The organism is Arenibacter amylolyticus (genome assembly GCF_002150785.1).
GTDB lineage: Bacteria > Bacteroidota > Bacteroidia > Flavobacteriales > Flavobacteriaceae > Arenibacter > Arenibacter amylolyticus.
This window is the reverse complement of the sequence record NZ_MTAZ01000030.1, coordinates 1-57,671: the sequence shown is the minus strand read 5'-3', so window position 1 is coordinate 57,671 and position 57,671 is coordinate 1. Positions and strand designations below refer to the sequence as shown.

Annotated in this window: 45 protein-coding genes and 2 tRNA genes; 27 read left to right on the top strand and 20 right to left on the bottom strand. The window is 41.8% G+C overall.

Annotated elements, in window-relative coordinates:
- Nucleotides 1-195 precede the first annotated feature (195 nt).
- From BV214_RS11765 to BV214_RS11735, 7 genes are all read left to right on the top strand, one after another.
- Nucleotides 196-756: a peptidoglycan-binding protein LysM gene (locus BV214_RS11765; protein ID WP_086477700.1), complete on the top strand. Its 561-nt coding sequence runs from the start codon at nucleotides 196-198 to the stop codon at nucleotides 754-756.
- A 192-nt stretch (nucleotides 757-948) separates the two neighbouring features.
- Complete coding sequence (locus BV214_RS11760; protein WP_245806787.1) at nucleotides 949-1,755, top strand: COG1470 family protein; 807 nt, start codon at nucleotides 949-951, stop codon at nucleotides 1,753-1,755.
- A gap of 20 nt (nucleotides 1,756-1,775) precedes the next feature.
- Complete coding sequence (locus BV214_RS11755; RefSeq protein WP_140157754.1) at nucleotides 1,776-4,559, top strand: SdrD B-like domain-containing protein; 2,784 nt, start codon at nucleotides 1,776-1,778, stop codon at nucleotides 4,557-4,559.
- Nucleotides 4,560-4,570: 11 nt separating this feature from the next.
- Nucleotides 4,571-5,998 (top strand): hypothetical protein, encoded by a 1,428-nt coding sequence (locus BV214_RS11750; protein ID WP_086477699.1) that lies wholly within the window; start codon nucleotides 4,571-4,573, stop codon nucleotides 5,996-5,998.
- Nucleotides 5,999-6,032: 34 nt separating this feature from the next.
- A complete protein-coding gene (locus BV214_RS11745) occupies nucleotides 6,033-8,804 on the top strand; it encodes a PAS domain-containing hybrid sensor histidine kinase/response regulator (RefSeq protein ID WP_245806786.1) in 2,772 nt (923 codons plus the stop codon).
- Between the two features lie 29 nt (nucleotides 8,805-8,833).
- Nucleotides 8,834-9,568, top strand: a complete 735-nt coding sequence (locus BV214_RS11740; RefSeq protein WP_086477698.1) for a sensor histidine kinase — start codon at nucleotides 8,834-8,836, stop codon at nucleotides 9,566-9,568.
- Nucleotides 9,569-9,570: 2 nt separating this feature from the next.
- Nucleotides 9,571-10,206, top strand: coding sequence for a response regulator transcription factor (locus BV214_RS11735; protein WP_086477697.1), 636 nt, complete (start codon nucleotides 9,571-9,573; stop codon nucleotides 10,204-10,206).
- Nucleotides 10,207-10,329: 123 nt separating this feature from the next.
- Here the strand turns inward: BV214_RS11735 and BV214_RS11730 are convergent, their stop codons facing one another.
- From BV214_RS11730 to acnA, 5 genes are all read right to left on the bottom strand, one after another.
- Nucleotides 10,330-11,055 carry a class I SAM-dependent methyltransferase gene (locus BV214_RS11730; RefSeq protein ID WP_086477696.1) on the bottom strand — a complete coding sequence of 242 codons (726 nt, stop codon included), beginning with the start codon at nucleotides 11,053-11,055 and terminating at the stop codon, nucleotides 10,330-10,332.
- A 36-nt stretch (nucleotides 11,056-11,091) separates the two neighbouring features.
- Nucleotides 11,092-11,760: a ferredoxin reductase domain-containing protein gene (locus BV214_RS11725; protein ID WP_086477695.1), complete on the bottom strand. Its 669-nt coding sequence runs from the start codon at nucleotides 11,758-11,760 to the stop codon at nucleotides 11,092-11,094.
- Nucleotides 11,761-11,792: 32 nt separating this feature from the next.
- Complete coding sequence (gene gap / locus BV214_RS11720; RefSeq protein WP_086477694.1) at nucleotides 11,793-12,788, bottom strand: type I glyceraldehyde-3-phosphate dehydrogenase; 996 nt, start codon at nucleotides 12,786-12,788, stop codon at nucleotides 11,793-11,795.
- A 72-nt stretch (nucleotides 12,789-12,860) separates the two neighbouring features.
- A complete protein-coding gene (locus BV214_RS11715; RefSeq protein ID WP_086477693.1) occupies nucleotides 12,861-13,277 on the bottom strand; it encodes an OsmC family peroxiredoxin in 417 nt (138 codons plus the stop codon).
- Nucleotides 13,278-13,324: 47 nt separating this feature from the next.
- The gene (gene acnA / locus BV214_RS11710) at nucleotides 13,325-16,120 is read right to left on the bottom strand and encodes an aconitate hydratase AcnA (protein ID WP_086477692.1); all 2,796 of its coding nucleotides are present in this window, start codon (nucleotides 16,118-16,120) and stop codon (nucleotides 13,325-13,327) included.
- Between the two features lie 1,077 nt (nucleotides 16,121-17,197).
- Between acnA and BV214_RS11705 the strand changes: the two genes are divergently transcribed.
- The gene (locus BV214_RS11705) at nucleotides 17,198-17,494 is read left to right on the top strand and encodes a hypothetical protein (RefSeq protein ID WP_223883407.1); all 297 of its coding nucleotides are present in this window, start codon (nucleotides 17,198-17,200) and stop codon (nucleotides 17,492-17,494) included.
- A 681-nt stretch (nucleotides 17,495-18,175) separates the two neighbouring features.
- On the opposite strand, the gene BV214_RS11700 is transcribed toward BV214_RS11705, so the two are convergent.
- Nucleotides 18,176-19,417, bottom strand: a complete 1,242-nt coding sequence (locus tag BV214_RS11700; protein WP_086477691.1) for a 3-deoxy-D-manno-octulosonic acid transferase — start codon at nucleotides 19,415-19,417, stop codon at nucleotides 18,176-18,178.
- A 95-nt stretch (nucleotides 19,418-19,512) separates the two neighbouring features.
- On the opposite strand from BV214_RS11700, the gene BV214_RS11695 reads away from it, so the two are divergent.
- From BV214_RS11695 to odhB, 6 genes are all read left to right on the top strand, one after another.
- On the top strand, nucleotides 19,513-20,667 hold the full coding sequence (locus tag BV214_RS11695; RefSeq protein ID WP_086477690.1) for a DegT/DnrJ/EryC1/StrS family aminotransferase: 1,155 nt from the start codon (nucleotides 19,513-19,515) through the stop codon (nucleotides 20,665-20,667).
- A gap of 88 nt (nucleotides 20,668-20,755) precedes the next feature.
- Nucleotides 20,756-21,772: a UDP-glucose 4-epimerase GalE gene (galE, locus tag BV214_RS11690; RefSeq protein WP_086477689.1), complete on the top strand. Its 1,017-nt coding sequence runs from the start codon at nucleotides 20,756-20,758 to the stop codon at nucleotides 21,770-21,772.
- 12 nt (nucleotides 21,773-21,784) lie between these two features.
- Nucleotides 21,785-23,062 carry a metal-dependent hydrolase family protein gene (locus tag BV214_RS11685; protein WP_086477688.1) on the top strand — a complete coding sequence of 426 codons (1,278 nt, stop codon included), beginning with the start codon at nucleotides 21,785-21,787 and terminating at the stop codon, nucleotides 23,060-23,062.
- A 30-nt stretch (nucleotides 23,063-23,092) separates the two neighbouring features.
- Nucleotides 23,093-23,449, top strand: coding sequence for a hypothetical protein (locus BV214_RS11680; RefSeq protein ID WP_086477687.1), 357 nt, complete (start codon nucleotides 23,093-23,095; stop codon nucleotides 23,447-23,449).
- Between the two features lie 333 nt (nucleotides 23,450-23,782).
- Nucleotides 23,783-26,608 carry a 2-oxoglutarate dehydrogenase E1 component gene (locus BV214_RS11675; protein ID WP_086477686.1) on the top strand — a complete coding sequence of 942 codons (2,826 nt, stop codon included), beginning with the start codon at nucleotides 23,783-23,785 and terminating at the stop codon, nucleotides 26,606-26,608.
- Nucleotides 26,609-26,696: 88 nt separating this feature from the next.
- Entirely contained in the window at nucleotides 26,697-27,926 is a 1,230-nt protein-coding gene (gene odhB / locus BV214_RS11670) for a 2-oxoglutarate dehydrogenase complex dihydrolipoyllysine-residue succinyltransferase (protein ID WP_086477685.1), read from the top strand.
- Between the two features lie 76 nt (nucleotides 27,927-28,002).
- On the opposite strand, the gene BV214_RS11665 is transcribed toward odhB, so the two are convergent.
- Nucleotides 28,003-28,443: a retropepsin-like aspartic protease family protein gene (locus BV214_RS11665; protein WP_086477684.1), complete on the bottom strand. Its 441-nt coding sequence runs from the start codon at nucleotides 28,441-28,443 to the stop codon at nucleotides 28,003-28,005.
- A gap of 37 nt (nucleotides 28,444-28,480) precedes the next feature.
- Between BV214_RS11665 and BV214_RS11660 the strand changes: the two genes are divergently transcribed.
- From BV214_RS11660 to BV214_RS11625, 8 genes are all read left to right on the top strand, one after another.
- Complete coding sequence (locus BV214_RS11660) at nucleotides 28,481-29,248, top strand: TatD family hydrolase (protein WP_086477683.1); 768 nt, start codon at nucleotides 28,481-28,483, stop codon at nucleotides 29,246-29,248.
- A gap of 120 nt (nucleotides 29,249-29,368) precedes the next feature.
- Entirely contained in the window at nucleotides 29,369-30,400 is a 1,032-nt protein-coding gene (locus tag BV214_RS11655) for an asparaginase (protein ID WP_223883408.1), read from the top strand.
- Nucleotides 30,401-30,471: 71 nt separating this feature from the next.
- Nucleotides 30,472-30,559, top strand: a tRNA-Ser gene (locus tag BV214_RS11650).
- Between the two features lie 78 nt (nucleotides 30,560-30,637).
- Nucleotides 30,638-31,387 (top strand): MotA/TolQ/ExbB proton channel family protein, encoded by a 750-nt coding sequence (locus BV214_RS11645; protein ID WP_086477682.1) that lies wholly within the window; start codon nucleotides 30,638-30,640, stop codon nucleotides 31,385-31,387.
- A gap of 24 nt (nucleotides 31,388-31,411) precedes the next feature.
- The gene (locus tag BV214_RS11640; protein ID WP_086477681.1) at nucleotides 31,412-31,855 is read left to right on the top strand and encodes a hypothetical protein; all 444 of its coding nucleotides are present in this window, start codon (nucleotides 31,412-31,414) and stop codon (nucleotides 31,853-31,855) included.
- Nucleotides 31,856-31,869: 14 nt separating this feature from the next.
- A complete protein-coding gene (locus BV214_RS11635) occupies nucleotides 31,870-32,493 on the top strand; it encodes an ExbD/TolR family protein (RefSeq protein WP_086477680.1) in 624 nt (207 codons plus the stop codon).
- Between the two features lie 21 nt (nucleotides 32,494-32,514).
- Nucleotides 32,515-32,997 carry an ExbD/TolR family protein gene (locus BV214_RS11630; RefSeq protein WP_086477679.1) on the top strand — a complete coding sequence of 161 codons (483 nt, stop codon included), beginning with the start codon at nucleotides 32,515-32,517 and terminating at the stop codon, nucleotides 32,995-32,997.
- Nucleotides 32,998-33,082: 85 nt separating this feature from the next.
- Nucleotides 33,083-33,772 carry a porin family protein gene (locus BV214_RS11625; RefSeq protein WP_086477678.1) on the top strand — a complete coding sequence of 230 codons (690 nt, stop codon included), beginning with the start codon at nucleotides 33,083-33,085 and terminating at the stop codon, nucleotides 33,770-33,772.
- Here the strand turns inward: BV214_RS11625 and BV214_RS11620 are convergent.
- From BV214_RS11620 to pyrH, 6 genes are all read right to left on the bottom strand, one after another.
- Nucleotides 33,767-34,372, bottom strand: coding sequence for a hypothetical protein (locus tag BV214_RS11620; RefSeq protein WP_223883409.1), 606 nt, complete (start codon nucleotides 34,370-34,372; stop codon nucleotides 33,767-33,769). The two genes, BV214_RS11625 and BV214_RS11620, sit on opposite strands and share 6 nt — an antisense overlap.
- On the bottom strand, nucleotides 34,372-35,829 hold the full coding sequence (rpoN, locus tag BV214_RS11615) for an RNA polymerase factor sigma-54 (protein ID WP_086477677.1): 1,458 nt from the start codon (nucleotides 35,827-35,829) through the stop codon (nucleotides 34,372-34,374). The genes BV214_RS11620 and rpoN overlap by 1 nt, the downstream gene beginning before the upstream one ends.
- A gap of 40 nt (nucleotides 35,830-35,869) precedes the next feature.
- Nucleotides 35,870-37,303, bottom strand: coding sequence for an asparagine--tRNA ligase (gene asnS / locus BV214_RS11610; RefSeq protein WP_086477676.1), 1,434 nt, complete (start codon nucleotides 37,301-37,303; stop codon nucleotides 35,870-35,872).
- 75 nt (nucleotides 37,304-37,378) lie between these two features.
- On the bottom strand, nucleotides 37,379-39,793 hold the full coding sequence (locus tag BV214_RS11605) for an efflux RND transporter permease subunit (protein ID WP_086477675.1): 2,415 nt from the start codon (nucleotides 39,791-39,793) through the stop codon (nucleotides 37,379-37,381).
- Between the two features lie 281 nt (nucleotides 39,794-40,074).
- Entirely contained in the window at nucleotides 40,075-40,629 is a 555-nt protein-coding gene (frr, locus tag BV214_RS11600) for a ribosome recycling factor (RefSeq protein WP_086477674.1), read from the bottom strand.
- A gap of 41 nt (nucleotides 40,630-40,670) precedes the next feature.
- Complete coding sequence (gene pyrH / locus BV214_RS11595) at nucleotides 40,671-41,378, bottom strand: UMP kinase (protein WP_086477705.1); 708 nt, start codon at nucleotides 41,376-41,378, stop codon at nucleotides 40,671-40,673.
- 231 nt (nucleotides 41,379-41,609) lie between these two features.
- Between pyrH and BV214_RS11590 the strand changes: the two genes are divergently transcribed.
- Nucleotides 41,610-43,502, top strand: a complete 1,893-nt coding sequence (locus BV214_RS11590) for a M61 family metallopeptidase (RefSeq protein WP_086477704.1) — start codon at nucleotides 41,610-41,612, stop codon at nucleotides 43,500-43,502.
- 402 nt (nucleotides 43,503-43,904) lie between these two features.
- On the opposite strand, the gene tsf is transcribed toward BV214_RS11590, so the two are convergent.
- The 6 genes from tsf to BV214_RS11560 form a co-directional block, all read right to left on the bottom strand.
- Nucleotides 43,905-44,729 (bottom strand): translation elongation factor Ts, encoded by an 825-nt coding sequence (tsf, locus tag BV214_RS11585; protein WP_086477673.1) that lies wholly within the window; start codon nucleotides 44,727-44,729, stop codon nucleotides 43,905-43,907.
- A gap of 96 nt (nucleotides 44,730-44,825) precedes the next feature.
- The gene (gene rpsB, locus BV214_RS11580) at nucleotides 44,826-45,686 is read right to left on the bottom strand and encodes a 30S ribosomal protein S2 (RefSeq protein WP_086477672.1); all 861 of its coding nucleotides are present in this window, start codon (nucleotides 45,684-45,686) and stop codon (nucleotides 44,826-44,828) included.
- 237 nt (nucleotides 45,687-45,923) lie between these two features.
- Entirely contained in the window at nucleotides 45,924-46,310 is a 387-nt protein-coding gene (gene rpsI / locus BV214_RS11575; RefSeq protein WP_086477671.1) for a 30S ribosomal protein S9, read from the bottom strand.
- A complete protein-coding gene (gene rplM / locus BV214_RS11570) occupies nucleotides 46,310-46,765 on the bottom strand; it encodes a 50S ribosomal protein L13 (protein ID WP_086477670.1) in 456 nt (151 codons plus the stop codon). Before rplM ends, rpsI begins: the two co-directional genes overlap by 1 nt.
- A 584-nt stretch (nucleotides 46,766-47,349) precedes the next feature.
- Nucleotides 47,350-50,196 (bottom strand): DNA polymerase I, encoded by a 2,847-nt coding sequence (gene polA / locus BV214_RS11565; protein ID WP_086477669.1) that lies wholly within the window; start codon nucleotides 50,194-50,196, stop codon nucleotides 47,350-47,352.
- A 42-nt stretch (nucleotides 50,197-50,238) separates the two neighbouring features.
- On the bottom strand, nucleotides 50,239-51,234 hold the full coding sequence (locus BV214_RS11560; protein ID WP_086477668.1) for an isoaspartyl peptidase/L-asparaginase family protein: 996 nt from the start codon (nucleotides 51,232-51,234) through the stop codon (nucleotides 50,239-50,241).
- A gap of 42 nt (nucleotides 51,235-51,276) precedes the next feature.
- Here BV214_RS11560 and BV214_RS11555 point away from each other — a divergent pair, with 42 nt between their 5' ends.
- The 3 genes from BV214_RS11555 to BV214_RS11545 all read left to right on the top strand — a co-directional run bounded on the left by BV214_RS11555 (nucleotide 51,277) and on the right by BV214_RS11545 (nucleotide 53,675).
- Nucleotides 51,277-52,002: a copper homeostasis protein CutC gene (locus BV214_RS11555; RefSeq protein ID WP_086477667.1), complete on the top strand. Its 726-nt coding sequence runs from the start codon at nucleotides 51,277-51,279 to the stop codon at nucleotides 52,000-52,002.
- Nucleotides 52,003-52,057: 55 nt separating this feature from the next.
- Nucleotides 52,058-53,287 carry a metallophosphoesterase gene (locus tag BV214_RS11550; protein WP_086477666.1) on the top strand — a complete coding sequence of 410 codons (1,230 nt, stop codon included), beginning with the start codon at nucleotides 52,058-52,060 and terminating at the stop codon, nucleotides 53,285-53,287.
- A gap of 91 nt (nucleotides 53,288-53,378) precedes the next feature.
- Nucleotides 53,379-53,675, top strand: a complete 297-nt coding sequence (locus BV214_RS11545) for a thioredoxin family protein (protein ID WP_086477665.1) — start codon at nucleotides 53,379-53,381, stop codon at nucleotides 53,673-53,675.
- A gap of 65 nt (nucleotides 53,676-53,740) precedes the next feature.
- On the opposite strand, the gene BV214_RS11540 is transcribed toward BV214_RS11545, so the two are convergent.
- Entirely contained in the window at nucleotides 53,741-57,070 is a 3,330-nt protein-coding gene (locus tag BV214_RS11540; protein ID WP_086477664.1) for a glycosyltransferase family 117 protein, read from the bottom strand.
- Between the two features lie 286 nt (nucleotides 57,071-57,356).
- Here BV214_RS11540 and BV214_RS11535 point away from each other — a divergent pair.
- A tRNA-Gln gene (locus tag BV214_RS11535) sits at nucleotides 57,357-57,428 on the top strand.
- The last annotated feature ends 243 nt before the right edge of the window (nucleotides 57,429-57,671 follow it).

Below are 57,671 nucleotides of genomic sequence, written 5' to 3'. Positions count from 1 at the left end.
GACCAAAATAGTGCTTAATATTAAGTGTAAATTCTCTTTAGTAAGGGTCCTTTTTTTTTATGTTTGACAGAATTAGATTATGAATATCCTCAAATAAATTCGATGAAATGCACAATATTCAGTTTAATGTCGCGTTTTTTATCAGGATGTAAAAAATTAACCTATCTTTGATATTCGTTTTAACGCCGACTAACTATGCAGACTACCCTAAAATACTGTCGTAAGAAACGAGCTACCAATATCGTAGCTGCCTTGACTATGTTGTTGTTTGGTGTGAGTAAGGTTGCTGCACAGAAAGCAACTACTACTATAAATCTTATTCTAGCAGATGTTATTGCCATTGAACCAGGAAGTGCCGCTAAAGGTGGGACCGTAGATTTTCATTACGAAAATGCTAGTGACTATAATTCAGAGCAGACCGCCACTATTCCTAATAGCCTTATAATAACTTTTACCCACCCATTCGATCTAAAGGTGAAGGCCAATGGAGCGTATTTTGAAAATGGGGCGCATCAAATTCCAGTGAATGTGCTAACCATTTCTCGGAATGAAACGTCTAAGATTACGGGTAATTCCAAGCCAATTGTGCTTTCTACAGAAGATCAAGTTTTGGTAAGTGGGGCAGATAGCGGAAGTAAACTAAACCTAGACTTGGATTATACAATTCCGCAGGCCAAGTCTTCATCCCCGGATATGCTGGGAAAACCAGAAGGGAAATACACCCAAAAAGTAACTTATACGGTTTCTGCACTATAGGGATTTGCACCTAATATTCTGGCAAGGCACTATAGATACTGTGGGTTGCTGAATTAATATAATGGGTGCCTGGTTTCTTGATAGTTAGGGGGAACGAAGGTGTTGGAAGATTCTAACTTTTTTATGATTACGGATGGCAATTTTGCTGTAATTTTGCAAGTCATTTAGATATTAAACTCCAAATTTTTTATTATGCGTACCTACTGGCATTTTATTCTAGTATGCTTCTTTTTTATTTCCAGTCTTTCTTCCTTATTCGCACAAGGGATTTCTATGTCGCCCACCCGCCTGTTCTTCTACGGAAATCCGGGAGAGACCGTTAGTCTTCCCGTTGTTTTAAGTAATAGTTCCAATAGTGATTATGTGTTTGATGTTAATACAAAAGATTGGTTAAGGGAAGAGGACGGCAATAAGGTGTATTTTGAGGCTGGTAGCCTGGAAAATTCCAATGCAGCATGGGTATCTACCATGGAGTCGTCCGTTAGCCTCCCAGCGAAAAGCAATAGGGAAATTGTTGTGACCATGACCATTCCGGAGGACGCTTCTACTACAGAGGTTACCAATAGTATGCTATTCTTTACCCAGATAGGGAAACAGGAAGATTTCGCCGAGCAGCAAAAGGGAATTGGAATTATTGCCTTATTCGAATTTGGTTTGCATATCTATTGTACTCCTCCAAATAATACCACCAAGAGCCTGGATATAGTGAGCATGGAAGAGATTTCTGATGAAAACACCGACTCCGTAAAAGTGGCTATTGGAATTGAGAATGATGGCAATGTGGTTAATGACGCCCAGGTGGAATTGGAATTTACGGATACTGATAGTGGCGAGGATATAGTGCTTAATCCAATCAACATCTCCATGCTACCCGGTGCCAAGCAAAAAGTGGTCTTTCAATTACCTCCGGGGATTAAAGGCTCTTATTTAGGGGTGGCCATTGTTAAGATGGCGGGAACTAATGACTTAAGGGTCGGGGAAAAAACCTTTGAGCTTTAAGCCCTATCCTTAAAATTTCAATGCCATACCCATTGGATCTCCTAAGAAACATATTCCCCCTCTTGGCGCTACTGCTATTTGGAATGTTTCATGGGGTTGCCCAAGAAAAAAAACCGTTGGAATTTTATTTTAAGACAGATACGGTGTCCGTACAACATGGACAGAGTTTTATTAATTTTTTGATATTAAAGAATTTAAGTGATAAGGAGATTAGTATAGGAAATATGGGACCGCAGCAACAATATCATGGACTTCTTCTCTCACCCCGGCCCTCCTATACCCTGAAGCAAGGCGAAACCAAAAGATTTCCCATCAAGTTTCTGGCAAATACGGATTTTATGAAAATGAAATCCCCAGAAATTAGCTATCGTTTGTCGTATCAAATGGAAGGGAAAGAAGAAGAGTTGGAAGCTTCCTTCTTCATCGATAGAAAGGAAGAACGGCATATTGCCTTATATTCCTTCTCACGAGAAAATTTTATCAATCCCGTTCAAGCAAACTCTATTTCCTTGTTTGTAGAGAATAGAGGATTTTCCCAGCGTTCCATTAAACTTACCCTTCAGGTATCCCCCAGCGGTCTGGAAGTGACCCCCAACGAAAGAACTATAACTTTGGAGGGACAAGAGAAGAAATTGGTAGAGTTTCAAGTGGCAGTACGTCATCAGGGACGTCATTACCCCGACTTTAACATTCATGTGAGGGCTACCGATTTATTGGATAATGAAAATGTGGGGAATACCTATCTAAAACTCATGGTCCTATCTAACAACCGCCAAGTAATGCCTAGTCCTGGAATTTCTATGGATAAAAACTTTGTAGAGCTGGGGTATAATGGGCAGCGTAGTGGATTTAATTATCTCCGACTAAAAGGAAATACCGCTTTTGCGGTCCATAAGGATCTGCAGGGAACAATTAATATGGGGGGCGATTATTACTTGTCCGAAAAAAAATACAACCTATACGATACCTGGCTAGAATTGGAGAATAAAAACTCCGTGCTTAGACTTGGGAATGTATATGGTCATGATTATGATTACTCCGTTTCGGGTCGGGGAGGGATCTTAACCACCAGAATAGGGCGTGGAAATGGTTTAGAGGTTTTTGCATTGGAGAACAACTACAATCTCTATGGAACCTACTTTTCACAGGCTGAAGGCGCCAAAGTAGCAGGCGCCAAATTCAGTTTTGGGGAGACTTCCGACTTTAAAGGGAAGGTTTCCTATGTTTTTGACCATAATCCACTGCTGAATATAGATACCCAAGTGGCAAAAGTGAGTACCGCTTTTGTGTTAGATTCTATCCACCGGATGAGCATAGAAACTGGATTGAGCCATGAGAGGGGTAGGGTAAACCAAGAGCAAAACTTGGATGCTTCCGCCAGAATAAACTATGAAACTAAATTGGGAAGGTGGGAATTTCAATCCTTAAACAATATCGCTGGCAGAAGCTATGCCGGATTGAGTCGCGGTTCCTTCAATTCCAATCAGAACCTGGGCTATAGACTGTCTGGATTTACTAGATTGTTTCTACAATATCAAAACTCGGAAGTGCGGCCGCAATATCTAAGTGTACAAAAACCTGGCTATGATGATGGCCAAGGGTATTACCCAACCTATTTTCATAGCACCCAAATACTACGGGGAGGAACACAATTCTCACTCTCTAATTGGAGTATTACGCTGGCCCCGCTAATTGAGGAGCAGAAGAGTATCCATAATACATTGTCACGTAACTTGCTTTCATATAGGCTCTTTGCCAGTGTGGGAACATCCTTTGGGGGTCATGGTATCAACCTATCGGGCGAATACTCCTACTCCAATGCTACCAATCTCCCCTGGTTTCACAGTGCAAGGACTACGCTGTCCTACAGGTTTCAAGGCTTTTCCTTAAATGGAACCGCCCAAGTGAACCCCCAAAATGTCATCGACCTAAATTATTATCAAACGGGATCAGAAAACTTTTTAAATTATAGTACCTATGCCGCCTATAATTTTCAGACCAAAAAGAATTCCCTAAGAGGTGCTATCTCGGCCGGATTAAACTATTCCGAGCTATATAATAACACCAATAAATACCTAAATGGGAATCTAGAGTATAAGATATCCCCTAGCTGGGCTGCCACCGGATATGGGAATTACACCCAATATAGTTCTACAGCCACTTATGGATTTAAGGGCAGCAACTACCAGATTAGAATAGGGGTTAAAAAATACTTTGTAAAAGCAACTTCGGCAGGGAATTACAATGTGGATCTTCGCCTATTTCACGATCAAAATTTTAATGGGATATTTGATGCAGATGAATTGCCAATTGCCAATGAGGCAATCCAATTAGATAATTTTATTGCCATTACGGATTCCAATGGTAAAGTGCGTTTTTCTAATGTGCCCAAAGGAAGTTATACCCTAAGGGTAAACCAAACTAAAGGATTGCGCATGGCCCTAGAACCTACTCTTGTGGTAGATAAAAACAATAGCCTGGAAATAGGCCTCATTAAAAAGAATAGGGTGGCAGGGGAGTTAATTGAAATTAAACAGGCTTACGATAAGACAGATACCTATGTGCGTGGGGTAGTGGTGTATGTAAAAGATGAAAATGGACATATTAATACTACGGTAGTAAACCAGAATAATACCTTCGAATTTTTCCTGAACGATGGGACTTATGAGATTTATATTGAAAACAATGCCTATGAGTATATAAATCCTTCGCAAAAAATTACGGTGGAAGGGGAAGATTATCCCAAGCCCTTAGTTTTTGAGTATAAAAAGAAGGATACAGAAATTAAAGTGAAGAAGTTTTAATACTAAAATTGATGAGACCTAGTAGAAAATATATCTTGATAATGGGATGGCTGCTAAGCTTTTGGGCCCCCACTGTTGCTCAGCAGGTGAGAATAGAGGTTCCCATCAGTAATGTTATTAACAAAATGGAATTTAGTACCACGCTGAACGTCTTGCAAACGGGGGCCGATGATCAATGGATCAATAAAAAGAACCCTTCCTTTGAAGTGAGGGGCAATACAAATTTTACGCATACATCACGTCCTAGTGCTTCCCTCCCTGCTTCTATTTTGCTATGGCAGCTAGAGAGCATTGGAGGCACGCCCGCCCCGTTTAGGAGTCAGGAAAGATTGCCTAGCTTTAAGTGGTTTTCTACTAGTCCCAAAAATTGGTACGAGCCCCATGCTACCAAAGGACATTTTAATCCGGGCAACGTTGCCTTTAGGTTTAAAATACCTGCCAAAGCCTTCGAAGAAAATACTTTTATTCCCGGAGAGTATGCATTGGAGGTTACCCATAATTATGATGCCAGTTACTTTTCTCCGGTCAGCTTTCAGGTTATCCTAGTTATCCCTAGCGCACAATCCATAGACTGGGTTACCAAAACCCCGATTACCTATCATGAGATTTCTAGCTTGGACCGATACCGGATGGGAGGTACGCAGATTTTTGATGCAGTAGGGGCTGCTGAAATTGCTAATACCACCAATTTTAACCTATTGGCAAAGACCAATACAGCTACCATTCAGCGTACGTCCCCTTCGGGTGTGGTTGCCTACCGACCAGTGTCCCTGGTGAGTTTGGGCAGCGCTCACCCTAATATACAGACCACAACATTATCGGATACATGGAAAAACCTTAACCCGGCAACACCTTTTAAAGTGGAAAGAGGTAATAAACACCAGTTTAACCTGGAATTGACCATATCTGAGAATGATTTTAAAACTCATTTTTTTGAAGCAGGAACCTATAAGCTTCAATTGAATTTGGATGCAAAGAGTACGGATCATACCGTTTCTGCAGTCCACAATACAGATTTTTCCATTGAAGTGCTCCCATTATCCGAAATTACCATACCCCCTGCCGGGAATAACATTAATTTTGAATTTAACACCCCCGCTCATTATCAGAATGGACAAACTAAGCTCATTCCAAACCAATTGAAAATCTCCAATAATAAACCCTATGAACTTTGCGTTAAATCTGATAATTCCTACCTTAGACTATCAGGTGATTCCTCGGATGTGCCTGCGAGTATTTTGCAAGTAGGGATAGCGGGAGGTTCCCAAAAAGTAACGCTTACCAATAGTTGTCAGAATATAATAACGGATGGTGCCCCCGTTCTAGATAAGGATTTGGACATGATATACACCATTTCTGCAAGAGGTGCCCAATCCTTGGTAGGCAAGGAAAAAGGAACCTATTCTATCAATATAATGTATAGCTTTACGGCCCTTTAAGGCGCCGATAGAACGGGAAAAAAGATTGATGAAAATGAATGTAGAAAACGCTAAAACATACTCAGATCAAGAGCAACCCCTTACCAGGCTGGAGGCGCTCCATAGGCGTTACGCGGAGGTTTTTGACTATCAGGCAATTTCAGTTTCGGAAATTATAGCGCTGCGGTTGTGTACCATTACTTTGTTTAGTGAGCAGGAGGCTTTTGTAATAGCGTCCAATGACGATTCTATCAATAAAATATGGCCGTTGGGAACAGTCCTTAAAAATCATTCGGCTACTGCGGAGAAGGGGATCCAATTGGTTCCACATCCTATCGAAAAGTTTGAGGTCCAGTTTTCCGAGTCTTTTCCTATTATGGATTCTAAGGGGGAAGTGTTGGGGAGTCTAAATGTTTTTGACGATGCGCCTAGGGAGTTAACGGATTTCGAAAAAAACTACCTGGAGAAGTCGGTGCAGCAGATCCAAAGGTGGGTACTAAGTAAAGAAAAAGAGCAACTATTAGATAAGCACCATAGGTTGTTTCAGCTCTCTAGCGATATGATAGGGGTGGTTACTTTTGAAGGTAAATTTGTAGATGTAAATCCTGCTGTTTCTAAAACCTTGGGGTATACCGAAGAAGAACTTTTTGCTTCTTCCTTGTTGGATTTTGTTTTTGAGGAGGATGTAGAAAGTACCATCCGTGAGGTGCAGCGACTCGCCAATGGAGAGCCGATGGTTAACTTCACTAACCGCTATAAAACCAAGGATGGAGGGATTAAGTGGATACAATGGACTTGTACCTCTGATACGGAATTACAGCTGACAATTGGAATTGGCCGTGATGTTACGGAGTCTAAGGAGAAGGAAAAATTATTGCTTAAAAGTGAACAGAAATACCATAGCCTTTTCGATAATCTTGAAGGAATTCTATGTATACACGACTTAGAAGGCAACTTCTTGGATGTAAATCAAAAGGGTTTATTGGCTATGGGATATTCTAAAGAGAAAATATGCCAATCTAGCCTTTATGATTTAATTGCGCCAGAGCGGTTCCCTAACATTAAGGAATACCTTGCTGCTGTGATAAACGATGGGAAGGCTTCTGGGGAAATGTCTATCACCATTGCCTCTGGAGAAGAAGCTATTTGGTATTTTACCAGCACCTTGGATGAGGATGCAAAAGGAAATAAACAAGTCTTGGCTAATGTGGTAGATATTACCGAGTTAAGGAAATTGGACTATGACCTTAAAAAGGCCAAGCAAGAGGCGGAACTGGCTTACAAGGCGAAATCGGAATTCGTGGCAAATATGAGCCATGAAATTCGAACCCCACTTAACGGTATCATTGGCTTTACCGATCTTTTGCTAGATACCGATTTAAGTGATACCCAAAGGCAATACTTAGAGATTATTAACCAATCTGGAGTTTCTCTCTATAGCATTATAAATGATATCCTGGATTTTTCCAAGATTGAAGGGAACCATATGAAATTGGTGAGGGATAGGGTCGAAGTAGAGGAAGTAGCTTCTGAAGCCTTCAATATTGTTTCCTATGGAATCAATAAAAAAGGGTTGGAAATGCTGATAGACATAGATCCTAAAATGCCTCGCTATATCTGGGCAGATGCGATGCGCTTAAAGCAGATATTGGTAAACCTATTAGGGAACGCCCTTAAATTTACCGAAAAGGGAGAAATTAAACTCTACGTCCATATTTTAAAGGATCTGGGGGATGGGAATATGCGTCTACGATTTGGTGTCAGGGATACTGGGATTGGGATTCATATAGAAAAGCAACAAGATATTTTTAATGCCTTTTCCCAGGAAGATGGCAGTATCTCCAAAAGATACGGGGGTACCGGCTTAGGGCTTACCATTTCCAATAAGTTGTTGGCCCTTGCAGATAGTTCCTTGCAATTGGAAAGCACCCAAGGAGAGGGAAGTAATTTCTACTTTGATGTAGACTTTAAGGTAGAATATGAGGAATTAGATCACTCATTGCAAGGGATAGAAAAGGTGCTTATTGTAGACGATAACCACAAAAATAGAAAGATCCTTCGGCGGATGCTGGAGATTAAGGATATCGCCGTGGTAGAGGCTGCAAGTGGGCCTGAAGCATTATCCCTTATGAAGGACCACTCAGAGTTCGACGTGGTGATAATGGATTACCATATGCCCGAAATGAATGGGGTAGAGGCCATTAAGAAGATTAAGGGAATAGCGCCTTCGCTTACCCATAGACAACCTTTTATAGTGTTGTATAGCTCTTCGGATAACAATGAGCTGCAAGAGGTCTGTGAGGAATTGAATATTCAGAACCGGATTGTTAAGCCTATAAGGATGAAGCAGATGTACCAGGTGCTGTCCGATCTAAAACGATTTCCTAAAGAGGGGGAACACACTCGCAATAAGGAGGCAGTGGTTAGCAATAGCAGTCATTTAACAATATTAGTGGCAGAGGACAATGAAGTGAATGCCTATTTGGCAAAGTTGTATTTAAAAAACTTGCTTCCAGACGCGGTTGTTCTAGAAGCCGTAAATGGAAAAGAAGCGGTGGAGATGTATCAAAGCGAACATCCAGACCTAGTTTTAATGGATGTGCAAATGCCTGTTATGGACGGATTGACGGCTACTCAGAAAATTAGGGGGTTGGAAAATAATATAGATGTGCCCATTGTAGCCCTTACATCGGGTAGTCTCCCAGGGGAAAAAGAGAAGTGTTTGGACGCGGGAATGACAGATTTTTTGGCGAAACCGCTTTTGCAACAGACTTTGGGCGATATGCTTACTAAATGGTTGGGGGTAAATACCGTTGGCAACGAATAATGAAAATAAGATTTGGAAATAGATAGAGAATGAATACTGAAATAAATGAGCTTCATGCCGAAATTGATAGACTAAAGCGAGAAATTGAATTAAAGAATGGGTGGATTTCCCTTCTTTCCCACGATTTCAGGGAGGTTTTTGGAAATTTATTTTTTCTGACCGACGGCGCAATCAATGGTTCCATCAGCCAGGAAGATTTCTTTAAATTGTTGCCAAGGATTGCGCAGGATGCCAAGAAAAACCTTCAGACGGTTACTGATACTAGCCAGTGGATTAAAACCCAAGTGGACGGTTTTCGGCCACAAGTATCGAAATTTACCGCTAAAGAGTTATTTTTGCAGCTTCAAAAGGAATTTGAAGAATATCTAGCGGAAAAGAATATCGCTTTTGAACTAAAGGGAGAGGGGAACTTATCCTTTAATAGCGATTCTTTTTTAGTATTCTTTATGTTGAAAAAAATTCTAAACAATGCCATCAAGTTCTCGCATCCGGGAAAACCCATTTATTTTGAGGCGACGAAGGAGAATGGAAAGCTGGTTTTGTCTGTGACAGATTTTGGGATAGGAATGGATGCTATGACGCAAGATACTATCTTCACCTTTGAGGGCCCCAAGTTCCAAGGAACTAATGGGGAAGTAGGTGCAGGCTTAAGCCTAAAAATTGTTAGGGAATTTGTACTATTAATGCAGGGGGAAGTAAAGGTGGATTCCACCGAGGAAGTGGGCACCAAGGTGACCATCACCATACCCGAAATAAATTTATAATTATGCACACTGCGATTCGTATTTTAGTGGCGGACGATCATGTAATAGTCCGCATGGGGTTGGTTCAAATGTTAGAGAAAATGAGACCCAACGCCCTTATATCGGAGGTAGACGATTATAAATCATTATTCGACCTAATTTCTAAAGAAACTTTTGATCTTGCCATTTTAGATGTAAATATGCCCAATGGCACGTTGCAGCAGGCCATAGATTTTATTAAGTTAAAGCAGCCAGATCTAAAAATACTAGTATTCTCCTCCCAAGAGGAGCATTTGTACGCTTTGCGCTACCTGAAAATGGGGGCACATGGATTTTTAAATAAGCTGTCGTCCAAAGAGCGGATCGATGACGCTATTACGGACATGTTGAAGAAAGGCCGATTCTTAAGTGATGAGGTTAAGGATCAAATGGTGGCCGACTCCTTAAATAATCATCAGAGTTCTTCTTCCTTGGAAGCCTTATCTAATAGAGAGTTAGAGGTTGCCCATAAATTGATAGAGGGGCTAAGCTTAAAGGAAATTTCCAATCAATTAAACCTACATGTCTCCACAGTGAGTACCTATAAGAATAGGGTATTCGAAAAATTAAATGTGCAATCTATTCCAGATCTGATTGCTGTGATGAATGTTTATAATTAAGGGTTAGGCCAATACATATTCAGCCTATTAGTGCAATGCGGGAGTTGGGAGTACAATCTAGACCGTTCCTGCGGCCATTTTAAAATACTTTTTTAATTCTAGCTGCTCTAAGGGAGCATTGAGTTACCATGCTTCCACAATGGTAGCCGGACTGTCAATGGAATGGGGATCCCCATTAAAGTTTCCATAGTAATTGTGATGCGCCAAACCAGCCTCATTCAATAAAGTGGTTAATTCGCTTTTTAGCAATGGCAATAATTCAATTCTGTTCTTAATTATTTCTTGGGTACGCTTAATAGTTAACCGCGTATGGAAATCAATCCTATTTTCAGATTCGCGGTAACCATAACTTCGTTCAAATATAATTTCATCGTTATCTATGGTGGGTAATTGTTGAATGTTTTTACCGAGGATTTTATCGTAATTGACTATTTGTAGCAGCAATCTTCCACCTGGTGTAAGGTTGGACTTCACTTGCTGTAAAAAAAGAGAGATTTCATCCATCGAACTTAAATGAACCAAAGTGTTTCCAAAACAAACAACCCCATCAAAAGGACCATCATTTATTAGTTGGTCTAATGTAAGCATGTTTATTTGTCTAAACTGAATGGATTTTGACGCCTTCTCCTTTCTGTTTAAAGCCGCCCGTATCATTTCAGGATCCAAATCAATACCCAGCACTTGTTGGTAATGTTCGCCCAACGCTAAGGAAAGGGTGCCTGTTCCGCATCCAATATCCAGTATGCTGCTATCCCTTTTTGGAATTTTTAATTTGATAAACTCCACTTGGTGGACATTGATTTTAAAAATATGGTGGTAATAAGGCGCAATTTGCTGGTAAAATCCCATAATGATCAGTGTATCCCTAAAGATAGCTGAAATAGCCTAAAATTCCTCCTTTACTATCCGTTCTTCGGAGACGCCCAATCCTACAAGGGCTTTTTCTACAGCTTCCATCATTTTTGGAGGGCCGCAAACATAAAAATATCCATTTAGAGAGGTATTTTCCTTTATAAAATTAGCGGTAATATGTCCGTGTGCGTAATTATCCGTTTTCTCCTCGGATAGGATATTGATGAAGTTTTGCCCTAGTGTATCTTTAAATTCTTTTTCTAAAATAATATCCGCCTTGGTTTTATTCCCAAAAAGAAGCTTGTTGTTCCCCAATTTACCCTGCGCTTTTAAATCTCTAAGAATGGCAACAAAAGGGGTGATGCCAGCCCCACCTGCTATGAAGGTGCCTTCTCCTTTATAATGGATGGCTCCAAATACCTCATTTACTATTAGCTGGTCACCGGCTTCTAGGCTAAGGAGCTCGTTGGTAACTCCCTGGTGGCTGGGATAGGTCTTTATCATAAATTCCAGATAGTCTTTCTCTGGTAAACAGGTAAAAGTGAACGGTCTTCCTTGATCCTCCCAACCAGATTTGTCCAAAAATATTTCAGTTGCCTGACCAGGAGCAAAACTTGCTTCCTTGGGTTTTTCAGTGACAATGTGTAATACATCATGGGTGATGTGATGTATCTTTTTTATTGTAACGGGTTGCTTTTCCATGGTTTAAATCGTTTAGAGGTTTTTAATGGATATTAGGATGTTTTTAATGCCACTATTTCTCGGATCATTTGATTGGTAAATCCCCATTCATTGTCGTACCAAGTCATAACCTTTAGTAAGTCGCCATCCACCACACGGGTCATGCTTAAATCAACCGTAGAGGCATAGGGGCTCTTTATGATATCCGAGGAGACAATGGGATCGCTGGTAACGGCCAATACCTGGTTATAACGCGCTGATGCAGCTTCTTCCGTGAAAATTTCATTGACCATTTCTGGAGTCACTTCTTTTTTGGTAACAAAGGTTAAATCTGAAATAGATCCCACGGGTACTGGGGTTCTTATGGCTACTCCATCAAACTTGCCAGAGAGCCCAGGTAAGGCTTTGGTAGTGGCTATAGCTGCACCGGTGGTGGTTGGTACAAGATTGGTGGCAGCTGCCCTGCCCATTCGAAAGTTTTTTTGCGATGCGCCATCTACCAGCTCCTGGGAAGCGGTATAAGCATGCACGGTAGTCATGATAGCTTTTTTAATGCCTATTCTTCGATCTAGGATTTCTACTACCGGAGAGATATTGTTGGTAGTGCAACTGGCACAGGAAAAAATGGAAATTTCCCCGTCCAAACTATTTACCCCATGGACCACCGTGGGAGTGTCCTTACTTTTTGTGGGCGCGGAGATGACCACTGTTTTGGCTCCGGCATGGATGTGCTTTTCGGCATCTTCGCGAAGCGTGAACAATCCGGTGCTTTCTATGACTAGATCAATTCCTTTTTCCTCCCATGGTAATTCTTCAGGGTTTTTTATGGTAGTGTAGCCAATTTGGACTCCGCCTACCATAAGAGTCTGTCCTGTATGGGATACCTTTTTATCATAAATGCCATAGACGCTGTCGTATTTTAGGAGGTATGCTAGGTTATCGATAGAAATAATATCGTTCACTGCAATAATTTCTAACCCTTTGGTTTCTAGGATTAACTTAAGGGCCGCTCTTCCAATGCGACCCATGCCGTTGATAGCGATTTTCATAGTATATAATTTTAAATTAATGTTCCAATTATCTAGAAGGCTAAGGGATGTTGTTCACTGCTTGTTATTAGTTTATTCTAGAACGGCATCCAAGATGATGTTTAAACTTAGCGCCTTGCTCATAGGACAATGGTCCTTGGCTGAATGGGCATATTCCTTAAATTTCTTAAGCGCTATATTGGGGACCTTAGCCTTGAGGTACAAGTGTGATTCCGTAATTTCTAGCTTGTCTACATCCAAAATTACGGTAGCAGCCACATCTAGATAGTTTGGGGTGTACCCGGCCTCCCCTAAAATCTTGCACAAGGCCATGGCAAAGCATCCCCCATGTGCGGCCGCCAATAACTCTTCCGGATTGGTGCTGGTCCCATATCCAAAACGAGAGGTAAAGGAATACGGGGTATTGTTTAAGACTTTACTTTGGGTGGTTAGCTTTCCTTCACCCTCTTTTATGGAGCCACTCCAAAGTGCGTGTGCGGTACGTTTCATAGCGATTAGTTTTAAAAGTTATTGCTCAATTTGAAAGCATTTTCATTTTAGTGCTTTTCGTTTTCCAAGAGCTGCCTAAGTACATACTGTAGAATTCCTCCATGGCGGTAATATTCAATGTCTATTAGGGAGTCGAGCCTGGTGATCGCACCAAATTTTATTTCTTCCCCTTTATCGTTCCTTGCAATCACCTGTACCTCTTTCATGGGGCTAATGTCCTTGGCAATACCGGTTATGGTGAATGTTTCCTCCCCGCTGATTCCCAATTTTGCTGCGGTGTCCCCCTCTTTATATTGCAGGGGCAAGACCCCTAGTCCTACCAAGTTGCTGCGGTGAATACGTTCGTAGCTTTCGGCCAGTACAGCTTTTATTCCCAATAAAAAGGTGCCTTTGGCGGCCCAATCCCTAGAGGATCCACTGCCGTATTCTTTGCCCGCAAGCACTATCAATGGGGTTTTGTCTGCTTGGTATTTTTTGGCGGCATCATAAACTAACATCTCTTCTTGTGTTGGCAGATAGGTGGTATAGCCCCCCTCTTTCTCGGCGAGTTTGTTATTAATGCGAACGTTGGCAAAAGTGCCGCGGACCATCAATTCATCATTTCCGCGGCGACTCCCGTAGGAGTTAAATTCTTCCTTTTTTACCCCTCTGGAGATCAGGTATTTTCCCGCTGCTGAATGTTCGTCAAAAGCACCGGCAGGAGAGATGTGATCGGTAGTAATACTATCTCCTAGTACCAATAGTGCGCGGGCATGCTGAATGTCTTTTAAGTCAGGCGCCTCGGCAGAGATATCTCGGAAAAAGGGGATTTCTTTAATGTAGGTGGAGTCCTTGTCCCATTGGTACAGTTTTCCCTCTGGAATCTCCAAGTTTTTCCAGATCTCATTGCCCTCAAAGATCTCCCCGTAATTTTTCGCAAAATCTTTGGGAGAGAGAACTTTACTTAGTATTTCATTAATTTCGTCGTCTGTAGGCCAGATATCCTTGAGGTATACGGGCAATCCATTTTTGTCGTAACTAATAGGGGCCTTGCTAAGGTCTATATCTACCCTTCCTGCAATGGCATAGGCTACTACTAACATGGGCGACATAAGGAAATTCATTTTTACCTGAGAATGTACCCTAGCCTCAAAATTTCGATTCCCTGAGAGTACAGAACACACCACCAATTCATGATCGTCCACAGCTTTTGCTATTGCTGGTGGCAAGGGGCCCGAGTTCCCTATACAAGAGGTGCAACCATAACCTACTAAATGGAACTGTAAGGCTTCCAGATCTTTCATCAGGTCGGCTTTCTTTAAATAATCGGTGACTACTTTGGAGCCTGGGGCGAGTGAAGTCTTTACCCAAGGTTTTACATCAATACCATGTTCACGGGCCTTTTTAGCCACCAGTCCTGCCCCAATCATTACAAAAGGGTTGGAAGTATTGGTGCAAGAGGTTATTGCGGCGATCACTACAGAACCGTCAGAAAGCATAAATTTATCGTCCCCCTCGTTTATCCAGACCGTTTTGAGTCCGTCCTTTTCCTTGGTTTCAATTACTGCTTTGTGGGGCTGATGTTGGGTTTGAGGTTCGGGTTGGTTGCCCCCTTCCCCTTTCCATCTAGCCAATGAGTTTATGGTTTCTCGGTCTTTTTGCTCTATATATTCGCGCTCAAAGGAATGGTTTAGTAGGTCTATAAATGTAGGTTTAAAATTCCTTAACAAAATCTTGTCTTGTGGTCTTTTAGGGCCTGCTACGGTAGGTTCTATTGAGGAGACGTCTAGCGCTATTACTTCGCTGTACCTTATGCTTTCCTCATTTTCCCTCCACAGCATATTGGTTTTGCAATATTTCTCTACTAAGGCGATATGTTCTTCGGAGCGATTGCTTTTTCGCATGTATTCTAGCGTCTTGTCATCTATAGGGAAATAGGTGATGGTACACCCAAACTCGGGAGACATATTGCCGATGGTGGCCCTATCTGGTACGGAAAGGTGATCTAGACCAGGGCCAAATACTTCTACGAATTTGCCTACTACGCCTTGTTTTCTCAACACATTGGCAATAGTTAAAACAAGATCGGTGGCGGTAGCGCCTAAGGGAAGTTTTCCCGTAAGCTTAAGGCCAAGGACTTCAGGGGTGATAAAGTAAATAGGCTGTCCTAAAATTGCAGCTTCCGCTTCTATCCCGCCTACGCCCCAGGCCACTACGCCAATGCCATTGACCATGGGGGTATGACTATCCGTACCTACGAGGGTGTCTGGAAATAACACTCCGTCTCTTGAAATAACTCCTTTAGAGAAATATTCTAGATTCACTTGGTGGCAAATGCCCATACCCGGGGGTACTACACTAAAATTATCGAAGGATTTCTGGGCCCATTTTAAAAATTGATACCGTTCCTTGTTACGGTCATATTCCTTTTCCATGTTCCGCTCATAGGAATAATTGGTGCCAAAATAATCTACTTGTACAGAATGGTCTATGACCAGGTCTACGGGGACTAGCGGATTTATCGATTCCGGATTTCCTCCCTTTCTGGCCACCTCTGCACGGAGGGAGGCAATATCTACCACCGCCGGTACTCCTGTAAAATCCTGCATTAAAACCCGGGCGGGTTTAAAGGGGATGTCCTTGTCAGATCCGAGTGGTTGCCAGTCTAGCAAGGTCTCAATATGCTGCTTGGTAATGGCAAAACCATCGTAATTACGGAGTACATTTTCTAAAAGGATACGAATAGAAAATGGGAGTTTATCTATTGGGTACCCCTGGTCTTTTAATGCGGTAAGACTGTAATAACTGAAAGGATTTCCCGCCAGAGTTATTTCCTTTTTTACTTTATATGGGTCTTTTTCCATGTCGTTTCTTTATTAAATGAGGGTGACAGATTAATATATTCCGATTTAGGCCTAGACTTGCTAGTATTTCCGATACCAAAGCTTGCTAAAAGGGGCCTATTTTTTTTATTTTAAAAGTTGTTGGCTAAGGAATTCTGGATGTCTTTATTTGGGGGAAGATTATGATGCGTTTAATTGAACAGAACTTCTTGGCCAAGGGGGAGCTAGCTATTTTTATTGCCATCATAGGAATAGGCGTCTACACCTTGCTTGTGGGGCCTATGCCTTAAAAGTGGATCGGGTCTTTAAATCCATTTTTAAGTTGTGAATACGATGGCATTAGGTTAATTGTAAGTGGCTGATTCTCTCCTAAAGATACGCATTATTTTATTTAGGACGAAACTATCTTAAATTGAAAATTGAGGGTGCTAGCTCTTCATTCTTAAGGAGATTAGGGGATGGCTATTTTCTTGGATTGTGGGGGTCTAGGGATGTTTAAAATGAAGGGGTTTGGATGTGTTTAGCATAAAAAGTGTAGCGGTTAGCTTACTGTCGCTACAAAGAGGTGGGATTCTGCGATCTAGAAAACAGATGGTAATTTATAGATTGGACAAGATTGCCTTGCTATTGGTTTGATTCTTTTTTATGTTTTTCATCACTTTATCTTTTGTTACTTCGGTGCAATTGCCCCATTTAGCCAAGTTAATGAACATTGGACGGGGATTTTTTTTTCTTTATCGAGGTCTGCATAATTTAATTAATCCGTTTCCGTAGTTTTGCTTTACGGAGGGGATGTTTTGGCGGCTGGGATCGCTAAAAGTAGTTTGGCTTCCCTATGAATATCACCGACAACAAATTACATTTTCCGAGGAATGAAAAAGAAATTCAATTTTATTGAAATGGTACTCACTTTTAGTGGGGCGTTTGTGGTGGTAATCTTGTTGTTGATATTGTTGAACTTTTTCAGGGGCAACTAAGGGATGCCCAATGGTTCTAGAACAATTTTAGTGCTTTATGGCAGATGATAAGGAAGCGTGGGGTCTCTTTTTAAAAAGACTTCCACTATAGGAATGAATGTTTTAATACAGGTTTACAATAATGTCTAAGAATAATGCTCGATGGATGTTTGCCATGGCGATGGTTATAATTGGTTTTCTAGTCGGAATTTACCTGCAAGATCTAAAGCACAGGGAAAGTACCGAAGCTGCCTGGAAAGCCAATAGGTTCAATGTGGCCAGGTTCAACAAAATTATGCGCTATACCGGGGAAATGAATGCCGAAAATTGGTGGGCTATGCGCGATAGTATTGGACAGCAATTGGACAGCTTAATGATTCTTCGTTTCCGTAAGGAAATGGATAGTTTAAATGCTATCAAGAAAAATAAAAAGCAATAAAACTACCTTTAAAACGCAAAATCGAATTTTGTTAATCCCTTCTTTTCACCTCCTACTTTCCTGGGTTTCGGACTTTTTAGTAAAGTACTTAAATGCCTGTGTAAACCTTGCGGCATAAAGATGGCTGCGAAAGGGTAAAGAGGTGTAGCTAGGAGGGAATCGTAATGGTTCAGGAAAAAAGAGCAATAGATATTCTGGATGAAAAAGTTCATCTAATTGATATGCTGGAAAAATGGGTGCCTTCCAAGACGAGCCTATCTGTTTAAAAAAAGCCGAAAGCGGCTAGAATCAGGCTTACAATCACCGCCACTAGGATAGCGACCAAAACCACTATCATAACGGTTAGAAACCCATTGAGCACTCGCGTGCCTAAGGTGACATCGTTCATATCTTTTATGATTTTTATACAATGTAAGCAATAAATATTGATTTTGAGGCGATTAAAACCCCATTTCCGAGTGTTAAGTAGTGAATATTGTGTTTTTTAGATGAAGAGTTAAAAAACTCGATAAAACACCATATATCCTAAATATTTAAGGGAGTATCTGCTTCTAAATTTATTTAGGGCCTCCATAAAAAGCCTGAGTTTTGCTTGGGAGTGGAACAATACCCTTTGTTCCTGGGGAGGAGGTCATAAGTCGTGAGGTACTAATAGCAAGGGTTAGAGGGGAGGATTGGTACTTATGATTTAAGTAAGCCGTGAATGTGTTCCATTATACGGATGCTTGCTCCCTTATTTTTGATGACATAGGAGCCATTGATGTTTCCAGTACGCGTTAGATATTCCTGGTCCGAATGTAGTCTGTCCATATTGCTTTTAAACTCCTCCGGGTTGTTTACTACCAGCACGCCGCCTTCCTCTACGAGGTCTTCTGCTTCTTTAAACCCTTGGTAATTGCTCCCAATAAGAACTGGGATTCCAAAAACGGCAGGTTCCAAAGTATTGTGAAGTCCCGTGGCAAATCCGCCTCCAACATAGGCGATGTCTGCGTAGCTATACGTTTTGGTAAGTAACCCAATAGTGTCCAAGATCAACACATCGTACTGGGACAGGGACTTGTTTCGCAATTGGGAGTATAAAACGGTTTTTTTGTGGATAGATTCCTTTAGCTTGTTTATATGGTCGGCCTTAATGTTGTGTGGAGCCAATACATATTTAAAATGCGACGGGGCATTATTGATATAGGGCACTAAAACTGCTTCGTCCTCTGGCCAGGTACTGCCGGCAACCAGTAGTGGGGTGTCTGTTTTAAAGGCTTCCATAAACGCCAGCTGGTTGTCGCGTTCCAAGATTTCCATCACCCTATCAAAGCGCGTATCCCCGCCCACGGTAACGCTATGTATGCCTATTTGGTGCAGTAGGTCTACGGATTCCTGGTTTTGAACAAATATATGGGAGAATTGACCTAGCGCCTTTCGCATAAAGCCTCCGTAATTCTTAAAGTAGATTTGTTGCTTTTTAAAGAGGGCAGAAATAAGCAGGGTGGGGATGTTTCGTTCTCCCAAGGCTTTTAAATAGTTAGGCCAAATTTCATACTTTACGAAAATAGCCAGTTCTGGATTCACGACCTCCACAAAACGCTGGGCATTTTTAAAGGTATCCAAGGGAAGATAGGTAATGGCGTGTGCAACCTCACTGTTCTTTTTAACCTCGTAGCCCGAGGGGGAGAAAAATGTAACCACAATTTTATGGGATGGGTAAGCTGTTTTTAGTCGCTCTATAATTGGCAAGCCTTGCTCAAATTCGCCTAGGGAGGCGGTGTGCACCCAAAACACCCTGTCTTCTGGTGACAAGCTGCCTTCCAGGTAGGGGAAAACACTCTTACGGCCGTCCACAAAAAGTTTAATCTTAGGATGGAATAAGGCAATTAATCGTAAGAATAAATTAGCTGTTTGAAGGGCAAAATTGTAGATCCGGGACACGTGAAAAAGGTTTGGGGCTAAAATACACTTCTTTAAATAATATCCATTAGCTGCGAATCCTTATTTTTGCAATATTATTGTGATAAATTAGGAGGATGAAGAAAATACAAATGGTGGACCTAAGTGGTCAATACCAGGACATTAAAGAGCAAGTAAATAATTCCATCGCCGAGGTGATGGAAACCACCGCTTTTATAAACGGCCCTGAAGTGCACAACTTTCAAAAAGAATTGGAAACCTATTTGGGGGTAAAACATGTAATTCCGTGTGCTAACGGAACCGATGCCCTTCAAATTGCGATGATGGGATTGGGGTTGCAGCCAGGGGATGAGGTAATTACGGCCGATTTTACCTTTGCAGCCACAGTAGAGGTTATTGCACTCTTAAATCTCACGCCTGTTTTGGTAGATGTAGAGCCAGATAGCTTTAATATAGATCCCATAGCTTTGGAAAAGGCCATAACGCCAAAAACCAAAGCCATTGTTCCCGTGCACCTTTTTGGACAATGTGCCAATATGGATGCCATATTGGAGATCGCAGAAAAGCACAATCTTTTTGTAATAGAAGACAATGCACAGGCCATTGGAGCCAGTTACACCCTTAAGGACGGAAGCCGGAAAAAGGCGGGGACTTTTGGCCATGTGGCGGCAACCTCCTTCTTTCCTTCTAAAAACTTAGGTTGTTATGGGGATGGAGGCGCCCTCTTTACCAACGATGATGAATTGGCGCATACCTTACGGGGAATTGTAAATCACGGTATGTATCAGCGCTACCATCACGATGTGGTGGGGGTGAATTCCCGTTTAGATTCCATTCAGGCAGCAGTACTGCGTGCTAAATTGCCGCTGTTAGATCAATACAACGAGAGACGAAGAAAGGCGGCCCAGAAGTATACTGAGGCTTTTGCAGGTCAGGAAAATATTATAGTGCCTAGCATGGTAAATACCTGTGCGGCAGCATGTGGCGATTGCGATTGCCATGTTTTTCATCAATACACCCTGAGGATTACCAATGGAAAGCGAGATGCCCTAGTGGCGCATTTTGCCGACCTCCAAATCCCTTGTGGGGTGTACTACCCTATCCCGCTGCATAGGCAAAAAGCGTATTTGGACGAACGGTACAAGGAGGAAGACTTCCCGGTAACCAATCAATTGGTTAAGGAAGTAATATCCCTGCCGATGCATACGGAATTGGACGATGAGCAAATCGAATACATTGCATCGGCCCTTATAAAATTTGTTAACTCTTAAATAAAAAAAATAGGCGCTCCAGCAAAAGGGAATTCCCTTGTGCTGGCGAAATACACTGCCATAAATAACCAATTAGCGTACAAGAAAAATGAAAATATTAGTAACAGGAGGATTGGGCTTTATAGGCTCTCATACTACAGTAGAATTGCAAAATAAGGGCTATGAGGTGGTTATCATTGATGATCTCTCCAACTCCACCGAAAAGGTGTTAGACGGAATTGTGGCCATTACCGGTAAAAAACCCGTATTTGAAAAATTGGACCTTAAGGAAAAATCCAAAGTTGAGGATTTCTTTAAAAGGCACCAGGACATTGCGGGGGTAATTCATTTTGCGGCTTCCAAAGCAGTAGGGGAGAGCGTAGAAAAACCGCTGCTGTACTATGAAAACAATATAGGGACCTTGGTATATCTATTAAAGGAGCTTTCTAAGAAGCAGCGTTCTAGTTTCATCTTCAGCTCTTCCTGTACGGTATATGGTCAAGCAGATAAAATGCCTATTACCGAAGATGCGCCAGTGAAGGCTGCAGAATCTCCCTATGGGAATACCAAGCAGATTGGCGAAGAAATTATTCAAGAGACCTGTAAGGTAACCCCAGGTATCAATGCTATTGCCTTAAGATATTTTAACCCAATGGGAGCTCATCCCTCGGCAGAGATTGGGGAGTTGCCTATAGGGGTGCCTCAAAACTTAGTGCCTTTTATTACGCAGACTGGTGCCGGAATTAGGGAGCAAATCTCTGTCTTTGGTGGAGATTACCCCACGGAAGATGGTACGTGTATCCGAGATTATATTCATGTGGTAGATTTGGCAAAAGCCCACGTAGTGGCCCTAGAGCGTTTATTGAATGCCAAGAACGAGGAGAATTACGAAGTGTTCAATGTAGGAACGGGTAAAGGCAGTTCCGTTCTAGAAGCCATTCAAAGCTTTGAAAGGGTATCTGGTAAAAAATTAAACTATAAGATTGTAGGGCGTAGACCAGGAGATATTATGACCGCCTATGCCGATACCACTAAAGCTAATGAAGTTCTGGGATGGAAAGCGGAGTCTACCTTGGACGAAGCCATGAAGTCTGCCTGGTTGTGGGAGCAGAAAATTAGAAAATAAACCCTTGCCAATATGAAAAAGCACCTTTTGGGGATAGCCCTCCTGTTGTCTGCCCTAGTTTCGGCCCAGGATACCTACTTGCATTGTGGACAGTTGTTGGATACGAAATCTGGGAAGCTGTTGACCCAAAAAACCATTGTGGTTTCGGGGAATACGATAAAAGGCATCCAAGATGGTTATGTGGAAGCAGGGGCGTCCGATAAAGTTATCGACCTTAAAAATAAAACAGTACTGCCCGGCCTTATAGATATGCACGTACACATTGAAGGGGAGTCTAGTGCTCAATCTTACGTGCATAAATATACCTTAAACGAGGCCGATGTGGCTTTCCGGTCTACCGTGTACGCCAAGCGTACCCTAATGGCCGGATTTACCACGGTGAGAGATCTTGGTGGGACGGGAGTGAATATTGCGCTTAGGAATGCCATCAATAACGGTTTGGTAGTAGGACCTCGAATTTTTACTGCCGGAAAATCCTTGGCAACCACAGGCGGGCATGCAGACCCTACCAACGGTTCTAAGAAAAGCCTAATGGGGGATCCCGGTCCTAATGAAGGGGTGGTGAACTCTGCTGAAGATGCTAAGAAGGCGGTAAGGCAACGCTATAAGGATGGGGCCGATGTGATAAAAATCACGGCTACCGGAGGGGTGCTCAGCGTGGCTAAAAGTGGCCAAAATCCACAGTTTACCATAGAAGAGATTAAAGGGGTAACTGAAACTGCCAAGGATTACGGGATGTTGACCGCTGCCCATGCCCATGGAGATGAAGGGATGCAACGGGCCATTTTAGGCGGAATTAAGACTATTGAGCACGGGAGTTATATGAGTGACGCCACCATGGAACTCATGAAAAAACACGATTCCTATTTAGTGCCAACCATCACTGCCGGGAAGCAGGTGGCTGAAAAAGCTGAGGTAGACGGGTATTTCCCAGAGGTAGTAGCCCAAAAAGCGAGGGAAATTGGACCGCTTATCCAAGGAATGTTTGCTAGGGCCTATAAGAAAGGGGTGCCCATTGCTTTTGGTACCGATGCAGGAGTGTTTCCTCATGGCCTCAATGCCAAGGAATTTGGCTATATGGTAGAGGCGGGGATGCCAATAATGGAGGCCATCCGTTCGGCAACCATTACCAACGCCATGCTGCTAGGTATGGAAGAAGAGTTGGGTCAGCTTAAAGGCGGTTTCTTGGCAGATATCATTGCCGTAGATGGTAATCCTCTGGAAAGTGTAGAAGAACTAGAGAAAGTAGATTTTGTAATGAAAGAAGGAGTGGTCTATAAAGGCCTATAATCCGTGGTTTAGCAAATCTCGATATACTATATGGTACCGCAATTTTCCAACATTAGGGGGTTATTAGAGTATGCCCAGGAAGCCAATCTTTATGATGAGTTGGTGTTGCAGCTAAAAAAGGATTTTACCCTTGCTAATGTAGACTTGGATGTTCCGGAGGATGTTTTGCCTACGGACCTAAAGACGTTGGTTCATGAAAAAGTGTTTTACCTCATAAGGGAGCGGTTTGCAGACTACCTAAACCTACTCTATATCATAGATGTTTCGGAAAAAGTGGTGAAATCCATTCAAAGTGAGGATGTGCTGGAGATTTCCGGGGAGGTGAGTTTGGAAATTCTTAAACGAGAGTGGCAAAAAGTGTGGTTTCGCGATAAATATGGAGGCTAACCTAAAGTTGGAAGCAAAACGAAAATAAGCAGACCACAAATCTATCTGCTAATCTTGCCAATGAGAAAGCCTAGGTTTAAAATCCTTAGGTTTTAAAACATATTGCTACCCGTCGCCAGGCTGAATTCATTCCAAAATTAATAGTCTTCAGAGCGAGTTATTTGGCCTTGAACGGCTTTAAAAGAGGAATAATTGGGCAGAAAAGGGGTGATTAGCTCCTATTTTAAAAATATATGCTAAATATTTGTCAATATTAAGGGCTAAGATAAGCCTAGGTGTTTGAAATATTGTATTTTTGATTTAATTTTTGTTCAAAAGACAGAGAATTTTTTCATGGATAAATATTCTTTTTTAAACGCTGCACATACTTCTTTTTTTGCAGAATTATACGACAAGTATTTAACGAATCCCGATAGCATAGAACCCAGCTGGAGAGCCTTTTTTCAGGGCTTCGACTTTGGAATGGAAAGTTCCAACGAAGGTGATGTGGTGGAAATGGCACCGCCTTCCGCCGCAGAAGGGCAGCAGGTAGAGATACCTAAATCGTTGCAAAAGGAGTTTCAGGTAGTCCGTTTAATTGATGGGTACAGGACCAGAGGTCACCTGTTTACCAAAACCAATCCTGTGCGGGAGAGAAGACAATACTTCCCTACCCTGGATTTGGAGGAGTTTGGATTGGATCGCGGGGATCTGGATACGGTCTTTACCGCAGGGGAGATCTTAGGGATTGGACCAAGCACCCTGGAAAATATAATTGAACACCTAAAGACCATTTATTGCGATGCCATTGGGGTAGAGTATATGTATATCAGAAACCCGGAAAGGGTTGAGTGGATACAGAGCTGGTTAAACGTAAATGATAACCATCCCAATTTTGACGCAGACCAAAAGAAGCATATCCTAAATAAGCTGAATCAGGCAGTGTCTTTTGAAGGATTCTTACATACAAAATATGTTGGGCAAAAAAGATTTTCCCTGGAAGGGAACGAATCTTTGATCCCGGCCTTGGATGCCATGATAGAGCGCGCTGCCGAAATGGAGGTAGAGCAATTTGTGATGGGGATGGCCCATAGGGGGCGTCTTAACGTGCTTACCAATATTTTTGGAAAAGAGGCGAAGGATATTTTCAGTGAATTTGACGGGAAGGATTATGACGAGGAGATTTTCGACGGAGATGTAAAATACCACCTTGGTTGGACCTCTGAGCGAAAGGCCAAGAATGGCAATAAAATTAAAATGACCATTGCTCCCAACCCTTCCCACTTAGAAACCGTAGGTGCGGTGGTGGAAGGAATTACCAGGGCAAAACAAGACCTTCATTATGGGGACAACTTCTCCAAGGTGATGCCCATAGTGGTGCATGGAGATGCTGCGATAGCTGGTCAGGGACTAGTTTATGAACTGGTGCAAATGGCCAATTTGGACGGTTATAAGACAAATGGTACTATACATATAGTAGTGAATAATCAGATTGGATTTACTACTAACTATTTAGATGCCCGTAGCTCTACCTATTGTACGGACGTGGCTAAGGTGACCTTGAGTCCTGTGTTGCATGTAAATGCCGATGACGCCGAAGCTGTAGTACATGCTTCGCATTTTGCGGTGGAATTTAGAATGCGCTTTAAGAGGGACGTTTTCTTGGATCTCTTAGGATATAGGAAGTATGGTCATAACGAAGGCGATGAGCCTCGTTTTACCCAACCTAAATTGTATAAGGCAATTGCCAAACACAAGAATGCAAGGGATATTTATGCCGCAATGCTGATAGAGCAAGGGGTAATTGGAGAGGATTATGTAAAGCAGTTAGAAGAGCAGTATAAAGCCGACCTTGAGGAGGAATTGAAGGATTCTAGGAAAGAAGATAAGACGGTTATTACTCCTTTTATGGCCGATGAGTGGAAAGGATTTGAGTATGTAAGGGATTGGGAAATGTTAGATCCCGTGGATACCTCCTATAGCAGGGAAAAACTTACCGAAATTGCCAAGGTGTTAACCGAGTTGCCAAAGGGCAAAAAGTTCTTGCGTAAAATAGAGCGCTTGGTGAAAGATCGTAAGGATATGTTCTTTAAGAAGAACGCGTTGGATTGGGCCATGGGAGAATTGCTGGCGTTTGGTTCTTTGTTAGAAGAAGGATACGGCGTGCGTATGTCTGGTCAGGATGTGGAAAGAGGTACGTTCTCGCACCGTCATGCAGTAATGAAGGTAGAAGAAAGTGAGGAAGAGGTACTGTTGTTAAACCACCTATCCGAAGATCAAGGAAAGTTTCAGATTTATAATTCCCTATTGTCCGAATACGGAGTGGTGGGGTTTGATTACGGGTACGCCATGGCGAATCCGAATACGCTGACCATTTGGGAGGCCCAGTTTGGGGACTTTAGTAATGGTGCCCAAATTATGATAGACCAGTATATCTCTGCGGCAGAAGATAAGTGGAAAATGCAGAATGGTCTGGTAATGCTATTGCCCCATGGATATGAGGGACAGGGAGCAGAGCATTCCTCCGCTAGGATGGAGCGCTTTTTGCAATTGTGTGCCAGGGATAATATGTATGTAGCCGATGTTACTACTCCTGCAAACTTATTCCATATGTTAAGAAGGCATATGAGGGTTAACTTTAGAAAACCGCTTATTGTATTTACCCCAAAAAGCCTTCTAAGGCATCCGCGTGCAGTATCTACGGTAGAGGAGTTTACCGATGGGAAATTCCAGAAGGTGATAGATGACGCCACTGCTGAGGTGAAGAAAATTAAAAGTTTGGTGTTCTGTACCGGTAAATTCTACTACGATCTTCTAGCGGTTAAAGAGGAGAATAATCGCGATGATGTGGCTTTGGTGAGGATAGAGCAATTGTTCCCTATGCCATCTAGCCAGATCAAAGAAATAATGGAAAAGTATAAATTTGCAGATGATATTGTTTGGGCTCAGGAAGAACCGAGGAATATGGGAGCGTGGAGTCATTTATTGATGCACTTTAGCGAAGCGCATAGATTCCGAGTAGCTTCTAGGAGGTTTTATGCCTCTCCAGCTGCAGGAAGTGCGGTGCGTTCCAAGCGTCGTCATCAGCAGGTGATCGACTATGTGTTCGATATCACAAAAGACAATATGAGTAGGGATCCCGAGGTGGCGAGAAAGGAATCTGAAAGAAAAGCAAACTAACCGAAGTAGTATAAAATAGAAGCGCTTTCAATAACCAAATGGTTGTTGGAGAGAAAATAAGAAAAATCAAAAATTAAAATTATAGCAAATGATTTTAGAAATGAAAGTTCCTTCTCCGGGGGAATCTATTACAGAAGTAGAGATAGCGGAATGGCTGGTGGAAGATGGGGATTATGTAGAGAAAGATCAGGCCATCGCAGAGGTAGATTCGGATAAGGCTACCTTGGAGTTACCTGCAGAAGAGAGTGGGATTATTACACTAAAGGCTGAGGTTGGTGATGCGGTTGCAGTAGGAGCTGTGGTCTGTTTAATCGATACCAGTGCTTCCAAGCCCGAAGGAGCTTCCAAGAAAGAAGAGGCCTCGGAAAAGAAGCAGGAAGATAAGAAGGCTGAAGCGGCACCTGTAGCCGAAAAAGCACCCAAAACGGAAACGGCAACCTATGCTACGGGCACTGCTTCTCCGGCTGCTAAAAAAATATTGGCGGAAAAAGAAATAGATCCTGCAACTATAAAAGGTACAGGGAAAGACGGAAGGGTAACTAAGGCAGATGCTGTGAAGGCGGTGCCTTCCATGGGGACACCTACTGGTGGATCTAGAGGAGAGAGTCGTTCTAGATTATCCATGTTGCGCCGTAAGGTGGCAGAGCGTTTGGTGACCGTTAAGAATGAAACGGCCATGCTTACCACTTTTAATGAGGTAGATATGTCTGCTATCTTTAAATTAAGAGAGCAATACAAAGAGGACTTTAAAGAGAAGCACAATGTAGGTCTTGGATTTATGTCTTTCTTCACCAAAGCAGTGATTAGGGCTTTGCAAATGTATCCTGCAGTAAACTCTATGATAGACGGCAATGAAATGGTGTCATTTGATTTCTGTGATATCAGTATTGCGGTTTCAGGTCCTAGAGGACTAATGGTGCCGGTAATTAGAAATGCCGAGAACTTAAGCTTTAGGGGAATTGAATCCGAGGTGAAGCGATTGGCCTTGAGAGCGCGAGATGGAGATATTACGGTAGATGAGATGACTGGTGGTACCTTTACTATTACTAATGGAGGGGTGTTTGGTTCTATGTTGTCTACCCCAATAATTAATCCGCCACAGAGCGCTATTTTGGGAATGCACAATATTGTAGAGCGTCCTATTGCTAGGGATGGTGCTATTGCCATTGCTCCTATTATGTATGTTGCGTTGTCCTATGATCACAGGATTATAGATGGTAAGGAATCGGTAGGATTCTTGGTAGCCGTTAAGGAGGCCTTGGAAAATCCAGAGGAATTGCTAATGGATAACAACGTAAAGAAAGCCTTGGAAATGTAATTTTTCCTTGAGATAGAATTAAAAAAGGCCCGCTGGATGCTAAATCTGTCGGGCCTTTTTTATTTAATGGAATGATTTATTTTCTAAGATAGAGCCTCGACTTCTTATAGTCGATAACCGCATCTCCTTTTTTAAGTATGTCGGCGCCAATGATGCCATCTACAGGCATCGCCTGGTGGGAGGTTAGGGCTTGGTTTACATGAATAAGATCGAAAAGGACAATTTTGTGTTTCTTCTTGGTCCATTTGCCAATTTCAATCTTGTTTTCGGTAGAGAGCATGGTGAGCATCTCGGTTGCTCCGGCACCTGCCGCCTTAATTTCAGATTCCTCTGAATTCAGTTTAAAGAAATCAATTTTATCCAGGCCGATACAGGTGTTGGAGGCGCCAGTATCTAAAATAAAGAGGCCCTCTACTCCATTGATGGATACCTTTATTTCAAAATGATTGGTGGCGGTAAGAGTAAGGGGAATGGAGGTGTATTTTTTCTTTTTGAGAAATGCTTTCAGGCTGGCCATGTACTTTTTTTGTCAAAGATAATCTTATTTTTGTTCCATGATGATAACAGATACGCATACTCACTTATATAGTGAGCTTTTTGACGAGGACCGTGAGTCCGTTATAAAATCAGCTTTGGATAAGGGGGTTTCCCGTTTTTTTATCCCAGCGATCGATTCGTCTTACACCCAATCAATGTTAGATCTGGAAAAAGCGCATCCAGGCAATATATTTCTAATGATGGGTTTGCACCCTACCTATGTAAAGGAAAACTATAAGGAAGAATTAGGCCACGTGGAAGCGATGCTGGCCTCCAGGAAATTTTATGCGGTAGGGGAGACAGGGATCGACTTGTATTGGGATGATACCTTTTTGGAGGAGCAGAAAATAGCCTTTGTACAACAAATCCAATGGGCTAAGAAATATGGCTATCCCATAGTGATTCACGGTAGGGATAGTTTTGATGAAATCTTTGAGGTATTGGAATCTGAAAAGGGCGATGACTTATACGGCATTTTCCATTGTTTTACCGGAGATTACGAGCAAGCAAAAAAGGCTATTTCCTATAATATGAAACTGGGTATTGGGGGAGTGGTAACTTTTAAGAATGGGAAGATAGATGCCTTTTTAAATAAAATAGACTTAAAGCATATAGTATTAGAGACAGATTCACCTTATTTGGCGCCAATGCCCTACAGAGGAAAGCGAAATGAAAGTGCTCATATTAGCTATGTTTTGGAAAAGGTAGCCTCCTTGTACGGAATGGATGTGGAGGAAGTAGCATCTATTACTACCGAAAACTCCAAAGAGGTATTCGGAATTTAGGGTTCCCTGTTTAATCTTCCCAGCGGAATTTTTCTAATAGGGAGGTAGATCTTGATTAATGGTGTTGGACGGGTGGTGTAGATTGCCGCATTTTTTTAATTCATTTTTAATAACGAGGGCTTGAAAGATAGAAAGACTAAAATTCTCCTGATTTATACCGGAGGTACCATAGGAATGGTTAAGGATTACACCACAGGTGCCTTAAAGGCGTTTAATTTTGAAAAACTTCTGGAACAAATCCCGGAGTTGCATCAGTTAGATTGTGATATTGATGCCATTTCATTTAAAACCCCTATAGATTCATCTAACATGGATGTGCCTAGTTGGGTGGCCATGGCAGAGATGATTGAAGCGCATTACGAAAGCCATGATGGATTTGTAATATTGCACGGTAGCGATACCATGAGTTACACTGCTTCGGCATTGAGTTATATGTTGGAGAATTTAAATAAGCCGGTTGTTTTTACCGGGTCTCAGCTACCCATTGGGGATTTGCGAACCGATGCCAAGGAAAATCTGATTACTTCCGTGCAGATTGCCACCTTGCAAGAAGATCATAAACCTGTGATCAGGGAGGTTTGTCTGTATTTTGAATATAAGTTATATAGGGCAAATCGCACAACCAAGATTAATGCCGAGCATTTTGAGGCCTTTGCTTCTTTAAACTACCCTTCCTTAGCAGAATCTGGGGTGCATTTAAAGGTGAATAGGGAGGCTTTATTGCGGAATAGGAAGGGGAAAACGCTGAAAGTGCATAAGAATATGGACTGCAATGTGGCTATTTTAAAGTTATTCCCCGGTTTTGGAAAATCTTTATTAAAAAGTGTGTTGAATACGCCAAATTTAAAAGCCTTGGTCTTAGAAACTTACGGCTCGGGCAATGCACCTACCGAAGAATGGTTTAAAAAAGAGCTTGCCAGAGCTGTTAAAAAAGGTATCTTTGTGGTGAACGTTACGCAATGTTCCGGAGGAAGTGTTATAATGGGGCAGTATGAAACCAGTGAACACCTCCGAGAATTGGGTGTGATCAACGGAAAAGACATCACTACAGAAGCGGCAATCGCCAAATTGATGTACCTTTTAGGAAATAATGTTTCCCCTAAGTTGTTCAAAACCAAATTTGAAACTCCACTAAGAGGAGAAATGCAATAAAAATAAGGCGCTAAATTTCATTAACTAATATATTTTTTGTTATTTGGCTGCCCAGAAAACTTAGTGTAAACAGAGAGGTGGCCGAGTGGTCGAAGGCGCACGCCTGGAAAGTGTGTATACCCCAAAAGGGTATCGAGGGTTCGAATCCCTTCCTCTCTGCTTTTAAGTTTTTAATTTTTTTATTGTGTTTTTTTTTTATCTTTAACCCTATTAACTAACTAAAATTAAGTTTAGAAAATGAAAAGATTATTCTCTATCCTAGCAACGGCTGGGTTATTTGTAGCAGGTACAAATACGGTAAGTGCAAAAGTTGTGGCTGCGGCGGCAGTTTTGCAAGATGCGGCACCAGCTGCTGAAAAAGGATTTACGCAGGTGCTTAAGGAGCAGTTCATACAAGGAGGTGCCGGATTTATGGGTATCGTTCTTTTATGTTTGATCCTGGGCTTGGCTGTAGCTATTGAAAGGATTATTTATCTAAACTTAGCCACTACCAACACTACTAAATTGAAATTGCAAGTAGAAGACGCTTTAGCTTCTGGCGGAGTGGAAGCTGCAAAAGAATTATGTAGAAATACAAAGGGTCCTGTTGCCTCTATCTACTACCAAGGTTTGGAAAGAGCTGGAGATAGCATTGAGTCTGCCGAGAAAGCGGTAGTTGCTTACGGTGGAGTTCAAATGGGGCAGTTAGAGAAAAACGTTTCTTGGTTATCTTTATTTATTGCGATTGCACCGATGCTTGGGTTTATGGGTACGGTAATCGGGATGATTCAGGCTTTCCAGAAAATTGCAGCGGTAGGTAACTTGAGTGCCTCTCTTATTGCAGGTGATATCCAGGTAGCATTATTGACTACGGTATTTGGTCTTATTACTGCGATCATCCTTCAAATCTTCTACAACTACATCATTGCGAAAATCGACAGTCTTGTAAATGATATGGAAGATTCATCAATCACTTTGATTGATATGTTGGTAGATCACAAAAAATAAGTCGGACTTAATACTTAAAGTATCATGCACAAAATAGTTAAAATAATATTAGTTGTACTAGGTGTCGTTGGAGCCATACTATGGTTTCAGCTGCCAAGTTCAGACGTTCCTGCATCGGAAGCCATCAACAATGGGTCTATGAGCTTTATGTTCAATATTACCTTTGCGTTGTTGGGGATAGCCATAGTTGCTACAGTCCTTTTCGGATTGAAGAACCTTATCACCTCCAAAGGAGGGCTTAAAAAGGCAGCGTTTGTAGTAGTGGGACTGTTGATCGTGGTTGCTATATCATACGCCATGGCCTCCGGTACCGATGTTAATCTGGACGAAATGGCCAGATTGGGCGTCCCTACCACTGAGGATACAGTAAAGATGATAGGAACAGGATTAAACGTGTTCTTTCTTCTAACAATAATTGCGGTTGCAGCCATGTTGTATTCAGGTGCGAAGAAAATGATCAGTAAATAATTTAAAACAATATTATGTCAAAAAGAGGAGCACCACCAGAGGTAAATGCAGGTTCCATGGCAGACATTGCGTTCTTATTGCTTATCTTTTTTCTAGTGACCACCACTATAGAGACAGATGCAGGATTAGACCGAATGTTGCCACCAATAGAGCCGCCTGATACCGATGTGGTCATTAAGCAAAAGAACATCTTTCAGGTGAATATAAACAGGGATGGACAGTTATTGGCCGATGAGGAATTAATAGATATTAAGGATCTTAGAGCTAAAGCAATGGCCTTCTTGGACAACGGCGGAGCCCCAGCTGGAAGTCCGGATTACTGTAACTATTGTCAAGGGAACAGAGATCCTAGTTCTTCAGATAACCCATCCAAGGCAATTATATCACTGAAAAACGATAGAGAAACCAAGTACGGGACCTATATAACGGTTCAAAACGAATTGGTAGCAGCTTATAACGAATTAAGAAATCGGGAGGCACAGCGTTTGTACAAGAGAAACTTTACGGACATGGAAGCTGAATACCTCAACCCTGAAACCTCTGATGAGGATAAGGAGAGGCTGAAGGAAAGAGTGAAGAGTATTCAGGACTTGTTTCCTATGAAACTGTCTGAAGCGGAAACTTCCTCATCTAATTAATGCTTAAAAAACAAAAGTACTATGTCAAAATTTAACAAGAAAAAGGATGCCGCTTTACCTGCTGTGAATACGGCCTCCTTGCCAGATATTGTTTTTATGCTCTTGTTCTTTTTTATGACAGTTACCGTAATGAAAGATAGTACCTTAAAGGTGGAAAACACCCTGCCTAACGCTACTGAAATCAAAAAACTGGAGAAAAAGGATCGGGTAATTTACATCTACGTAGGGAAACCTACTAGAGAGTATCAAAAACTATACGGAACCGAATCAAAAATTCAATTGAACGATAAGTTCGCGGATGCTTCCGATGTGGGTGATTATATTTTAATGGAAAGGGCTAAAAAGCCTCAGGAACTTCAAAATGTATTGACCACTTCTCTAAAGGTAGACAAGGATGCCAATATGGGAATCATTTCGGATATCAAACAAGAACTGAGAAAAGTAAATGCGCTTAAGGTAAACTATACTACCTATGAAGGTGATGCCTTCCGTAATTTACAATAGTTAATAGAGGATTAGAGAATTAAAACGCTTCAAATGCCATGCATTTGAAGCGTTTTTTTGTTTAAAATAATTACCTTTATTCCTTATGAAGGGAGCACTACTTATTGTATGCTATTTGGTTGGCTTGTGGGGCTTTGCCCAGGAGGTGGTTATACGGGATGAACAGGATAGGAAGTTCTTGGAAGATCAATTTTACCTAGGGGTAACTTATAACTTTCTTTGGGACCTTCCCGAGGAAGTGGAACAGAGAAACCTCTCCTACGGCCTTCAGGGTGGCTTTATAAAAGACATCCCCTTAAATTGGGATAGGACCATAGGCTTGGGCTGGGGGATAGGCTATGCCATTAATTCGTACTATTCCAACGTACGGGCTGTGAAGGCTGGGGACAATGTTAGTTATGAGCTGTTGGAAAGGACCACCGCTTATAAAAGGAATAAAATTGAAACCCATGCGGTAGAAATGCCCATACAATTTAGATGGCGTAACGCAACTGCCGAGGACTATAAGTTTTGGCGGGTGTACACTGGTCTTAAATTTGGGTACGTATTTGGAAACCGATCCAAGTTTGTAGACGATACCACTAAAATAGGTTTTTATAACCGGGATGTTCGTAAAATTCAGTACGGCCTTGCTTTGGATGTAGGGTACAATACCTTTAATATACACGCTTATTATTCCTTAACCTCCTTATTTAGGGATGGGGTAACGTTAAATACGGGTACTCCCTTAGATCATCATCCGTTGCAAATAGGTCTGATCTTTTATATTCTATAACCAGAACTTTATAGTAAAGAGTTGGGTGCCCATACCCAATACTAGCCCTGTTAAGACCCTTGCCCAGTTATTATTGGTGATGTAGAGTCTAGCAGTAGCAGCTAAGCCAGTGAGTATGGTAATAAGGCTTATAAGGCCAATCATATGCTGTTCTAAATGTATACTGAGGTGAATAAGGAACATCAGTAAACTTCCCATTCCTACTAAATGTAGGCTACATCTAAAATTTAGAAATATTAATAGCAAAGCTGCAAAGGTGGCGGCAATTAATCCCAGGAAAAAAAAGTGTAATGGTAGCAATAAGTGGTTGGGGATAACGCGTATTACTACCACTAATAAAAGGGCTAAAATAAGATACAATGGGTATTTTTCATTGTATAGTAAGGGGTGCTGTATGTTGCTTCCCAATGCTAAATTACAAACTATAACATAGAATAGTAAGGGGATAAGAACCGTTAGGATGAAAATAGGGACTAGGATCCCTGCCTGCGCTTCTATGGAATGATATCCTGGTGTAAGTAGGAAATAGGCCAAAGTCCCGGCAAAGGGGATGTAAAGTGGGTGCAGCAGGTAGGATACAAGTTTTAGTAGGGCGCCCATTAGATTTCTTTGCGAAGCCTAGCTACTGGGATGTCCAATTGTTCCCTGTACTTAGCTACAGTTCTACGTGCAATTGGGTAGCCTTTTTCCTTTAATAAGGAGGCTAATTTATCATCGGTATAAGGTTTTCTTTTGGGTTCGTCCATGATCACCATTTCCAAGATCTTTTTAATCTCCCTGGTAGATACCTCTTCGCCCTGTTCATTAGTCATGGATTCCGAGAAGAAATCCTTGATTAATTTGGTGCCATAAGGAGTATCTACATATTTACTGTTGGCTACCCGGGATACCGTGGAGACGTCCATATCAATGGCGTCTGCAATATCCTTGAGTATCATTGGCCGCAATTTACGCTCATCGCCACTTAGGAAATATTCCTTTTGGTAGTGCATTATCTCGTTCATGGTGATATAGAGGGTTTGCTGCCGTTGCCTGATAGCATCAATAAACCATTTTGCGGAATCTAGCTTTTGCTTGATGAACAGCACCGTATCCTTTTGTGATTTGGATTTGGTCTTGGCGTGCTTAAAGCCTTCTAGCATATTGCTATATTCCCTAGATACGTGTAATTCCGGGGCGTTTCTACCATTGAGACTTAATTCTAACTCTCCCTCTGTAATGCGTATGGTGAAATCTGGGACTACATGCTCCACAATTCTGTTATTGCCAGAATAAGAGCCGCCCGGTTTGGGGTTAAGTCGCTCTATTTCGGTAATGGCGTGCCTTAATTGCTCTTCCGTAATCCCGTGCTTTTGAAGTAGCCTTTGATAATGTTTTTTGGAAAATTGATCAAAAGAATTTTCCAATAAATCTATGGCCAGCTCAACACTGGCCGTGGGTTGCTTTCTTTTTAGTTGTATTAAGAGACATTCTTCCAAAGACCGCGCGCCAACCCCTGCCGGATCCAAATCTTGAACAATATGTAGCACCTTTTCAATAGTAGCTACATCCGTATAAATGTTCTGGGTAAAGGCAAGGTCGTCCATTATATCTTCTAGTGGCCGCCTAATGTAGCCGCTTTCGTCTACACTTCCCACCAAAAATTGGGCAATAGACCACTCTTCGTCACTTAGGTAAACAGTGTTTAACTGATTGATCAAATATTGGTTGAAGGAAATTCCAGCAGCATACGGAACATTCTTCTCCTCATCGTCCGGACTGTAATTACTGGTCTGAGTTCTATAGTCGGGAATTTCGTCGTCACTTAAATACTCATCTATATTGATGTCTTCCGCACTAATGCTTTCACTATCTGTTTCATTATCATAGAGATCTTCAAAATCGTCCTCTTGGGACTCGGTTTCTTCTTTGCCCGATTCCAACGCAGGATTTTCCTCCAACTCTTGTTTTAGACGCTGTTCAAATGCCTGTGTAGGTAATTGAATCAACTTCATCAACTGTATTTGTTGAGGGGATAATTTCTGTGATAATTTAAATTGTAAGTGTTGTTTCAGCATAAGGGGTCGTAATCTTTCTTATAAAGTTAAAGAATAAAGATTAGAATTCTGCATTTTGTGGGGTTCTGGGAAATGGAATTACGTCCCTGATATTACCCATGCCAGTTGCAAAGAGTACTAAGCGCTCAAAACCAAGACCAAAGCCACTGTGTACGGCAGTACCAAATTTCCTTAATTCTAAGTACCACCAAAGTTCTTCCTCACTTAAGTTTAGGGCTTTTATCTTCTCCTTTAATACATCTAGTCGCTCTTCACGCTGTGATCCTCCAACAATTTCGCCAATTCCAGGGAATAGAACATCCATGGCTCTCACCGTTTTTCCATCTTCATTTAATCGCATATAAAACGCTTTGATATCTGCAGGGTAATCAAAAAGGATTACGGGACACTTAAAGTGCTTTTCTACCAAATAGCGTTCGTGCTCGCTCTGCAGGTCTGCTCCCCACTGGTCTATTGGATACTGAAAGCGTTTCTTTTTGTTGGGCTTAGAATTCCTTAAAATTTCTATGGCCTCGGTATAGGAAACTCTTTTAAAGGTGTTTTCCGATACAAATTTTAACTTTTCTATCAACGGCATAGGGCTTCGGTCTGCCATTGGTTTGTTTTTCTCTTCCTCTAATAGTCGCTGCTCTAAAAATTCTAAATCATCCTTGGAGTGCTCCAGGGTATAGTTGATCACTTCTTTAATAAAATCTTCGGCCAAATCCATATTGGCATCTAGGTCATTAAACGCCACCTCGGGCTCTATCATCCAGAATTCGGATAAATGCCTGGAAGTGTTGGAATTTTCTGCTCTAAAAGTTGGGCCAAAAGTGTATATTTTTCCCAAGCCCATTGCGTATGCTTCCCCTTCCAATTGTCCGGAAACGGTTAAATGAGTTTCTTTTCCAAAGAAATCCTCACTATAGTCCACTTCACCGTCTTCGGTTAAAGGGGTATTTTTCATATCCAAAGTAGATACACGGAACATTTCTCCCGCACCTTCGGCATCCGATCCTGTAATTATTGGGGTATGTACGTATTGGAAACCGTTCTTCTGAAAATACTGGTGTACGGCAAACGATAGGGTAGAGCGTACCCTCATGATGGCGGCAAAGGTATTGGTGCGAACCCTAAGGTGGGCTTTAGCACGTAAAAATTCCAAGGAGTGTTTCTTAGGTTGTATAGGATAGGTGTCCGGATCTGCTTCACCTAATACGGTAAGTTCCTTTACTTCTATCTCTACATCTTGGCCTTTACCCTGACTTTCTATCAAGGTACCCGAAATTTTCAATGCAGCACCGGTATTGATTTTCTTAAGGAGTTGGTCATCAAACTCCTCAAAATTTACAACGCATTGTATGTTCTTTATGGTAGACCCATCATTAAGGGCGATAAACCTATTGCTTCTATAGGATCTTACCCAGCCATTTACGGTAACTTCTTTGTGAAGGTGGGCTGTTGAGAGTAATTCTTTTACGTTATACGTGCTCATGTTTATTGCTTGTAATTTAAGTGGCAAAGATAGCCATTTTCAATATTATGTGTAGGTTCTACAGGGCCTTAAGTTTTATTTTGAAAGATCTTGATTTTCCTGTGCTGAATTTAAATCTTCTTGGGGAAGAATGTCTATTTGCGGTTCTTTAAGGACCTCCTTATTGGCGATGCTTCTTTCTAGGGAAAGCAGCAGGGAGGGCAATAATAGTAGGTTTGCCAACATTGCGAACAATAGAGTGGCAGAAACCAACGATCCCAAGGCCACGGTGCCCCCAAAACTGGAGATGGTAAAGACAGAGAAACCAAAGAATAATACAATGGAGGTGTAAAACATACTGACCCCCGTTTCTCTTAGTGCGGCGTAGACAGATTTCTTAATCTTCCATTTGTTGGCAATGAGTTCTTGGCGGTACTTTGCCAAAAAGTGTATGGTGTCGTCCACAGAGATTCCAAAGGCGATGCTAAAGACTAAGATGGTAGATGGTTTAATGGGGACTCCTACAAATCCCATCACTCCGGCGGTTACAATTAACGGTAGTAAGTTAGGGATAAGCGAGATGATCACCATTCTGAAGGAGCGAAATAAGTAGGCCATAAACAAGGCAATAAGGCCTATGGCCAAACTTAGGGACAATATTAGGTTTTTAACCAAGTATTTGGTGCCCTTTAAGAATAACAACGCACTCCCAGTCATGCTTACCTCATAACGGTCCGATGGGAATATTTTATCGATATGATCTTGGAGTGTACCTTCAATGGCCTCCATTCTTTCGGTATTCACATCTTTCATATAGGTAGTTATTCTGGCTACCTGTCCAGTACTATCTACAAAACTGTTAAGAAGGTTGCCGTTGTTTTCGGAGTTACGGGCAACATCCATGATAAAATTGTTCTCTTGCGAGGTGGGGAGTTGGTAGTATTTGGGAATTCCATTGTAAAAGGCCTGTTTGGAGTATTTTACAAGGTCTACCATGGAAATAGGTCTGGATAATTCCGGAATGTCCACGATATGACTCCCCAATTCGTCCATTTTCTTTAGGTTGGTGGGTCTTAACACCCCCCTAGGCCTCTTGGTGTCTACTACAATTTCTACCGGCATTATACCGTCAAACTCCTGTTCAAAGAACTTTATGTCCTTAAAGAACTTCGCCTTTTTGGGCATGTCTTCAATAGGACTGCCAGAGATTTCTATTTGATAAATACCAATAATGCTCGCTACCAATAGGGAAATGGATACGATATAAACGGCTATCCTTCGCTCGCGCACTATTCGCTCCATCCAATTGACAAAGGTCTCTATCCATTTAGTATTTAGATGTTTTAAATGCTTGCTCTTTGGAAGTGGCATAAAACTGTAAATAATGGGAATGATAAGGAGGGAGAGCACAAATATCCCGAGAATATTTATGGATGCCACAATACCAAATTCCTTTAATAATTTACTGTCCGTAATAATAAAGGTAGCAAAGCCAGAGGCGGTGGTGACATTGGTCATTAGGGTGGCATTCCCAATTTTAGAGATTACCCGTTGTAGGGAAAGGGCCTGGTTGCCATGTTTTTTAACTTCCTGCTGATACTTGTTAATTAAAAAGATGCAATTGGGGATTCCTATAACGATGATCAGGGGAGGGATGAGGGCTGTTAAAACCGTTATTTCATATTGCAAAAGACCTAAAATACCAAAGGCCCACATTACCCCAATAATTACTACAAGCATAGAAATGAACGTAGCCCTAACGCTTCTAAAGAAGAAAAAGAAAATTAAGGAGGTTACCCCCAGGGCCGCTAAGATGAATTTCCCTATTTCATCTATAATGTTTTGGGAGTTCATTGTCCTTATATAGGGCATCCCGGATACCCTAACATCCATCCCAGTTTCTTTCTCAAAACTTTGGATCAAGGGATTAAATTCTTCTAGTATAAAATCTTTACGGACGGAGGTGTTCACAAGGTCTTTGTCCAAGTAAACAACGGTGCGTATTGTATGTGTCTTTTTATTGTAGATTAAATTCTCGTAAAACGGCAGCTCGTTAAAGAGGTGGTTGGTAATACTATCGATGGCCTCTTTGGTTGTTGGAGGAGTCTCTATTAGAGGGCGCATAACAAATTTATTCCCTTCGTTGTCCTTAACCAATTCTTGAAGGTTGTCTGTAGATAGTACAAAATCTACCTCGGGGAAAGCATCCAGCTGCTTGCTCAATCGGTTCCAGCGATTAAATTTTTCCGGGGTAAACAGGGTACTGTCCTTTATCGCTAGTACCATTGCATTGCCCTCTTCCCCAAATTGTTCTAAGAACTTTAGGTATTCCAAATTCACCGGATGATGATCTGGCAAAAGATTGGCCTGTGTGTTGGAGAATTGCATTTTATCCCACTGTAGCCCCATGCCAACGGTAGTAGCAGCTAGGAGTAATAGGATAAGGATTCTGTTTCTAAGTATTATTCGTACGGTTTTTGCCCAAAAACCTTGTGTTAGCTTTGCAACCATCTGGTAGATACTTCGTTTATCACTTAGCCCTAAAGGGCAAAAAAATCTCTTGTATTAAAATCCGGTTTGATGAAAATGTACAGCGCGGAAACTAAATTTATATGCGCGCAAAGGTAGAGAATGATTGCTTTTGTTCCTAGGATGGGGAGTCAAAATACCAGCGTGCCAAACTGCTGGGGACCGAGCGGGTTTTGGATAGGGTGTTTTGCCATGGGGTGCCCTTCCCGGTAAAAGGAAGAGAGCGACTGTGGTAGTCGCTCTCTGGTAATTATTGTTTCTAATTAGATGGTCATTATCTCGGCTTCCTTAACATCCAATAGGGCATCTATTTTTTTGATGTATTTGTCGGTCAGGGTCTGCACGTCGTTCTCGGCACCCTTCTGCAAGTCTTCGGATACATCCAGATTTCTGATATCCTTGTTGGCTTCCTGCCTGGAGTTCCTAATACCTATTTTGGCCTCTTCGGCTTCGGCTTTGGCTTGTTTTACCAAGTCCCTCCTGCGCTCTTCGGTCAATGGTGGAACATTGATGATTACATAGTCACCATTGTTCATAGGGTTAAAGCCCAAGTTAGCGTTCATAATCGCCTTTTCTATTTCTTGGAGCATGTTCTTCTCCCATGGCTGAACAGATAGGGTTCTGGCATCGGGGGTGCTTACGTTGGCTACTTGAGACAACGGGGTTTGTGAACCATAGTATTCTACCATCACGCTAGAAAGCATTACGGGGCTCGCTTTTCCGGCCCTGATCTTCACGAACATACGTTCCAAGTGCTCAATGGCGCCATCCATGCCTTCTTTGGCGGTGTCCAGTATAAATTTAATATCCTCGTTCATATGCTATATGTTAATTAGATGTAATTCGAAAATTGTGGAAACTATAGGTTAACTACCGTCCCAATGTTTTCTCCGGAAACCAGTTTTAGAAGGTTTCCTTTCTTGTTCATATCGAAAACTACTATGGGTAACTCATTCTCCTGGCTAAGGGTAAATGCCGTGGTGTCCATTACTTTTAACCCTCTGGTTAATACATCCTTAAAGGTAATGGTATCAAATTTAGTGGCTGTTTCATCTTTCTCGGGATCTGAAGTATAAATGCCATCTACACGGGTTCCTTTAAGGATTACATTGGCCTCTATTTCTATGGCTCGTAAAACCGCGGCCGAATCGGTAGTGAAATATGGATTCCCAGTACCACCCCCAAAAATAACGACCCTTCCTTTTTCCAAATGGCGCATAGCTCGTCTTCTTATGAAAGGTTCGGCCACCTCATTGATCTGTATGGCCGATTGCAATCTGGTCTGTACTCCTTTTAATTCCAAAGCGCTTTGCAAGGCCAAGCCGTTAATCACTGTGGCCAACATTCCCATATGGTCTGCCTGTACTCTGTCCATTCCTTGACTGGCACCTGCCAAGCCTCTAAAAATGTTTCCTCCTCCAATTACAATAGCAACCTCAGTGCCTTTGTCTACTACTTCTTTAATCTCCTCGGCGTATTCTGATAGTCTTTTTGGGTCTATGCCGTATTGATTTTCTCCCATTAAGGCTTCACCACTGAGTTTTAATAGAATTCTTTTGTATTGCATCATGCTTTGATTAATTCAAAGCAAAAATAATAAAAAATATGTACGAAGCAGACTGTTGGTGAGGATTCGTGCCTCCTAATTATTTCACAATGAATAGTGACGGATAAATTTATTTTTTTAATCTTGTTTATGAAACGCAAAGCCAATTTTATAAAGAAGGGACAGTCGCTTCTTTTTGGAGCGCAAATCTTCGTAAATCGCTGGTTTTATCTAATCATAATTCAATATCCTATGTGTAAAAAATTTAATGGAATAAAAAGAAGTATAGTGGTGGGATTGGTTGCTTTGGCTATCTATAGCTGTAGCAGCTCTAAATTATCCCAGTCCTCGAAGCCTTTTCCTATTATCGCTAGTATGGATTTGGTGAACGTGGTGGGGGATAAGGTGAAGGTAACGGTAGATCCAGGACCTTTTCCTTCTGGAGGAGTCACTTTCTATATTCCGGCTATAGTGCCCGGTACCTATAGCGTGGATAATTATGGGAAATATATAGAACAGTTCCAGGCCTTAGACTACAAGGGGAAAGCGCTTGCTGTGGATCGGTTGGATGATAACGCTTGGTATATTGCCAATGCCAAGGATTTGGATAAGGTGGCTTATTGGGTGAACGACACCTATGATACGGAAGGCGAGGTGGAGGAAAAGGTTTTTTCACCGGCGGGGACCAATATTCTAGAGGGGGAGAACTTTATGTTGAACCTCCATGGATTTGTTGGCTATTTCACGGATCTTAAGGAGGTGCCCTATACGCTAAGGATTAAGGCGCCTAAAGGATTGGAGCCAGTTACAACTTTGGATAAGGGGACTATAGATGAACAAGACACTGGAGTGGATGTCTTTAAGGCTGATCGTTATTTCGAAATAATTGACAATCCTATTTTATACTCCAAACCCAATACCGAAACCTTTATCGTAAATGATATTGAGGTAACGCTAAGTGTGTACTCCCCTAATGGTTTGTATACGGCTACCGACCTCAAGGGGAGTATGGAGAAAATGATGGCCGGACAAAAGAAGTTTTTGGGAGATATCAATAGCACCAAGCAATATGCTATTTTATTGTACCTCTCTACCATGGAGGAGACGGATGCAAGTGGTTATGGTGCTTTGGAACACCATACTTCTACGGTAGTAGTGTTGCCAGAGGGGATGCCAAAAGATCGTTTAGAGGAAGCCTTGATTGATATTGTATCCCATGAGTTTTTCCATATTCTAACTCCTTTGAGTGTTCATTCGGAGGAAATACACTATTTCGATTTTAATGAGCCTAAAATGTCTCAGCATCTGTGGTTGTACGAAGGAACTACGGAATATTTTGCGAATCTCTTTCAAATTCATCAGGGTATCATCGCTGAGGAGGAGTTCTATGGACGATTAATGGATAAGGTAGCCAATTCTAGGTCTTATGATGATGAAATGTCCCTGACTCAACTGAGCAAAAATGTACTGGCCGAACCGTATAAGAGTAATTTTATCAATATTTACGAGAAGGGGGCTTTGGTGAATATGGCGCTCGATATTAGGCTTAGAGAATTGAGTAAGGGAGAGAAAGGGGTGTTGTGGCTTTTAAAGGAGTTGTCTAAAAAGTATGGGGAACACAGGCCCTTTGAAGATGACAAGCTAATAGCTGAAATTGTGGAGTTGACCTATCCCGAAATTCAAGAATTTTTTGATGTGCACGTTGTGGGGGATACTCCCTTAGATTATGAAGCGTATTGGAGTAAAGTGGGACTCCAGGTGATTTCTGAAGTGGATCCAAGCGGATATTTCTTTGATGGGGAGATGCCAATGATAGATGTAGATCCTAAAAAGATGAACCAAGTCTTTGTTAGGGAAGGTATCTCTCTGAGTTCTTTCTATGCTGATTTGGGCTTGCAGGGAGGAGATGTTATCCAAAGCATAGACGGCACGGTTATTACCTTGGAGAGTATGAGGCCAATTATAGGTCAAAGTTTTGGATGGACACCGGATAAGGAGATTGAGATAGTGGTGCTAAGGGATGGGAAAGAGCTATTGCTACGTGGTAAAGTGGGGGCGCCTACCATGGAGGTTAAAAAATTGGTTCCCGTAGCAGGAGTTACCCAAGAGCAGCAAAAACTTAGGGAATCCTGGTTAAAGGGATAACACATAGTTATTATTGGAAAAAGGCGCTCTAACAGCGCCTTTTTTTATGCCCTATTTCTTGTTTGCTGTATGTGTTTCTTGGTCAGTTACAGATGTCCACGGAGTCATGTGGTGCGTTTTTAGGAAAGATCTAGGCAAAGGCATCCCAATTGTCTTGTTTTGGTCTAGCAGGGCGCTACATTATTGTTGGGTGCGGTTTAAGGGCTATTTCGTGCAAAATCTAAGCTAGGTGGTTAGGCCTTATTGCGTTTTAAGCTGAATGGGAGTTGGGGTAGGGAAGGTTTTTCCTTCGGGAATATATAGCTCCATTTTGAAAATAAGAGACCTTGTAAGGCTAGGGAAAGGCACAAAAAAACCCGCTTTTTATATAAAAAGCGGGTCGTAGAGTATGGGTTGCTAGGATTATCCTAATGCAACTCTTTCAAAACCGGTTACTTCCAAGTTGGCGTCGAAAGTTTTTACGTATTCTGCAACGGTTTGTTTGCTATCTTTAATGAAAGCCTGATTTACCAAGGTATTGTCTTTAAAGAAACGGTTAAGTTTTCCTTTAGCAATATTGTCTAACATGGCTTCTGGCTTTCCTTCTTCGCGCAATTGGTCTTTAGCGATTTCTATTTCCTTGTCTATAACAGTTTGGTCTACACCATCCTCATTAAGAGCAATTGGGTTCATCGCAGCAGCTTGCATAGCTACATCCTTAGCAGCAACTTCAGCACCTTCAACAGCAGCAGAAAGTCCTACTAGGGTAGCAATCTTGTTTCCTGCGTGAATGTAAGAACCTACAAACGGAGCAGAAAGTCGGCTAAATCCGCCTATTTCAATCTTCTCACCAATAACACCAGTTTGTTCGGTAAGCTTGTCCTGTACCGTCATTCCGTTGAAATCGGCATTTAAGAAAGCTTCTTTGTTCTCGTGGTTCAAAGCAAGGTCAGCCAATTCATTAGCCAAGCTTACAAAAGAATCGTTCTTAGCAACAAAATCGGTCTCACAGTTCAAGGAGATAATAACTCCTGTAGTGTTATCGGCATTAACTTTAGCGATAGCAGCCCCTTCAGAAGATTCTCTGTCAGCTCTTTTAGCTGCTACTTTTTGTCCTTTTTTACGAAGGATTTCAATTGCGGTATCAAAATCTCCTTCAGCTTCAACTAGTGCCTTTTTGCAATCCATCATGCCTGCACCTGTTGTCTTTCTTAATTTATTTACCTCTGCGGCGGTAATTTTTGCCATTTTATTTTTGTTTTAATTCCCCCCTATAAAGAGAACATTGGTCTGCGTACAGGGGAGGGTTAAATTGATTTTCGATTATAGATTAAGAAGGTTGATCTATTCGTCGCTTTTAGTGCCTGCATCTTCTGTTTTAGGAAGTTCTTCGGCAGCCTTCTCTTCTTTCTTAGCTTCTTTGGCCTCAGGTGCTTCGGCAGTAGCCTTAACTTTTGCTTTCTTCTCCTTTGGCTTAGCGTTCTCCTTGCCTTCTTTTTCAGACTGCTTTTCAGATTTACGCTCGGCTAATCCTTCAGCAATAGCAGAAGTAACAGATTGCATAATGATATCGATAGACTTAGAAGCATCATCGTTAGATGGAACTACAAAGTCAATTTCTCTTGGATCACTATTGGTATCTACCATAGCGAAAATTGGAATGTTCAGCTTTTGAGCTTCCTTCACTGCAATGTGCTCGCGCATAGTATCTACAACGAAGATCGCTGCAGGAAGACGGGTCATATCGGAAATAGAACCTAAGTTCTTTTCTAATTTGGCACGTAAACGGTCTACCTGTAAACGCTCCTTTTTAGATAGCGTGTTAAAAGTTCCGTCTTTCTTCATTCTATCAATGCTAGCCATTTTCTTAACAGCTTTACGGATAGTAACAAAGTTAGTTAACATACCTCCAGGCCATCTTTCAGTGATGTAAGGCATATTTACATTCCCAGCTTTCTCGGCTACGATGTCTTTAGCTTGTTTTTTAGTGGCAACGAAAAGTACTTTTCTGCCGGATGCTGCAATTTTTCTAAGAGCCTCATTGGTCTCCTCTAGCTTTGCAACAGTTTTGTATAGGTTGATAACGTGGATTCCATTACGCTCCATGTAGATGTAGGGCGCCATGTTTGGATTCCATTTTCTGGTAAGGTGGCCAAAATGCACACCTGCCTCTAATAGGTCTTTTACTTCAATTTTACTAGCCATGTATTTTCTTAGTTTACGTTCCTTTGAATTAGCAATAATAAAGTGGTACCCAGCTAAGGGAGCCTTTACTATTTAGATGCTAAACTAATTTGCCGTTACTGGGTTCGAGGGCTACCCGGACCTAGCTCCAATGTAATTGGATCGGTATATTTTAATTGCCTTCTGTAAAGAAAGCTTTCAATGAACAATTTTTGACAATAGGATACTGTTGCCAGTATCGACTTAAATAAGGTAATATTAACGCTTAGAGAACTGAAATTTCTTACGAGCTTTCTTCTGTCCGTATTTCTTACGTTCTACCATTCTTGGATCTCTTGTTAAAAGACCTTCTGGCTTAAGCGCTGATCTGTGCTCTTCGTCCAATTCGCATAATGCTCTGGATAAGGCCAAACGAATTGCTTCTGCCTGTCCTGTAGTTCCGCCACCAAATACGTTAACGTTAACGTCAAAATTATCTACGTTATCAGTTAAAGTAAAAGGCTGCTGTACTTTGTACTGTAATGTTGCAGTAGGAAAGTAGGTAGCCAATTCTTTGTCGTTGATGGTTATTTTCCCATCTCCTTGAGTTAGGTAAACTCTGGCAACCGCTGTTTTTCTTCTGCCAATCTTATGAATTCTCTCCATTACCTTAGGTCGTTTAAGTTAATTGCTTTTGGTTTTTGCGCTTCCTGATTGTGCTCCGCTCCAGCATATACCTTAAGGTTTCTAAAAAGTGCTGCACCCAATTTGTTTTTAGGTAGCATCCCTTTTACAGATCGCTCGATAATACGCGCTGGATCTTTTGTCAACAATTCTTTGGCTGTTGTGAACCTTTGACCTCCTGGGTAGCCGGTGTAGCGAACGTAGGTTTTTGAATCCCACTTTTTGCCTGACAGGTTGATTTTATCGGCGTTGATGATAACAACGTTATCTCCGCAATCAACATGTGGCGTAAAACTTGGCTTGTACTTCCCTCTAAGTAACATTGCTACTTTAGAAGCAAGACGGCCCAATGTTTCTCCTTCAGCATCAACTAGTAACCATTCTTTGTCAACGGTTGCCTTATTGGCCGAAATCGTCTTGTAGCTTAATGTATCCACACTAATATATTTATTTATTAAACACTAAAATCCCGAATAACGGGCTGCAAATGTACAATTATTAAGTTGAATTACAAATGCTTGCTTCTTATTATTTTATAGAATTTATTTTTTCAATTTAATTTACACCTCTTCTTTATGGTTTACAATTAGGGAAGTAAGGGTTTGCCACGCTTAAATAATTTCAAATTCATGGTGTTTTGTGGTGGCTTTCAAATCTTTTTCTGATATAAATTTAATAGGCGCTGCAAAAATATAAAATGTCACCATAAGAGGCCTCAAGACTACTATGGGTATTTTAAAGTATCATCCTATGGGATTGTGGTGGATTACATAGGGCGAATAAAGGTGCTTAGTCCCTTTATGGTTGTTTAGTTGTAATTAACAAGGAAGCGCTAGCGGCCCCTGCCAAAGGGGAAGTTTTTTGGAGTTGTTTTTTCTAACCACCTATATAAGGTATAAAGGACCCCGTGTAGACGTGTGTCGTGGGGCCCTTTAGGGTTGTTATAGCAAAGCTTGATACACGGCTATGGGATACCTTATAATATAGGTGGGGGAAACTTCTGATCTAAAAGAAACAATTTCTAATGTGCTTCTAACCAATTTTCACCAACCCCTAGTTCTACGTCTAAGGGTACGGACAACTTATACGCATTTTCCATTTCCGTTTTAATCATGGTTTTAAGGGCTTCCAATTCGGGTTTGTACACGTCAAAGACCAATTCATCATGAACCTGAAGAAGCATTTTACTTTTGTAGTTGCCTTCTTTCAGTTTTCGGTGGATATGGATCATAGCTACCTTAATTATGTCTGCTGCACTTCCTTGTATGGGGGCATTTACCGCATTTCTTTCTGCGGCACCCCTAACTACTGCATTACTTCCATTGATATCCCTTAGGTACCTGCGCCTTCCCAATACTGTTTGTACATAACCGTTTTCACGGGCAAAATCTATTTGCTCGCTGATGTAATTACGGAGCTTGGGGTAGGTTTTGTAATAGGTGTCTATCAGGTCTTTTGCTTCCGCACGTGAAAGATCGGTCTGATTGCTCAATCCAAAGGCCGATACCCCATATATAATTCCAAAGTTTACGGTCTTGGCGTTGCTTCGTTGTTCTCTGGTAACTTCCTCCAAGGGTACATTAAATACTTTGGAGGCGGTGGAAGCGTGAATATCCTCTCCATTTTTAAATGCTTCTATCATGGTAGATTCCTCACTCAATGCAGCAATGATGCGCAATTCTATCTGGGAGTAATCTGCCGCCAATAAAACGTAGTCCTCGTTTCTGGGTACAAAGGCTTTTCTCACTTGTCTGCCTCTTTCTGTACGGATGGGGATATTTTGTAGGTTGGGGTTGTTGCTGCTTAAACGGCCCGTTGCGGCTACCGTTTGCATATAGTCTGTGTGCACCCTTCCTGTGCTTTCCTCTATTTGTAAGGGTAGGGCATCTATATAGGTGCTTTTAAGTTTGCTGAGCCCTCTATAGTCTAATACGTTCCTGATGATTTGATGATCCTTGGCCAGGGTAGAAAGTACGTCCTCGGCCGTGGAATATTGTCCCGTTCTAGTCTTTTTTGGCTTGGCGACTAGTTTAAGCTTGTCAAATAATATTTCTCCCAGCTGTTTAGGGGAGGCAATATTGAACTCTTCCCCAGCTTCCTTGAATATTTCCTGCTCTAAATTCTTTATATCGTTGTCTAGGTCTTTGGCAAGGGAGTTTAAAAACTCCTTGTCTAGATTAATCCCTTCCAATTCCATGTCTGCCAATACCTTTAGAAGTGGAATTTCTATATCGTTGAAGAGGTCTTGTGTTTTGGCCTCTTCTAATTCTGGTCTGAAATGTTGTGCCAACTGAAAAGTGATGTCCGCATCCTCTACCGCGTATTCGGTCTGTTTCTGCAAGTCTACCTCCCTCATAGAAAGTTGGTTTTTTCCTTTTTTACCTAACAGGTCGGTAATAGGGATGGGAGTATAATTTAAGTAGGTTTCCGCTAGGACGTCCATATTGTGGCGCATATCTGGATTAATCAGGTAATGGGCCAGCATGGTATCAAAACACTTGCCTTTTACGGTAACCCCATACTTGTGTAATACCTTAATATCGTATTTTAAGTTTTGACCAATTTTCTCAATGGATTCCGATTCAAAAAATGGTTTCAAGAGGTTAATTAGTTCCTGCGCCTCGGATCTGTCCTCCGGGAAGGGAACATAAAAGCCTTTTCCGGCTTCCCAGCTGAAGGCGATGCCAACCAGTTCTGCGGTAAGTGAATTTAACCCAGTAGTTTCCGTATCAAAACAAACGGCTGGCTGCTTCATGAGGTTTTTCAGGAATAGTTTCATGGCCATTCCGGGTGCCACGCTCTGGTAAACATGGGGAGTGTTGGCTATGGTGTTTCTACTGGAGAACTCTTCCACAGTGCCACCAGAATCTTTGTCGCCCCCTCCAAATAAAGAGAATTGACCGCTCCCAGCGGTAGCGGGTTCTTTTTTTGCTGTGCTGTCCTTTTTTTCCTTGTCATTTTCGCCATTGGCCTCAGCAGGTTCCGTAGAGAAGAGTTTAATGAACTGGTCTTTTAGTCTTCTAAATTCCAGTTCTTCAAATAATTCTTGCACCTTATCCCCATCGGGCATGGTAAGTTCGTAATCCGTAGCATTGAAAGTTACATCACAGTCCGTGTGTATAGTCGCTAATTTTTTGGAAAGCAGGCCTAATTCGGCATTCTCAATGACCCTTTCCTTCATTTTTCCTTTTAGTTGATCTGTATTGGCTAGGAGGTTCTCCATGGAGCCGTACTCTGCGATAAATTTTCTGGCGGTTTTGTCTCCAACTCCAGGAAGTCCTGGGATATTATCACTGGCATCGCCCATCATTCCCAGGTAATCTATGACCTGTTCTGGATGGTCCACGCCAAAGCGCTTTTGAATCTCGGGAATACCCCAAATCTCAATCCCATTCCCCATACGGGCAGGGCGGTACATGAAAATATTTTCGGATACCAACTGTCCAAAATCCTTGTCAGGGGTAACCATATAAACTTGGTAGTCCTCTTTTTCAGCTTGTTTGGCCAGGGTGCCTATAATGTCATCGGCCTCCCAGCCCTCCAGTTCCACTACTGGGATATGCATTGCTTTTAGGATTTCCTGTATATAGGGTACGGCAATCTTTATTGCATCTGGGGTAGCATCCCGGTTGGCTTTATATTCAGGGAAAAGTTCGGTGCGGTCTACACTTCCGCCCTTGTCAAAGCAAACGGCCAAGTGATCTGGTTTTTCCCGTCGGATTACATCCAGTAAGGAGTTCATGAACCCCATGATTGCAGAGGTGTCCATTCCCTTGGAATTTATTCGAGGGTTTTTGATTAGGGCATAGTAACCCCTAAAAATAAGGGCATAAGCATCTAGTAGAAAAAGTTTTTTTTGTTCAGCCATTTTATTGGATTGTTTCCGAAGTAATTTTTATTTGTAAATAGATTATGCCTTTAAAAAGGAGTCCGATGGGTTGTTTGTATGTCCCTCTTCGGAGTAGGTGCGATAACTAAACCCAGGGTGAATACAATAGCCTCCTGTTTCACCTTTTTTATTAATAGCGATGAAGCCTATTTGAAAGTCCTTACGGTCCTTGTTCTTTTCCATGATTCGCTTTACGCCTTCCTCGCAAGCTTCTTGGGGCGACATTCCCTGTCTCATTAATTCTACGATGAGAAAACTGCCTACGGTTCGGACTACCTCTTCTCCAACCCCAGTAGCGGTAGCTCCGCCTACGGCATTGTCCACAAAGAGTCCGGCACCAATGATGGGCGAATCGCCAACGCGTCCGGCCATTTTATAGGCCATTCCGCTAGTGGTGCAAGCCCCGGCTATATCCCCGTCCTTGTCTATGGCCAACATCCCTATAGTGTCGTGATTTTCTATGTTGATTATAGTTTCGTATTGGGAATTCTTCTTCCATTCTAACCAATCTTTCTTGGCTTTTTCGGTAAGTAAATTGGTCTTGGGAAAACCTTGCTCATAGGCAAACTGCTCTGCTCCCTTGCCTACCAACATAACATGTGGGGTCTCTTCCATCACCTTTCTGGCCACGCTTATAGGATGCGCTATATTCTCCAAGCACAAGACCGCTCCACAATTGGCATCCTTGTCCATGATGCAGGCATCCAAAGTGACACGGCCATCCCTATCTGGTCTGCCGCCAACACCAACCGTCTCATTGTTGATGTCTGCCTCCTCTACCATTACTCCTTGCTCCACCGCATCCAATGAAGATCCTCCTTTTTCTAGTACCTCCCAGGCTTTAGCAGTAGCATTCATAAAATTCCATGTGCAAATGGCAATGGGTCTTATGGTTTTGGAACTATCGCTGCCAGCAAGCTTTTTTGATGAATTTTCCTGGCAAGAGGTTAAAAAAGGGACGGATAACATACCCGCGGTGGTAAGGGTAGAATTTTTGAGGAAGTTTCTTCTTTTCATTGGATTCTGTTACTTATTTTTAAGGTCCTAAATATAAGAAATATGATTGTAGAAGTGTGCGCCAATTCTTTAGAATCTGCTTTAAACGCCCAAAATGCTGGTGCTGACCGAATTGAATTGTGTGCAGAGCTCGGGGTAGGTGGGGTAACCCCTTCCTATGGCTTGTTAAAAGCGATAAGAAAACATATAACAATTCCCGTAAATGTGCTGATTAGGCCCAGAAGTGGTGATTTTACCTATTCCGAATCGGAATTTGGAATAATGAAGGAAAATATTGCCTTGTGCAAGAAATTGGGATTTAACGGAATAGTTTCTGGGGTATTGCATTCAGATTTTAGTTTGGATGTGGAGCGTACCAAGGAACTGTTGAAAATCTCCTCGCCGCTGGAGTTCACTTTCCATCGTGCGTTCGATTGGGTGACAGACCCCATGAAAACATTAAAGCAATTGGAAAAGATGGGGGTGGCTACCATTCTAAGCAGTGGGCAGCAGAAGACCTGCGAGGAAGGTTTGGAACTGTTGTGGGAGTTGCAAAAAAATACGCAGGGTCTAGTTATTATGCCTGGAGGAGGTATACGGGATACCAATGTGCATATCTTTAAAGAGAAGGGGTTTGCAGCAGTGCATTTGTCGGGTATCCAATTTCATAAAACCTTGGCCCAGAAACCGGAGATTCCGATGAGTTCTCCTAGTTTTTTAAGGGACGACGAAGTAGGGGTTAGTAGTCTGGAGGTCTTGCGAAATGTAGTGTGTAGGGTAAAAGAATAGGAGTGGTGCCATGCCTAGTGGTTGAAAACCAATATCTTTACTAAAAAATAAATACATGCTTAGATGGATCGTTTTTGTTATTTTATATGTTCTTCTGGCAATTTATACCTTGCAAGCACTTAGGACAGTCACTAGGTTTCCCTGGGTGTATTACGGAGGGATGGCGCTTTCCTTGTTGGTGCTAGGTAATTTTATTTATCAATTCACCTTGGGCGATACCCCAGGGAGGGTTTTAAACGTTCCCAAAAGTTACGCCTTTGGTTTGCTGATGGCTATCTTGTCCTTTAAGGTTATTACCATTATCTTTCTGTTCTCGGAGGATATATTTAGATTTCTATCCGGACTGTATTTAAAGGTAAACGGTACTCCAAAAGTTTTTAGTTTGCCGGAGCGAAGGCGATTTTTGAGTGTGATTGCCTTGAGTATTGCGGCCTTGCCTTTTTCCGCTTTGCTTTATGGGATGTATAGGGGGAAGTATAATTTTAAGGTGTTGCGCTATCAAATGGAGTTTGAGGATCTGCCCGATAGTTTTGACGGTTACCGAATAACGCAAGTTTCCGATTTTCATTGTGGCAGTTTTGATAACAGAAAGAAAATTGCCTATGGCATAGATTTAATCAATAGGCAAAAAAGTGATTTGCTGCTGTTTACGGGGGATATGGTGAACAATATGGCGAAGGAAATGCTGCCGTGGAAGGATCTCTTGGCTAGTCTGGAAGCGAAGGATGGGAAGTTTTCTGTTTTGGGGAATCATGATTATGGGGATTATGTAGAGTGGGAAACCGAGAAGGAAAAGAGGGAGAATCTAGAGATGTTGATGGAGTTGCAGCGCGAAATAGGTTTCGATCTAATGCTTAATGAAAGTAGGTATCTCAAAAGAGGTGCGGATAAAATTGCCTTAGTAGGGGTAGAGAATTGGGGGAGAGGAGGCTTTAAAAAAGCGGGGGATCTTAACAAAGCTACGGCCCAGATACATAAAGATGATTTTAAGATCTTAATGAGTCATGATCCCTCGCATTGGGAAGATCAGGTTTTGAAACACCCCTATCACTACCACCTTACCCTGTGCGGACATACTCATGGAATGCAGTTTGGGATAGAGATACCGGGCTGGATAAAATGGAGTCCGGCAAAATGGCGCTATAAATACTGGGCGGGGGTTTATGAAGAGTTGGGACAGCTGATTAACGTGAATCGCGGATTTGGATTTTTGGGGTACCCAGGGAGAGTAGGTATCTGGCCCGAAATTACCGTAATCACCCTAAAAAAGAAGTTGGTTGCCTAAGGGAGGCAGCGCTAGGCTCCATAAAAACAGGGCGGACGATGGTTTTTTGGCATTTTTTCTTATTTTTGATTGATAAAGCAACGAATACTATATGTCTAAGTTTGGAGATTTAATTGATATCAGCGGTCCGGTATTATTGGACTTTTATGCCGAATGGAATGAGCAATCCACCGCCATGCATGCGGTTTTAAAGGATGTTGCCGCAGCATTAGGCGATAAAGGCAAGGTGATAAAAATTGATGTGGATAAAAATAAAGAGCTGGCCCAAGCCCTTAGGGTGAAGGGGCTTCCTACCCTCATGATCTATAAAAAAGGAGAAATGGTATGGCGGCAGAGTGGGGAGCAAGATGCCAATACATTGATTGGTATCTTAAACGAGTATATCTAATACGATAAAAGCATAAAAAAACCGGGACTTTAGTTCCCGGTTTTTTTTATGCGCTGTTGTACCCTTTATTGAATAGGGGTAATGCTATCCAATTCCTGCTCTGGGATAATATCCAAGGCTGTAGAGTCTACCTCTCCTGGCTCTTCTTCTGGCAGCATGTCTTCTACGGCATCGCTTCTGTAAAAGCGTTCGAACTTGGCAATGTATTCGTTGAAAACAAGGGTTTCTTTTTCTGCCATATTTTTCTCCTTGTTGTTGATCAGGATGTCTATTATTCTACTGTAGGCTTCTAGATCCGGGATAATATCGTCTAGGAACATGCGCTGATCTTCAAAGGGAAGACTAACATAGTAATCTAAGTGTTCCTGATATATGGTCTTTAGTTTTTGGTAGAGTTCACGTGCCTTTTCAGTTTCACCTACTTTAAAATAGCCATCTACAAAAGGTTCTACAAATGCATAGTATCCAAAATATTCCACGGGCATGTTCTCCATGGCAATATCTATGATTTCCTTTGCTTTTTCTATTTTATTCTCTTGGATTAAGGCCTCCGTTAAACGAGCCAAATTTCCGCGGAAAGATAGTGCTTGGGTCCGTGTCTGTACGTCGTGATAAATGTCTGGGCTCCCAGCGTTGCCCCATTCCCATTTTTTTACGATATCGTACATTAAATCGGTATCTATCCTTCCCATTTCATAGCTATTCCTGTTCTGGGTTTTAATAGGTACCAATTTATAGGCCAATCCATCTAGTTGCAGGTAATCCTTCATCCAGATATATTCTGCAGGATCAAAACTTCCGCCAGAAAAATAGATAGGACGCTTCCAATCGTTGTTGGCAATGATATCCAACATAAGGATCCTGTTTTTGGGTAAGGCCGATTTTGGAAGGTCAATATCAATATAGTCTACAATAAGGGCAGAGTCTTTGGCTTTCACCAAGCCGCTCTCCAGAACATTTTTCTTGTTTACGGGGATCCTGATCTTATTGGTGGGGTAGAATACTACGTCCAGATTGTTTTCCGAATATTGGCTAAGATCGGCTCCTTGTCGCTTTAAGATGCTCTTAAATTTGGTTTCTTCCCTGTCGCTATCTATCCAATTCATGAAATCTTTTATGTTCCATCGGTTTTCCGTTAAACCATTATAGTAGATGGCATCTCTGGTACCAAACCTATATTTTTCGTGAGTTAGCTGAGACGGGATTGGCTCACTTTCATAGGCCTGCATTTTCATTTGGTCTATGTACCAGTCCGTGGCAAAAAGGCTGGTGTTCACCACCCGTACATCTGTGCGGAAACCTTCTATCTCCTGTACATACCAAAGGGGGAAGGTATCGTTGTCCCCTATGGTAAATATAATAGCACCGGCATTTTCCTGTGTAGAAGACAGGTAAGCCATGGCGGTAGTCCTTGCGGTATATCGATTAGATCGGTCGTGGTCGTCCCAATTTTGGAATGCCATTACCCCAGGTACAGCCAGTAGGCAAAGTAAGGTGATTGCCGGGGCCAGTATTTTGGGTTTTAATAATTTTCGGAATTCCTCAAAGAGTCCGTAGACCCCTAGGCCAATCCATATCGCAAAAATATAGAACGATCCCACTAGGGAGTAGTCCCGTTCCCTAGGTTGAAAAATGCCGGGGTTGGTATAAAATTGTATGGCAATTCCGGTGAAAATAAAGAATACAAACAGCACCCAAAATTGCTTCGGGTTTTTGCTGATCTGAAATATGAGTCCAATAATCCCCAATAGTAAGGGTAAGAAGAAGTAGGTGTTCCTTCCCTTGTTGTTTTTGATGTCGCTGGGCAGGTTTTCCTGACTGCCTAGGCGAACACTATCTACAAAGTTGATACCGCTAAGCCAGTTTCCGTGATTGTTGTACCTACCTTGTATGTCGTCTTGTTTTCCAACAAAATTCCACATAAAATAGCGCCAATACATATAGTTAAACTGAAACTGGAACATATAGCTGATGTTTTGCATCAACGTAGGAGGTTGCACATCTATATATTCACTAAACTCCCTTAAAAATCGTATATACTGGGAAGTGTCTATTTCACCTCTGGCATACCCATCCCTAAAGCGGCCTACCGCTTCCCTTAGTTCGGTATTTCCTAGGTAGGACGATTTTATCTTGAATTCTAGCGGGTAAAAATACTTCATGTAATTCTCCGCATTCTGCTCGCTCCACAAGCGGGGTAAGAATCCAACGTGATTGGGGTTGGGGCCTTGTAAAGCGTTCTTGTATTTATTTACAATGATGTATTTTCCAGTCTCATAGTCTTTCTCGTACTTGGGTTGCTCGTCCCTTTCTTCACCTGGGGAGGCAAAGGTGTTGGAATAGTAGGCGCCGTAAAACGGACTGTCTACCCCTGGGTATTGCTCTCTATTGTAGTATGCTAATAATGACCTGGCATCCGAGGGGTCGTTTTCATTAATCACCACATCGGCATTGGCCCTTATTGGAAGCATTAACCAAGAAGAAAAGCCCAAGAACAAAAACATAAGGCATAGCGTAATGGTGTTTGCTGTGACATAGTGGTTCTTTCTGGTATAACGAAGTGCAAAAAAGAAAATCCCAATAAAAATAAGCCCCATTATTATGGTACCCGAATTAAAGGGGAGTCCAAGATTGTTAATGAAAAACACCTCGCTCCATCCAAAAAGTTTTAATACGTAGGTGAGCGAAAATTTGTAAACCAACAGTAAAATGGCCACCGAGATAATATTGGCCAATAGAAAGTTCTTTATGGTTGTGGTCTTGTATTTCTTAAAGTAGTATAACAGTCCAATAGAAGGGATTGCTAAGAAGCCCATAAACTGAATACCAAAGGTGAGTCCCACTACAAAGGAAATGAGAATAATCCATTTATTGCCTCTAGGGTTATCCAAATCATCTACCCATTTTAGACCTAGCCATAGAAGGAGGGCCATAATAAGACTGGCCATGGCGTATACTTCTGTTTCTACGGCGTTAAACCAAAAGCTATCCGAAAAGGTAAAGGCCAAAGAGCCTACCAATCCGCTACCTAAGATGGCAATGGCCTTGCTATTGGTCAGTTCTTCTTTTTTTGCAATGAGTTTTTTGGTGAGGTTGGTAATGGTCCAGAACATGAGGAGAATGGTGAAGGCGCTGGAAACGGCCGACATCATATTGACCATTTTTGCAACTTGGTTTGCCTCTAGGGCAAACATGGCAAAAAACGCCCCTATAATTTGATATAGTGGGGCTCCTGGTGGGTGACCTACCTGTAATTTAGCGGAAGTGGAAATGTATTCCCCGGCATCCCAATAACTAGCGGTGGGTTCTACAGTAAGGGTATAAACGGTTAGGGCTATAAAAAAAACAAACCATCCAGTGATGGTGTCCCATTTTTTAAAGTTAGTTACAAGCATTTGGTTTGTTGTTTTGCAAAAGGGCGAATTTACTAATTATATAATATAAACAGCCATTTTTTCTTAAACCTTTAACAGGTATAATGCGCTTTTAATGTTACTTGTAAATGGTAGGCTTGCATGTTTGGAATAGAAGGAGGGTGTAGGTGTTTGGGGGTTTAAAGGTGAAATATGAGTGGGTGAATTGGCTGGGGGAAAAGCATTTTTTCACTATTTTTGTAAAATGATGTCAAAATGTTTGTGGATATAAAACTTTGTTCTAAATTTGCACGCTGAATTACGGTAATGGTCTATGGTGTAATTGGCAACACAGCTGGTTTTGGTCCAGTCGTTCTAGGTTCGAGTCCTAGTAGACCAACAAAAATTTCCCGCAAAGCATTGATACAAATGGATTGCGGGATTTTTGTTTTTAGGGGTGTCTTTTTAAGGCTTTTTTTGATGTTGGCAGTTAAGAGATCATGACTAGTTGTTGTGTTTATGTAAATGATTAATTCTGATTTAAGTAGGGCTTATTATTCGGATTTCAATTAAACTATACCTTTCCCCCTCAATCAAAATACCTTTCATTTTACTCAAGAATTGTTATTTGTTTTCTAATGGA

What these genes read in the sequence shown, in the direction of transcription:
- asnS (WP_086477676.1), bottom strand. Translation starts at nt 37,303, where the DNA reads ATGAGCACGTATAACGTAAAAGAATTACTCTCAACAGCCCACCTTCAC.
- BV214_RS11630 (WP_086477679.1), top strand. Translation starts at nt 32,515, where the DNA reads ATGTCAAAATTTAACAAGAAAAAGGATGCCGCTTTACCTGCTGTGAAT.
- BV214_RS11740 (WP_086477698.1), top strand. Translation starts at nt 8,834, where the DNA reads ATGAATACTGAAATAAATGAGCTTCATGCCGAAATTGATAGACTAAAG.
- BV214_RS11620 (WP_223883409.1), bottom strand. Translation starts at nt 34,372, where the DNA reads ATGGGCGCCCTACTAAAACTTGTATCCTACCTGCTGCACCCACTTTAC.
- BV214_RS11750 (WP_086477699.1), top strand. Translation starts at nt 4,571, where the DNA reads ATGAGACCTAGTAGAAAATATATCTTGATAATGGGATGGCTGCTAAGC.
- BV214_RS11725 (WP_086477695.1), bottom strand. Translation starts at nt 11,760, where the DNA reads ATGGAAAAGCAACCCGTTACAATAAAAAAGATACATCACATCACCCAT.
- rpsB (WP_086477672.1), bottom strand. Translation starts at nt 45,686, where the DNA reads ATGGCTAGTAAAATTGAAGTAAAAGACCTATTAGAGGCAGGTGTGCAT.
- tsf (WP_086477673.1), bottom strand. Translation starts at nt 44,729, where the DNA reads ATGGCAAAAATTACCGCCGCAGAGGTAAATAAATTAAGAAAGACAACA.
- BV214_RS11625 (WP_086477678.1), top strand. Translation starts at nt 33,083, where the DNA reads ATGAAGGGAGCACTACTTATTGTATGCTATTTGGTTGGCTTGTGGGGC.
- BV214_RS11540 (WP_086477664.1), bottom strand. Translation starts at nt 57,070, where the DNA reads ATGCTTGTAACTAACTTTAAAAAATGGGACACCATCACTGGATGGTTT.
- BV214_RS11755 (WP_140157754.1), top strand. Translation starts at nt 1,776, where the DNA reads ATGCCATACCCATTGGATCTCCTAAGAAACATATTCCCCCTCTTGGCG.
- BV214_RS11660 (WP_086477683.1), top strand. Translation starts at nt 28,481, where the DNA reads ATGATGATAACAGATACGCATACTCACTTATATAGTGAGCTTTTTGAC.
- polA (WP_086477669.1), bottom strand. Translation starts at nt 50,196, where the DNA reads ATGGCTGAACAAAAAAAACTTTTTCTACTAGATGCTTATGCCCTTATT.
- BV214_RS11605 (WP_086477675.1), bottom strand. Translation starts at nt 39,793, where the DNA reads ATGGTTGCAAAGCTAACACAAGGTTTTTGGGCAAAAACCGTACGAATA.
- gap (WP_086477694.1), bottom strand. Translation starts at nt 12,788, where the DNA reads ATGAAAATCGCTATCAACGGCATGGGTCGCATTGGAAGAGCGGCCCTT.
- BV214_RS11695 (WP_086477690.1), top strand. Translation starts at nt 19,513, where the DNA reads ATGAAGAAAATACAAATGGTGGACCTAAGTGGTCAATACCAGGACATT.
- BV214_RS11675 (WP_086477686.1), top strand. Translation starts at nt 23,783, where the DNA reads ATGGATAAATATTCTTTTTTAAACGCTGCACATACTTCTTTTTTTGCA.
- galE (WP_086477689.1), top strand. Translation starts at nt 20,756, where the DNA reads ATGAAAATATTAGTAACAGGAGGATTGGGCTTTATAGGCTCTCATACT.
- BV214_RS11665 (WP_086477684.1), bottom strand. Translation starts at nt 28,443, where the DNA reads ATGGCCAGCCTGAAAGCATTTCTCAAAAAGAAAAAATACACCTCCATT.
- BV214_RS11730 (WP_086477696.1), bottom strand. Translation starts at nt 11,055, where the DNA reads ATGGGATTTTACCAGCAAATTGCGCCTTATTACCACCATATTTTTAAA.
- pyrH (WP_086477705.1), bottom strand. Translation starts at nt 41,378, where the DNA reads ATGCAATACAAAAGAATTCTATTAAAACTCAGTGGTGAAGCCTTAATG.
- odhB (WP_086477685.1), top strand. Translation starts at nt 26,697, where the DNA reads ATGATTTTAGAAATGAAAGTTCCTTCTCCGGGGGAATCTATTACAGAA.
- BV214_RS11560 (WP_086477668.1), bottom strand. Translation starts at nt 51,234, where the DNA reads ATGAAAAGAAGAAACTTCCTCAAAAATTCTACCCTTACCACCGCGGGT.
- BV214_RS11765 (WP_086477700.1), top strand. Translation starts at nt 196, where the DNA reads ATGCAGACTACCCTAAAATACTGTCGTAAGAAACGAGCTACCAATATC.
- BV214_RS11640 (WP_086477681.1), top strand. Translation starts at nt 31,412, where the DNA reads ATGCACAAAATAGTTAAAATAATATTAGTTGTACTAGGTGTCGTTGGA.
- BV214_RS11760 (WP_245806787.1), top strand. Translation starts at nt 949, where the DNA reads ATGCGTACCTACTGGCATTTTATTCTAGTATGCTTCTTTTTTATTTCC.
- BV214_RS11545 (WP_086477665.1), top strand. Translation starts at nt 53,379, where the DNA reads ATGTCTAAGTTTGGAGATTTAATTGATATCAGCGGTCCGGTATTATTG.
- BV214_RS11550 (WP_086477666.1), top strand. Translation starts at nt 52,058, where the DNA reads ATGCTTAGATGGATCGTTTTTGTTATTTTATATGTTCTTCTGGCAATT.
- BV214_RS11635 (WP_086477680.1), top strand. Translation starts at nt 31,870, where the DNA reads ATGTCAAAAAGAGGAGCACCACCAGAGGTAAATGCAGGTTCCATGGCA.
- frr (WP_086477674.1), bottom strand. Translation starts at nt 40,629, where the DNA reads ATGAACGAGGATATTAAATTTATACTGGACACCGCCAAAGAAGGCATG.
- BV214_RS11705 (WP_223883407.1), top strand. Translation starts at nt 17,198, where the DNA reads ATGTCTAAGAATAATGCTCGATGGATGTTTGCCATGGCGATGGTTATA.
- BV214_RS11735 (WP_086477697.1), top strand. Translation starts at nt 9,571, where the DNA reads ATGCACACTGCGATTCGTATTTTAGTGGCGGACGATCATGTAATAGTC.
- BV214_RS11590 (WP_086477704.1), top strand. Translation starts at nt 41,610, where the DNA reads ATGTGTAAAAAATTTAATGGAATAAAAAGAAGTATAGTGGTGGGATTG.
- acnA (WP_086477692.1), bottom strand. Translation starts at nt 16,120, where the DNA reads ATGGAAAAAGACCCATATAAAGTAAAAAAGGAAATAACTCTGGCGGGA.
- BV214_RS11555 (WP_086477667.1), top strand. Translation starts at nt 51,277, where the DNA reads ATGATTGTAGAAGTGTGCGCCAATTCTTTAGAATCTGCTTTAAACGCC.
- BV214_RS11645 (WP_086477682.1), top strand. Translation starts at nt 30,638, where the DNA reads ATGAAAAGATTATTCTCTATCCTAGCAACGGCTGGGTTATTTGTAGCA.
- rpsI (WP_086477671.1), bottom strand. Translation starts at nt 46,310, where the DNA reads ATGGAGAGAATTCATAAGATTGGCAGAAGAAAAACAGCGGTTGCCAGA.
- BV214_RS11715 (WP_086477693.1), bottom strand. Translation starts at nt 13,277, where the DNA reads ATGAAACGTACCGCACACGCACTTTGGAGTGGCTCCATAAAAGAGGGT.
- BV214_RS11680 (WP_086477687.1), top strand. Translation starts at nt 23,093, where the DNA reads ATGGTACCGCAATTTTCCAACATTAGGGGGTTATTAGAGTATGCCCAG.
- BV214_RS11745 (WP_245806786.1), top strand. Translation starts at nt 6,033, where the DNA reads ATGAATGTAGAAAACGCTAAAACATACTCAGATCAAGAGCAACCCCTT.
- BV214_RS11685 (WP_086477688.1), top strand. Translation starts at nt 21,785, where the DNA reads ATGAAAAAGCACCTTTTGGGGATAGCCCTCCTGTTGTCTGCCCTAGTT.
- rpoN (WP_086477677.1), bottom strand. Translation starts at nt 35,829, where the DNA reads ATGCTGAAACAACACTTACAATTTAAATTATCACAGAAATTATCCCCT.